Source organism: Sphingobacterium arenae (assembly GCF_014692505.1).
Taxonomy (GTDB): domain Bacteria; phylum Bacteroidota; class Bacteroidia; order Sphingobacteriales; family Sphingobacteriaceae; genus Sphingobacterium; species Sphingobacterium arenae.
In genome coordinates this window covers 57,672-115,342 of sequence record NZ_JACNYK010000006.1, presented here as the reverse complement: position 1 = coordinate 115,342, position 57,671 = coordinate 57,672, and the positions used below count along the sequence as shown (strand labels likewise).

Genomic DNA, 57,671 nt, shown 5'->3' with positions numbered 1-57,671 from the left:
CGGTGCTTCGTTGTCTCGTCCAGAATCCTACTGGCGTCATATGCAGCTTTAAAGTAATCCGTTGCCCTTTGAGACGGTATTCCGCAGATTCTGTTTCCTCTGTCAATTTCTTCAATTGTGTTATACTTGGCTATCGAACCGGCGTGTAGCATAACACGGGATTTGAATGCTGCTGCCGCATATTTTGTCGCCCTACCCTTTTGATTGTTTTCTGGAAGGTTGTTCATTGCAAAATCGAGATCTTCTCCTATAAAATCCCATATTTCTTCCTCAGCAGCACGGGGCAACAAGGTCTCTTCGAGACTTACCGAAGCCGGATAATCGATAACCATATCCACCTTAGGAACTCCCCCATAACGCTTTACCAGAGAATAATAAATAAAGCCTCGGATAAACCGGGCCTCCGCTAAATAAGTTTTAACCTCATCTTCCGAATGAAACTCCTGGTATTGCGGAAGAGTTTCCAAAAGCATATTTGCTGTCCGGATGGCTGCATACGCGGCGTCCCAATAACTTGCGTTTTCCGCATCGGCTCCCTGCGTGTCTCTTCCGAGCGCTTCGCCAGTCAATGCAGATTGTTGTTTGTATTTTGTTCCTCCATTATTAAATAGCCCGTTTGTTTCATAGTTATATCGGAAATCCTCCATAGGCAGTGTACTATACATTCTTGCCATATAACTTAAAACGCCTTCACTTGTCCCAAAAATCTCGGGATCACTGATGATATTCTTAGGTGGTATATCCAGTTTCGTACAACCGGCTACTATCAACAAGAAGAATGCATATATAAATTGATGTACTTTCATGGTAATTGAAGTTAAAAATTCACGTTTAAACCGACTGATATTGTTTTGTTTAACGGATAGCTATATCCATAATCGCCTAGGCCGCCTCTAGATACATCTGGATTAGAATAGAATTCCGGGTCCATATATCTTAGTTTAGTGAATGTTAACAGGTTATAAGCGTTCACATAGAGCCTCACCTTTTTAAGGTTGACTTTGGTCAGCCAGTCCGAAGGAAGGGAATATCCTAATTCTATCGATTTCAATCGGATATAAGCCGCATTTTGAATATTAAATTCAGAATTATAATTCGGATTCGTGCCCGTAAAAGCATAATCTCCCTCTATCCATTCTGTAGCCGGATCGTAAGGACTGGCCTCTGGGTTTGTGGGGCGCCACCGGTTTAGAAATTCGGTCAATGCATTGGTATCCGACCACAGGGGTTGGTATAAAAACTCCCGCGCAGCAAAATACCGCTTTCCCGCCCCTTGCCACAACATATTGAGGTCAATTCCTTTCCAGCTAGCAGATAAGGTAATACCATAGTTTATCAAAGGTACCATGCCGTTGACAGCTAGCGGATGTACGTCCAGGTCACTAATTTGTCCGTCACCATTCCAATCGAGATATTGATAGTCACCCAATGTCGAACCTCGACTGATATAGGTTGTATTGTAATAGAGGTCGTCCCAATCTGTAATAATACCATCGCCCGCATACCCCCACCAAATGTTATTGTAGCGTTGGTTATTATTCTGACGCCAGTTTAGGTAAGAGTTGCCCGCTCTAGCTCGTTCAAAATGCAGTGTTTTTACGCGTGTGTAAGAAATGTTTCCTGCAATCCTGTAAGAAAGGTCCTTCCATTTATCTGCATGATATAATTCAAGTTCGATACCTCTTGTCAAGTCGCTGTTGAGATTTTCCTGAGGTTGGGCGGCACCAACAATACCGGGAAGCGACTGGCTACGGGTAGCTAAGAGGCCGTGTCGTTTGCGTTGAAAAAGCTCTAATGTACCGCCGAATTTACCCGTCCAGGCATCAAAGTCAAGTCCCAAGTTGAACATATCTGATTTATACCAGGTGATCGCTCTGTTCGCAATACCCTTATCGCTGGAGCTGTTGATAAAATTTCCGTCGAATACATATCCGGAAGGTAAGCTGACACTGCTTCCCCCGGTAGCAGGATAGTAATATCCTGTTAAGAAGTTGTAATCATTTGTTGCGGCATCATCCAACATTCTCCCATAGGAAGCCCTTACCTTGAATAGGTTTATGAAATTTAAAGAAGAATTTTTCATAAAATCTTCTTCCGATATCACCCAGCCCGCCATGACAGCAGGCGTACCTGCCCAGCCCGACTGTCCCGAAAACCGTGAAGACGATTCATACCGATAAGTAAACTCCGAGAGATATTTGCTCTTATAGTTATAAGCTAAACGACCGACGTACGCATGATAAGCATAATCGTATAACGAACCGCTGCTTACACTTTGATTTATTTGCATTTTATCCGTTATTCCCGCAAATATCTGGTCCAGTGGTAACGCCAACTGCCTACTGCCGTAGAAGTTGTCGCCCTCACGATGGGTATTTTCAAAGAGCGCCATGGACGAAATGAAATGATCTTCAAATTGTTTTTCATAGCCTATTTGCACATTCCATAGGTTAGCATCTTTTCCATAAAAATACCTTGCCACCCGGTTAGGTGCATCACTTTGTGCGTTCCATGTCCTTGGGTTTCCTCCAGAGTCATACAGCTGGTAAGCTTTACTGAATTCCTTATTTTCATTTAAGGTATAATCGTAGCTATATAATCCCTTTACATACAGCCCATCTAGAAATGGAGCGTCGTATCGTAAAGAGAAATTGGATTGGAACCATTTGCTTCGGTATTCATTTTTACCGACCAGATCACTATCCATCATAGCCGCCGGATTTTGTAACCCCCCATTTGACGGTTGCCAATATTTTGTCTGTTCGTCATCATAGAATACCCGGTCCATAGGTTGCATGAGCCACATGCCGCGGATAATATCCGACGAACTATAAGGTGTTGATTGGCGATCATCCAACGTGCCGGCAAGATTCATGTCAAACACCAGATTGTCCGTTATTTTAGCCGAAATATTCGATCGCAAATTGAATATTTCGTAATTAATAGCGTTGGTGCGTAAAAAGCTTTCCTGTTTTTGCAGCCCTAAGCTGGAATAAAACGATATTCTATCGCTTCCCCCCGATGCATTAAGGGTATGCATCTGCTGTGGAGCACTATTTCTGAATATAGCGGACACCCAATCCGTACTCTTCAGTTCGCCACTTCTATATTGTTCTATTTGTTCATCCGTATACGGGCGGGTAGGGTTATCCACATTATGGGAGCTTCGTTCGTTATAGAGTGTCATCCAATCTACGGCATCTACCAGTTTTGGAAAATTTGACGGCCGTTGCCAGAGCATGCTGCCGGAATAACTAAGATCGATTTCCCCTTGCGCTCCTTTTTTGGTCGTAATGAGTATAACGCCATTTGCCGAGTTTACACCATATATCGCAGCTGAGGCGTCTTTCAATACCGAAATGCTCTCTATGTCTTCCGGATTGAGACGTGCCATGTTATTACGGGGTACACCGTCAATAATAATCAGTGGGGAGCCCAGCCCGCGTATGTCCATAGAATTATTGAACTGGCCCGGTTCAGCTGAATTCTGTACAACACGCAACCCAGGAATTTTACCTGTCAACATATTGGGAAGGCTCTCGTTTTTGGTCGTGACGATCTCTTCGCCTTTAATAGCAGATACCGCTCCTGTCATTGTTTTCTGGGCTTGCTGGCCATATCCCACCACCACAATCTCTTCGACCATCTGGTTATCATTCTCCATGCTAATCCGGATATCGTCCGTGGTCGTAACAACGTGTTCTACAGGTTTGTAACCTATATATTGAAAGGTAAGCGTGCTCCCCGGGGCAACGGTAATGGTGAACCTTCCCTTGTCATCACTCGTCGTCGTATTTTTAGCGTTCTTTTCACTAACGGTGACTCCTTTGAGCAGCCCGAGTTTGTCTTGTACTACACCGCTTATGACGACTGGATTTTGGCCCTGTCCAAATGATGCTGTAACTATCAGAAACAGCGCCCATGTTAAAACTGTTATTCTGTACATTTATCTATAGGTTTTATTGGAAATGAATAATAAAGATCCGTTAATGGGAGTATTCGTTTTGCTCATATCTTTTCATGGTTTATAGTATGGTATTTTTAAATTCTCTATCCGCCATCGCAAAATATGGGAATAAGATCACATATCGTTTTATTTATATGTTCATACAAATATAATTTGTGCATATTTAATATCAAAATAAAAAACTCGTTATTTTTTATTTTTTTGACAGTGGATGAACAACTTATTACAATATAAATAATTAATAATCAGCGTTTATATTCGTTTTCATACAAAAAATAGGTTAGTATGTAATATTTTCTCTTCATATAAAAACGAATCTCTAACCCATTATATCTTCCCTATGTACCAACAAATTAGTGATATGATTTATTGATCATGATCAAGTTGATGGAGAGCAAAATTATAGGCACCAATGGCAATGGCTCGATTCGTGCCGAGAGAAGAAACGGCTATGGCAGTCTGTTTTCTTTCGTTATATCTAATGTCCATTTTTACCGATTCGGCGTTCTTGAAAGAGATAAATCTATTTTCGGACGCGCTAGCGTAGAATTTCTGCTGGTCGTTGACATCTGTTAAATCAAAGACCTGCGTCTCCAGTCTATTGAAGGAGTCTCCGGAGAAGGTATGCAAGGATGTCCGCAGCTCCTCCATGAGCGCGGGCATAATGAATTTTTGAGCCCCCATCAGTCCACCTCCCAATACCACTAACCCATCCACAATGGCTATCATATGGGCTATACTGTCCGCAGCCACCTCACCGAGCAGTTCAAAGCTTCGGATAGCCGCTTGTTGATGCCCCTTCTTTTTGCCTTCTGCAATTTCAAAAATATCCTGAGGGGTAAGGTCAGCAGCATGTACACCAGCGAGGTTGCCATACTCCCGTATAATCCCTCTTATACTTACGTTTTCTTCGGCCAGCATTGTTGGATATCGCTTGTTTCGGAAAGTCCAGATATCACCACCACAGCCATTATCTCCGTCGAGTAAGATGTTGTTGATCACCACCCCCGACCCAAAGCCCGTTCCAAAGGTTAATCCAATTAAGTTTCGGTATTTCCGGCCACCATTTTTGTTTTCCAAAAGTTGATTGATCGCCGGCAGTGCACCAGCCAACGCTTCTCCATAGGCAAATAAATTGCCATCGTTATTTATAAATACCGGCAATTTAAAATATTGTTGTAAGTAAGGGCCCAATGGTACACCGCCACGGAAAGCAGGAAAATTGGGTAAATCACCTATAATTCCGTTTTTGTAGTCGGCAGGACCGGGAAAGGCGAAACTTATCGCCACGGGAGGTTGCGAGCCGCTCGTTTGGAGCAGTGCGACCGAACGGCTGAAACCTTCGATTAATATTTTTAGACATTTACCCAGATCATTTGGGGAAGCCGGTAGCGTAAATGAAGGGATAATTTCTTTATTACCTTGTATAGCCGAAAATGCAAAATTCGAACCTCCGGCATCTAGCGTGAGTACAGTTCTGTTGTCAAATTGGTACATTATTGGATGTTTTTAGGTGCAAACTTGAAGGAAATCGCCAGAAGATAAAGCACAAGTATCAATAATAAGCTGAAGCCGAATGTAATGTCCGTTTTTTGGGTAACAAAGCCTATGATAGGCGGAATGATAGCGCCGCCAGCAACACCCATGATCATTAAAGATGATATCTCATTTTGTTTATCTTGTTTCCGTTGTAAGGCAAAGGTAAATAGAATCGAAAAGACGTTTGCACAACAAAACCCCATTAGGATAATACCCAAATAAATTATCCAATTTGTTTGGTTGAGCAAGATCAATAGTACCCCTAGAACAGCCACCAACATATTTATTTTCAGAAATCTAGCCGGAGCAATGCGTAACAACAGAAAAGAGCCCAGAAAAGAGCCTGCAATGCGTGATCCGAAATACAGGCTGGAGCTTAACCCAGCTTTATCGGTTTCCATGCCCAATTTCTCGATAAGCAATTGGGGCGTAAATGTGTTCATGGATACATCGATGCCTACAACGACAAGGATGCCAAAAAAAAGTAGCAGGGTATTCCTGTCGTTCAACAGCCCGATGATGTCACCGAAACCTGATGTTTCCCGGTGACGTATTTTTTCTTCAACAGGTGTAAAATAGAGGTAGATTCCTGTGCCGGCTGATACGAAAGCATACATTAGCAGAGCTAGCTTCCAATCACCGTAATACGAAGCAGCAAAACTGGCGAGGATGGGGCCTAAAAAAGAAGCGATGGCTTTTGTGAATTGGCCGAAGGTCAACATGCCCGCCAGCTTGTCGTCACTTACGATATTGCTTGCCAGTGGATTGATAGCCACCTGCAAGATGGTATTGCCAATACCCAGTAAAACAAAAGCAAAGAGCATGCTGGGGAATGTATAATAAATCGTCGGTATGGTTAATGCGACGATACTTATACCGATGGAAAGGACCACCGTGTTTTTCTGTCCGTATCTATTCATCAACAGACCTGCCGGGATAGAAAATACGGCAAACCATAAAAAAACCATCATAGGTAGTGCTGATGCGGCAAATGTACCTAGGTTAAAATCGACCCGGACAAAATTCGTAGATACGCCTACGATATCGACCATGCCCATTACAAAAAAGCTGAGTAGAATAGGGATAAATACGTTGATGCGATTTGTTTTGGTGCTCATGTTATCCAGATTTTATGCTTTGAAACGGACGTACGCTTTTATGGTCATGCATTCCTTTCCTTCAGACGCGCCGTATGGCCGTATGCTATACTGCCCCAAATGAGCAGGAATAATAAAGGTTTCGGCGTAATGCACAATAAAAGGTTCGAAACTTGCGTCTATACTTTCTACAATAGCTTCTTCGCCTTCGACCAAATTGAGTACGTTCACGCTATCACCTGTATGATGCACAACCTTTTTGCTAAATCGGTGCCTTCTGGTTTCTATAAACTCATGATCATGTAGACCTGTCCGCTCTTCCGACCAGCCATCGCCACTGTTTACCGCTTCTATGGTGTTCACCAGATATTTCATGGTATAGTCGTAATCCCTTTCCCAGTCTATTACTTCCAGACCACGTTCCACATTGATGGGACGAGGTTTGCCATTGAGTCCTAATCTTCCCCAGTCCCACATTTTGAAAGTAAAGTGGTTGGGTGTAGAGCTTATTTCCAGTACTAAGGTCTCCGGTCCGGAGCAATGCACCGTTCCGGCAGGGATCAAAAAATGATCATGTTTTTTTACCGGTATTTTATTAGCATATTTCTCCGCGTCAAACGGCATGATGCTTTGCTGCGCATCGCGTAAGTCTTGTGTCATCTGTGTTTTATCCACTTCGTTCTTCAAGCCCAGATATACCATCGCGTCTTCTTTAGCATCCAGCACATAATAGCTTTCATCTTGTGTATATTTCATTCCAAAATGCTGGCGTATGTAGTGGGTAGTGGGGTGTACCTGAAAACTGAGATACCCGCCGCCTACCGTGTCTAAGAAATCGAACCGAATAGGAAAATCTTTTCCAAAGCGGGATTCTACAGGCCCTCCCAACAATGCCTTTGCACGGAGTAGCACTACATTTATCGATGGGAGTTCAAATGTGGTTCCTTCGATGGAAAACAAAAGGCTGTTTTCCTCTGGCACACAGTCAAAGCACCAGCCATAGTTAACGACTTCTTTGTCTAGATCGCAAACCTCTTTCATCCATTGTCCACCCCACGGTGCCGGAGCAAAAAACGGCACTACACGAAAAGGACGGTTTACCGTTTCATCGACCCCCCGCATAAATGTTGCCTTATCGATGAGTTTAGGTGTATCCTCTATATGGGTATCTATCCACAATGCGATACGATCAAATAGAGATTCTTTATGTGCATCACAGATCAACCAATCGTTGAAATAACATCTTTTGTGCTGGCTCTCAAAAGTATCCTTGCTATTATCTATACCAATACTATGTACGCTGCCTTTTCGCATACGGAGTTGATGTTCCCAACGTGCCAGATCAGCATAGACCAACGTCGCAGAATCAGGAGCCACCAGCGAGGCCCCTATACCTAACACGATAGCACTTCCGTTGTGCTGCTCCAGCTGTTCTTTAGCAGCAGTCAACGCTTCCGGATCAAAATAGTCAACAAGCTTAAGAGGCGTGACATAGCCAAACAAAATGTCTTCCGTAACGTACGGGGCTGTCATATTTCGGATTTCCTCTTCTGATTTTAATAAATCTCGGGTGAGGATAACTTTATCGGGATGAAGGACTTTTAAAGCTTCCGCTATTTCGGACTCGTATACGCCTACATACATATCAATTGCCAGTACACTATTGCTTTCCATAAGTGGACGGAAAATAGAGCGAATATTATCCCATCCAATGTGTATCTGACCGGATATAATGGTAGCGGGATACTTGTCATAATTTGAGCGTTTTTTTTGAGCAGTCATTTGTTTTATTTAATGTATGAACAAATTAAGTATGTGCAAATATATAATTTATTTCTATTTGTCAAACTGTTTTTGAATAAATATTGTTTTATTTCATATTTTTACCTAAAATTTGGCTATTTTGATATATTAGGTATACATGAAAAGCAACTCGTTAGAAAAAAAGGACATAGATCCACTTCATATTCAGGCAGAAACATATTTAAGACAATTGATCGAGAAGGAAGAGTACAAAGCAGGCAAACTACTTCCTACTGAAGTTGAGCTCGCTAAAATGTTGAACATTTCAAGAAATACATTGAGACAAGCTATCAATAAGTTGGTATATGAAGGATTACTGTTACGTAAAAGAGGACATGGAACACGAGTCGTACGGAAGGGGATTGTGGGTGGTGTTAAAAATTGGCTGAGCTTCTCTCAAGAAATGAAGATGCTGGGTATAGAGGTTAAAAATTTTGAATTGCATATTCGCTATACCGATGCTCCCACGGAAATTTCCAATTTTTTTATGCTGGAAGAAAAAGACAATAACAAATGCCTGTTGATGGAGCGCGTTCGTGGTAATACCAGTTATCCATTTGTTTACTTTATTTCTTATTTCAATCCAGATATACCCCTGTCGTCTGACGAAAACTTCCGACGTCCTTTGTATGAGATTCTCGAGAAAGATTTCGGCGTCACCGTAAAGACATCCAAAGAAGAAGTGTATGCGCGGCTAGCGGGAGACTTGGTTGCTCAAAAACTCGAAATCAAGGCTACCGATCCGATATTGGTCAGAAAGAGATTTGTTTATGACGATAAAGGTAGGCCTATTGAATACAATATAGGTTATTACCGTGCAGATAGTTTTACGTATACTATAGAAGCTGAAAGATAGCTTCTATAGTATACGTAGGCATTACTTATTCGTTGCAAAAGGTTCCAGTTTTTTCCTTAGCGTTTGCCGAATCTGGTGATAGGTGGTTTTATCATATACATTATTAACCTCCAAAGGATCTTTTTTAAGATCATATAATTCCCAGTGGTCAAATTCTGTTTGATTCGTCTTTGGGTCTACATTTTTCCAATGGATTAGTTTATAGCGATCGGTCCGTATGCCATAATGCGGCCGTACGCCGCCCACAGCTGGATAGTCATAGTATGCATAATATAACGCATCCCTCCATTTGAGGTTTCTATCTTTTCTGAGGATGGGCATCAGTGATCGGCCGTCCATGTCATCGGGGATTTTTATCCCGGCGGCATCCAATATAGTAGGGGCAAAATCGATATTTTGTACAAGTTTGTCCGTACGCTGTCCCCCTTCAATATGACCGGGATAAGCTATCATCAAGGGTGTTCTGAAGCTTTCTTCATACATGAATCTTTTATCGTAGAGGCCATGTTCTCCCATAAAAAACCCTTGATCCGATGTGTAAACAATAATCGTGTTGTCTTCGAGATCATTTTCTTTCAGATAATCCAGTACACGACCTACCTCTTCATCTACGGATTTGACCGTCTTGCAATAATCCCGGATATAGCGTTGGTACTTCCAACGGATTAGTTCCTTACCTTCCGGTCTGTTCTGTAGGAAATCGTGGTGGATGGAACGGTAGGCTTTGTCCCATACTCTACGTTGTTCGGGATCCAGTCTATCCATGGCAAGCGCCCAGCTATCTCTGATATAGTCTAGGGTAGGCTCATTTTTTAACGCTTCGACCTTTAGATCGAAAGCATACCCCAGGTGTTGTGCAATACTAAGTTCGTGTACTTCCATCTGCCCTCCGCGGGTCGCGTAATCATCAAATAGCGTTGGGGGCTCCGGGAAGGTCACATCCTCATAAGCATATAAATTTTTAAGATCAGGCATCCAGTTTCTATGTGGAGCCTTATGTAAAATGACCAAGCAAAACGGTTCTTCCTTGTCTTTTTCTTTTTCCAGCCAAGTAAGGGCATGGTCGGTAACCAGTGTTGTGGCATACCCTTTTTCCTGTATGTATTTTCCCTCAGTAGTCGGGTTCCGGAAGGCTGGGTTATAATAATCGCCCTGGTCATCAAAAAGATCATAATAAGTAAAACCTTTCGGTTCGGCCGCTAAGTGCCATTTTCCAAATACCGCTGTGGTATAGCCCGCTTTTTGCAAATATTCGGAATAGAACGTTTTGTCCGTATCCAGACCATATCCAAAAAGCATCTGACCATGATTTTTGCTATACATACCCGTCAGCAGGGTAGCCCTGCTGGGCGTACAAATTGAGTTCTCTACAAAAGCTTGGTCGAATACGACCCCGTTTTCCGCTATTCGGTCTATATTCGGTGTTGGCGCCAATTTAGAAATAGGGTGTCCATACGCACTGATCGTTTGAAAGGAATGATCATCAGACATGATCCAGACGATATTGGGCTTTTTATTCCCCTCTTTTTTTACCTGTGGGTTCAAACATGCCAGCATGGTGCATAGCATAAGAGGTAAGCTATATTTTCTCATGTTGTTTTACCGTTTAGGATTGTTTTTGGTATTAAATTTTAATTCACCGCCCTTAACGAGATCGTGGAATTTGATTTCGAATCCGCTGACTTTCTTCCCGTTAAAGTGTGTATCATGTATGTATCTTGCGTCCTCGCTTTCTTTTTTTGTGCGGATATACAATCTTTCACCAGGATAATATGCCGGATTTAGCTGTATGCGGATCTTCTCAAAAAGCGGCGTGCTGAATTGAAAAGTGGGTATTTCCGCCGTTAATCCTTTGACATCAAAGAGTCCCATAGCCGCCATCACATACCAAGCCCCTAATTGTCCCTGATCCTCATCCTGCCCAAAACCATAACCATGTATATCCGATACGCCATAGAATTTATCACATATGGCCCGCACCCATTTTTGGGTCAGATCAGGTCTTCCTGCAAAATTGAAAAGCCAGGAAACATGGAGGTTGGGTTGATTCCCATGGTTGTAAACGGCCTGCAAACCAGAAAAAGCATCAAGGGTTTTACCGCCACCGAAGTAATCGGCCTCCGATAAGAGCATAATACTGTCCAGCCGGTTAATAAAGTCTTTTCTACCCATTTTACGGACTAAATCTTCGATATGATGAGGTACATAGAACGTATATTGTATGGCATTTCCTTCCTGAAATCCGCACCAGGGCTCCTGTGGATTGAAATGCTCGATAAAATTACCCAGCGTGTCTTTCGGGCGGATCAAGTCTAACTTATCATCATACAGCAGACGCCAGCCATGCGACAGTTTTTGTAATTTTTTATAATCCTCCCGCTTTCCCAACGCCTTTGCAAAATTAGCTACCGCATAGGCGCTGAATGCATATTCCAAGGTATGCGAAGCGGCGAAACCTGAACCTGCCGCTGTGGTCTGCATGTGCAGTTCATCTACATAAGGTGCGTATCCTCTGTTCACAAATTGCGATACATCGAGCTTGCCCGCTCCGGCAATCCGGTTGTGACCGTCCAATTCATTTTTACGTGCGGCATCGTAAGCGAGTTGTACATCGAAATTTCGGATACCTACATTATAGGCTGCGGCGATTGCCAGACTGGTAAAATTCGTCCCTACACCGGAGACATACCGACTAGCCGCTATACCATCGCCTAGCCACCCAGCATCTTTATACACCAGGAGCTGGCTTTTTATCCAATCGTCGTAATATTCGGGATAGACTAAGGACCATAGCTGTGTGAGATTCCAGAATGCCCCCCAAATGGCATCGGTATTATAATGTTGATGGATAGGGACATTGTGAATATCGGTAGGTATATACCCTATACTGCCATCATTTTTAGGGTATGCGCCATTGCAATCACTAGCCAGACCCCGACCTAACAACGCATGGTACAAACCGGTGTAAAATTTTATTTTATCGTCCTGTTTGCCTCCTTCCACTTGTATTCTGCCCAGCATATTATTCCACTCCTGCGAAGCGCGTATTTTGGCTTGTTCGAAAGAGAGCTCGTCCGCTTCCTGCTTTAGATTTTGGCGTGCATTCTCTATCGATGTATAGGATAACCCCGCTTTTATGAGTATCTTTTCTTGATCTTCTGTATCAAAACTTAGGTAAATTCCGGCACCTACACCCTTTTCTTTTCGTTTACCTTCGATTTTTGTCTTTCCCTTAAACGTTCCCCACGACGTTGGTTTTTTGTCAACCACTGCCGAGAAATACATTTTGACATCCGCTCCCTTTTGATAAATATCCACATATACTGGATTCGTAATCACATAACCCTCGATGCGGTATCCGCCGTCATATTCGACGTAGGCATCCAATACGGGACCACTTTCTCCCTGTCTATTTCCGATATCAAAGAGCACATGCGATTGACTGGAGCGGGGGAAAGTATAACGATGGAAAGCCACCCGTTTCGTCGCCGTGAGTTCTGCGGTTACCTGATGCTTTTTTAGATAAACGGCGTAATAGCCCGGTGTAGAAAACTCATCCTTTTTATCAAAGGTAGAGCGATATCCGTCTTCCGGGGTCTCCAGTTTACCAGGGTAAGTCAGCAATCTGCCTGTTGCGGGTGCGAAAACAACCCCGCCGATTTGAAATTCATGGAAATTTGGAAAACCCTCGATGGATGTATGATGCGGATCATATCCCACCGCTTGCCAGCCACCGGTGTTTCCATAATGCCCGTTTGTCGAAGGGCCTGCTTTTGCCATACCAAAAGGTACCGAAGCGGGAGCATAATGAAACCATCTGGAATGCGCCGTTCCTATATCCGTTTTTACATAGGTGGTTAAGCTATCTGCAGTTTGATACTGGAAAGCTGCACTCGGTAAGCAAATCGATAAAAATAGTATGTAGAGTAATATCTTTTTCATTTCGTGACATTATTTAGGGTGACCAGTATATTCTGAACAGCATATGGTTTTAACCATAGATCTTCCTCATCGAGTTTGCTGATAATCTGTCCTTTGTTATCGCAATTATATTTATGGTAGTGTTTAAAGTTTTTCCAATCTATCTGGAAACGGGATGTCGCATCATCTTGGTTAAACAGCCGCAGGAAGAGATTTCCATCGATCATCTTCATGGTCGAAAGTGCCACTTGTTTTGTCCCTACAATTTCAAAAGGTGCAGCAATCGGCATTTTGTTGGATGTGCATATCGTCGTCAATTTTTGAACGACCTCTGTTCCTTTTCGCTTATGGGCAGCCAAGTTATCCGGGCTAGATGGAGAAATGCTGTAATGAAAGGAAGTTATGCCCGGCTGTGAGGCTTTATAGTTGGTTGTCCATGAATTATTCATTACCCAAGAATATATATGGCTGCTACCGAGTGAAGCGCTAAGCTGCCAATCGGTACGCGAACGGCTTTGCGTACGCCAACCCTCCGCACTCATGTTACCGAGCTCTATAAAAGGAGCTTCCGTCGTGGTCAGCACGATCGCTCTATCGCCATTCATTACCGAAAGTTGATTTTGTACAGCATAATAATTTTTGTTTACACCACGTAGCTGCTGCCGCTCAGGGAATACAGAACACCAGGCTTGATCCAGATTGATTTCGGGATTGGTCACATTAAAATCAAAATGGAACCGCAGGTTCTCAAAACCATCGGTCTCACTTTTATCGATGATATTCGCTATATCTAGTCGGTCTATACCCCGTATCAAGGTCAATTCCTTATATAATTTTTCGCATCCCGGCGCGTCCGATTCTATACGAATCACCGCGAATACAGGTCCATTTTCAATGATGCGGACCATGGTATTCGTAACCTCATCTGAAAGTTCCTCCAATCCTCTTTTGGAATGTATAAATCCATTTAAACCCTCCGCTCCGGCATAATTATGCGGATCCTTGTCAAATGTCAATAATGTAATCACACCTTGCCCGTCCAACCCAATCTTTACCCGGTCGCTTGCCATCTCATTATCCTGGGTCTGCAAGGTCAACGGGTAATTCCGTTTATGACTGACCAAACGGTATACCCGGGAAGCCAAAGGCGGGATATCTTTCGCGAGAAAGCACCAATTCCCGTTCTGCTGTTGCTGTAGTGGGAAGATATTGCCCTGTTCGTCCTGAACGGACAAGCTGTGCAGATCCCGATGGGAAACAAAAGATACCAAATCCGTTCGAACCCAGGAGTTGCTATTGAGTACTTGTATATAGTCGCCCTCTTCTTGGCGAATTTTGTCCATCAGTTCCGCTTCCAACGTTCGGGAGATGCTGTCTGCTGCCAGCGCATAACCTTTTTTCTCTTCCCATAAATCTTTGGTAAACGCGCTATTTTTATCATGGAAGCTGTTAGCCGCTCCCCACGTATGTTCCGAAAATAAGTTAACATATTTCCACCCTGCTTTAAATTGTTCCGTTGGAAAATCTGTTGGGGATAACATAGTCCACTGTACTTCAAGTTGGTTGAGTTTTTCAGCCGTTCTCCTATTGATACCCAGTTCCCGGGCACTTGAAGCCGCCCCATCTTCCCAAACCGGAGAGAGGTCGCCAGCATAGGAAGGCAGTACATTTCCATAGCGCTGTTCCAATGCTTCGAATGCTTCCTGGGTAGTAGAGATAGAAAATTTAGGGTAGGCGTAGGTCTCGTTCCATTTCTTGATCACGTCCGCCATTTCGCGATCCGGTGGCCCGTTATCACCGTGTATGGTATAACGCATATACGAAATAGAATAGGGATACGCATCATTTTCCATATTCTGGAGGATTTCCCATATCGGATCAAGACCACATACCGATAGCCGGTCGTATATCCAGCTGTGAAAGAGCGAATATCCGGTACCTGTCGCCCAATACAAGACCTTATCTTCTCCAGAGGCCGAAGTCCAATAAAACGGTTTATTTCCCCATATCCTATGGAAATGTGCCAGTCGACTGCCGCCTCCGGGATAACTTGGCGTATAGTTTGGTGCCGACGAAAAATATTTGATTTTATTCTGTGCCAACGCAGATGTCATACCCCATACAGCGCCAGGCACATCACTGAACAGCACACTTTGGAATTCCATGCCCAATTCTTTCTCCAACGCCTGGGCATCATCAAAATAATGCATAAGCTCCTCTTGCCGGCTTATTCCACTCAACATACTGCCCAAAGAAGCGTCCACACCAATACGGCCATTCCGAATAGCCTGTTTCAATTTGGCGGCTTTAGGCGTGTCTTTATACTGCTGCAAGTAAGCCTGTAGATACCAGGTTGCTTCCGTGTTCCACTTGAATTGGGCATGTGGCGGATAGTGTTCCGTCCGATCAATCAAATCAAGTGCCAACTCCAGATTGTCCCACTGGCGTTGTAAAACCTCGGCCTGCCGGTGCGTATAGCCGATGTCTTGGTGTGAATGCGCTAAGAAATGTATTTCCCATTTACGTGCCCCGGGTATATTCAATTGCTTTTCTATCTTTCCTTGGAGGCTTTCAAAGACCAACTGTAACTGCTCTTCATTTTCCATGAGCCCCGCTGTTAGCGTTCCACGGAATTCGTAAAGACCTCTTTCGCTCGTAGGAATGTGCAGGATCTTCTGTTGTCCTCTGCACTGAAGACGCAGTTTTCCACCTGTGTATAGCGGCTGGTCGAAGGTTAGACGAAATTCACGGGCGGGACCATCCTCTGTTTTTCGGTACCCCTGGGCAGCTATGAACTGCAGGCCGTCCAGTTTCGGCAGCTTGCCGATCGGTAGCTTTTTTCGTGTATAGAATCTGACTTTTCCTAACCCATAATAGTTGATGTTCTGTGCTCTTCGCTCGGCATCCTGTAGAATGCCTGCATTATGAGGAACGTGATAATGATTCCCCGAGTCGGCGTCGATTGTTATCCATAAACCTTTTATTTCCAATCCGCGTAAAGCAATGGAGAGATCCATGTCCTGTTCGAAAGAACCTCCCGATTCCGGAAAATAGAAATGGTCTTTCTCCCCATTACGGAGAGGCTTCCAGTGTTTGTCATCTTGCGTATAGTGAATATATACTTTATTCAGTCCTCTTTTGGTATGGTCATTTTGGTTATAGTTCCAGATCCCCATTTGCTCCAACCTATACGGTTTGTCAAATTCGAAGAGTATCCAGCCTTTGCCCTTCGGCACCTGTTGGTTGCCTTGTACATTGTGCTCCGCTACCTTAGAGAGCCACATGTCTCTGCCCTGCGCATTCTTGACCAGTCTTCCTTGTACAAAGCTTTTGTCTGTAAGTAGGTTCGCTGCGGCGAAATGTTCAAACGCACTGCTGACCGACACTTGTATATGCGACGCGGAAAGCTCTTGCCATATCGAGGTTTCCTGTGCAGACGACAAGGTCCATTGGAGACAGATCTGTAATATAATGAATAGGAGAAATCGCATCATACGGATTGCTTTACTGTTCTACTCCCCAGTTTTTATTGGGCGTCGGCCCCATTTCCAGCACTAGGTTGCCTCCGTTAAGCAATTCCTTCGCGGAGAACTTAAAGCTTTGAAGCGGTTTACCATTTAAGGTCGCCTGTTGTACATATACATTTTTGCGCGAAGCATTTTTTGCGCTGATGATGAATTTATCCCCGCGGCCATATCTGTTGCCTAAGTTGATTTCTATTTCTTCAAACATCGGGCTACCTATTTCATACACCGGCTCGACGCTACAGCCTCCATCCGTCTGGAACAGTCCTAAAGCAGCCATAATAAACCAGGCGCTCATCTGTCCTTGATCTTCATCACCAAGGTAGGCGTTGGCCTGGCCACTGCCGTAATAGCGGTCTATAATAGAACGGGACCATTTTTGGGTGAGCCACGGTTTGTCTACCCAGTTGAAGAGAAATGCAAAATGCATGGATTGTTGATTGCCCTGTACGACGGGAAAATCCCAGTACTGGTCGTTTGGTGCATTGTACCGCCAGGGCTCGCTTGCGCTAAAACCCCACTCCAAGCGCTCTAAAAATCGGTCTTTACCGATATAATCCGCTAGCCCATTTACATCCTGCGGAACAAAATACGTCAGCTGCCACGCGTTTCCTTCCACATAATGGTGGTTTTTACCGGAATGAAACGGGTCAAAAGGCGATTCAAACTTCCCTTCGCTATCTCTTAACCGGGCATAACCGGTTTCCTTGTCAATCGCATTTTTCCACCAGCTTCCCCGATTATTATAGATCTGATATTCCTTTTCCTTGCCAAGAGATTTTGCAAATTGGCCCACGGTCCAGTCATCATAAGCATATTCCAAGGTATTCGAAAACCGTCCTTTATCGGAAGGGACATACGAATATTGCAGATAAGGTAGCAAGTCCCTGTTTCCGGCAAATCCTCCAGCCACGGGCTGTGCGGGGGTCGTTTGCATTTTGTTGACCGCTTCGAAGGCCTTTTCGGTATCAAAATCGCGGATGCCCATCTGGTAAGCACCTACGATCAATGGTATTTCATGCTCGGCGACCATAACCGGTATGTATTTCATCCCTGCCGGACCTTTTGCCAGCCAACCATTGGCATCATACATCGCTAATTGTGAATTGACCCATCGAGAAGACCATTCGGGTACGACGAGGTTCCAGAACTGGTTTAGGTTCCAGAATGTATTCCAAAACGCGTCGCAACCCAAAACACGGTGTTCGGGATTTTTTAGCGTTTGTTTAACGCCGTCAGCGCTCATCCAGTCTCCATTGACATCGTTCCAGGTATTTCTACTACAGATAGACCGATACATATTGTTATAGAACCTTATTTTCTCGTTTCTATCGTTCGTCTGAATTTTTATACGATCGAAATAGCTATTCCATACGGCTATCTGGTTATTTTCTACCGCTTCGAAACTCCACCCAAAAGGATCGGTGATTTCTGTTTTTAAATTTTCTGACGCGTTGGCTATGCTCACCAAGGAAATACCCGTGCGTACTTGTACTACAGGTTGATCTGATGTCTCAAATTCCACGAACATACCGGCATCTTTTAGGTTTTTCCCCTTAATGTTAGCCGCTCTAAATTTTACTTCTTCATTGATCCATCCGCCTACATTTTTTATCGGGCGATCAAACTCGATGACGAAGTTAACAACATAATCCTGATCGGCATCGTTACTCCACACATGAGGACGGGGAGAGATCTGATGGCTTCGACCTTCAATGCGATAGTCGCTTACTTTGTTTATTTCTACATCTACTAACTGATAGTCGTATTCCGCATTGATATGCATGTCGATCATCACCCTACCATCTTTATCCTGCGGGAATGTATAACGAGAGAAACTTGCCCTGGTTGTCGCTGTCATCTCTGCCTTAATATCATAATCGGTCAATAATACCTCATATCGGCCTATCGGTGCGCGTTCGGTAGACTTATCCACCGCCGACCGATAGCCTGAATTATTATCTCTTTCATCGCCTATTTTTGTTTTTAGCGTTCCATTGACCGGCATAAGACCGAGACCTCCCATGGTCCATTCGTGGATATGGCTAAATGTTCCGACAGATTCAAAGGTGGGTTGGTAGCCTGCCTGCCAGCCCATGTTTTGGTTGTCCGGGCTTATTTTCACCATGCTGAAAGGCATCCATGGACCAGGAGCAATCATCCATCGCGAGTGGGCAGTGCCGATCTTTGTATCAACATATCCGGCTAACGTTTGCTGTTTTTGTTTATTCCGTAAAACGACACCTTCCTGTTCGACTTTACCATCGACTACTACCTTATATTTACTATTTTTACTTTTGGATACAGCCGGCATTAATGCTTCATAAATATAGCGTCCCGTGTCTAGCTGTGCGGCAAATATTTGCTTTCCATCCAATAGCACTTTTAGCTCAGGTCTTTGTTTTAAATGTTCAACATCTACTAATAACGGTTGATATTGCTGATCTTGATGCGTTGTTTGATAATCGGCGGCTGATACCTGCCGAATAAAAACTTTGTCGTGGCTGAGCAATTGTGTTCTTTGCGGACCTTCCAGTTTTATATGGTCGAATATAATCCATGAACCTTCCAGCACACTGACCGTTACCATATTGCCTCCTTCATTTAAATCTTCGCTCATTAACCCCAGTTCGAGAATAGATTCATTTGCTTGTGATGTATTCCCTAGTAGTGATTCTGCCGAGCCATTCTTACCTAATCTGAATGTCTTGCTTTTATGATTGACGGTTACTTTTACTAACGTTTGGGCTTGATGGTTATCAACAAGATCCAAAACCAGTGTCCATTTTTCGTTTTGTGGCACTTTTCCCAACCCAAAAAGAATATTGACATCATGTGTCCGCCAGCCAGATGTAGGTCCGGTGCCACCCCAGGAATCCGCAGGACCAGGCAAGATATAAGGGAAATCTTGGTTCAGTTGAGAACCTCCAATAAGAAAATAACGATCTTCATATCCAAAATCTTTTTCTAGAAAACGTTTATATTCTTTGGGTGCAAGCGCAAATTCTTTCGCATTATTGTTGTTTTCACCAAGTTGCCAAATAATGTGTTCCGCTCGACTGCCAAAAATAGATATCCAGTTAATTAAGAAAAAAAAGAAAAGGGGTTTATAATGCATAGCTTTACTTATTTTTAATGTATGAACATTTAAAGTATGTTCAAATGTATATGTAAAGTTTTAATAATGCAAATATTTTTTGGAGAAAAACGAAGAAAAAATGAGTCGTTTACCATAGAAAGTAAACGAAATATTTAACATTTCATAAAAATCGCCTTCTATGCGTATATTTAAATAAAGAATTGTACTTTTGTACACGAAAAATGTGGACTGATTTGCGTGCTGGTATATTGACTAGATATGTCAGGAGGAGATTGCAACCACAGTAAAAAAAAGTGCTAAAACCAGAATAACAGTCGTTTTTCCACTTCTACTTAGACAACTCCTTCCGTACGTTCAATCACAAAAGAAATATGTAGTAATGGCTTATTTATTTACATCCGAATCGGTGTCGGAGGGACACCCTGACAAAATAGCGGATCAGATTTCCGATGCGTTGATTGATAACTTTTTGGCCTGGGATGAAGACGCCCGCGTAGCTATCGAGACCTTGGTGACAACCGGACAGGTTGTTTTAGCCGGCGAAGTAAAATCCAACATCTATTTAGATGTGCAGAAAATTACCCGCTCGGTTATCCAGAAAATAGGGTACACCAAGTCCGAATATATGTTTGAGGCAAACTCTTGTGGTGTATTGTCGGCTATCCATGAACAATCTGCAGAGATTAATCAAGGCGTCGATCGCCAAACAAAACAGGAGCAAGGTGCCGGCGACCAAGGGATCATGTTTGGGTATGCCAGCAACGAAACCGAAAATTATATGCCTTTGGCTTTAGATCTAGCCCATCGGCTATTGTACGAACTTGCAGCATTACGCCGGGAAAACAAGGAAATTACCTACCTGCGCCCAGATGCAAAGTCACAGGTTACGCTAGAATATAGCGACGACCATAAACCACAACGCATCGACACGATCGTCATTTCGACACAGCATGATGAGTTCGCTAGCGAAGCAGCAATGCGGGAGAAAATTACCGACGATGTTAAAAACATTCTGATCCCCCGTGTAAAGGCACAACTGACACCAGCATTGCAAACACTATTTACCGACAACATCAAGTTTCACATTAATCCTACGGGAAAATTTGTGATCGGCGGGCCGCATGGCGATACCGGTTTAACCGGACGTAAGATTATTGTGGATACGTATGGTGGCAAAGGTGCACATGGAGGTGGCGCATTCTCTGGAAAAGACCCCTCTAAAGTAGACCGCTCTGCGGCATACGCTACCCGTCACATTGCTAAAAACCTCGTAGCAGCCGGCGTTGCCGACGAAATATTGGTACAGATATCCTACGCTATAGGTGTAAAAGATCCTATGGGCATTTATGTGAATACCTATGGCAAAAGCAATGTCGACTTCAACGATAGCAAGATTGCCCAAAAAATAGGTGAAATATTCGACATGACACCCTACGGCATCGAAACGCGTTTAAACCTACGTAAACCCATGTATTCAGAAACTGCCGCTTACGGTCACATGGGAAGAACTCCTCAGACGGTAACCAAAACATTCGAAAGCTCTAATGGCGAGAAGAAAACCGTGGAAGTAGAATTGTTCACCTGGGAGAAATTGGATTACGTGGATAAGATTAAGGAGGCGTTTGGACTATAAACCAAAACTTCATAAATAACAAAAACGCCGCCCTTTGAGGCGGCGTTCTTGTTATAGTACTTTCACACGTATCTTCCCACTTTTTATGCCTTTCGCCCTTGCTTCCAACACGACATCCCCCCGTTGTTCTCCCGCCTGCACAATTGCCGTCAGTTGCCCATTGAAAAGGTGCATTTTCGGTTCATGAAACATATCAAGACAAGTTGGATCACCGTTTGCAGCAGCCCGATAGTGGCCCGCACCCGTTACGGAGAAATGCACCAGCGCATCCTCGTTCGGGCACAAGTTACCTTCCTTGTCCAACACCATTACACGCACATAGGCCAATGATTTTCCATCCGCCGCAATGATCTTATGCGGTGTCTCCAACACAATTTGATGAGGCTTACCGGCCGTCCTAATGATCTTCTCCTCCGCAGGCTTCCCATCTTGATCATAAGCCACCACTTTCAGCTCGCCCGGTTCATACACCACATCCGACCACATCAAACGGTAGCGATGCTGCACGGTCTCCTCCGTTTTGCCACGCACACCTTGGCTCTTTCCGTTGATAAATAGCTCCGCACTGGGATAATTCGTATATACAAATACAGGCGTCACCTCTCCCACACGTTCCGGCCATGTCCAATGGGGCAGTACATGTAAAGTGTTCTCTCGTTTATTCCAAACACTCCTATAAAGATAATAGCGATCCTTCGGAATACTTGCCAAATCAATAATGCCAAACATCGAACTATGGTTCGGCCAAGCATCCGTATCATAAGGAGAGGGTTCCCCCAAATAGTCAAAACCAGTCCATACAAACTGCCCGAGAGACCAATCGTGATCTTCTGCCATCGCTAGATCCTCATCCAGCAAATTAGACCAAGAACAATGTTCCATATCATACGATGACGACTGATGGTCATCATACACCGCCTCCGCTCTTTTCTCCACCGGAAACTTATAGACCCCGCGTGAGCTTACCGTCGACGAGGTTTCCGCTCCCAGCAGCAGATTTTGAGGTAGTTTTTCATAGGCCTCCTGATAACGGTGTACCCTATAATTAAATCCGGGAATATCAAGCATACTCGCAAAACCATTTTCAAGCACACAGCTTACCTGATCCATCCCACATGTTACCGGGCGAGTCGGATCTTCCCGGTGGCAAATATCCTGCAAGAAACGCGCGACCTTGTATCCCTCCGGACTACATTGCGTAGGCACCTCATTGCCGATACTCCACATTACGACCGACGGATTATTACGGAAATGGCGAATCATATTCACCATATCCCGTTCGGCCCACTCCTCGAAGAACCGGTGATAGCCGTTCATACACTTCGCGATATCCCACTCGTCAAAAGGTTCGATCATCATCATAAAGCCCAATTCATCACACAATTCGACCAATTCAGGAGCGGGCATATTATGCGCTGTTCGAATCGCATCACAACCCATGTCCTTCAATAGCTCCAATTGATATCGGAGTGCAGACACGTTGATTGCCGCACCTAAAGGCCCTAAATCATGGTGATTACATACCCCCTGGAATTTACGATGTTGGCCATTCAGGAAAAAACCTCTTTCAGCAACAAACTGAATATCCCGGATACCAAATCGCGTCTCGTAGCTATCCAACAATTGGTCATCCACAAACACACGTGATATGGCCCTATACAACGCCGGATTCTCCGGACTCCACAGCGATGGGTTTAACACTTCCAAATGTTGTACAAAAGGTTGACCATAATTGATCTTCTGTTCATTATTTTTAGACGACAGCACCTTTCCCGATCCGTCGATAATATCCGTACTAATCCGAACCACCTTACCGTCGGCGTTCGCTATGTTCGTCGCCACGCGTACCGAAGCCAGTGTATCCGAAACAAAGGGAGTCGTTACAAAAGTTCCCCACACCGGCACATGCACCTTATCCGTTACGATAACATGCACATTCCGGTAAAGACCAGCTCCCGGATACCAGCGTGACGATTGCGGTCTGTTTTCCAACCGCACAGCCACGAGGTTATCCTTTCCCGACGGGTTTATAAAATCCGTCACATCACAATGAAACGCGTTATAGCCATAGGGCCAAAAACACACTTCGTGTCCATTCACATACACACGTGCTTCACTCATCGCGCCATCAAACTTCAGCACCACGCGCTTATTCGACCGCTCAAAAGATATCACATCAAACGTGTTTCTATACCAACCCACACCGACATAAGGCAATCCTCCCGTGCGCCCCGTTTTCACGGTAGCCACTTTTTCACCATTTTGCGTAACGGCCACCTCCTGCAAATCATGTGCCCTGTCAAACGGGCCGTAAATAGCCCAGTCGTGCGGTACCGTTACCTTATCCCATTCCCGATCATCGAAGGCGATTGACGCCGCTTGATCAACATCCCCCTGGTTAAACCGCCAATCTTTTTCCAACAAAAACGTCTGTCGCAACTCCTGCGCAGTTAGCAGAAAAGGACAAAAGAGTAAACAACATAAAAAAACACGTATCATCATAAAACCTATCATTACCAAATCATTATAAGTCACAAACGAATCTCTACAAGAAAACCGCTATCACTTAAACACTTCCAACGCTTTCGTCGGTCGACCACTATCATCCATTGCGCCCAATGTATAGCCATTCCAGCTACCATACGCCAAGGGTTCCCAATAGAAAACACCCAGCACCTGACCATCTGGAAATTGCCGGCTCCTATCGATCAGCTCGGTCAAAAATGCTGCCGCAGCCTCCTCTTCGTCCCAGCTCATCCCTACTTCACAAATCATGAGTTCCGTCTCATACAGCCCAATCATATCCTGCATATTCTCTACACACTGCTGCGTAAGCTCCTTCCAGTTATCCGCATTCGGGTAGAGTGACATGCCGATCACATCCCATCTACCACCGTTAGACTTCAAGCCATCGAACAACCAACGAAACAAGCCATTATCATAGCCGTTATGCACGTGCACAATGACTTTCGCTTCTGGAAAAACAGCCTTTACAGCATCATATCCAGCATTATTCAACGCCGCATAATTCGCCATATTTTCCGATGCTTTTCCATCCGCCCATAACATGCCGTTTCCGGTTTCGTTACCGACCTGTACCCACTCTGCTGTCATGCCATTATCCTTCAATAACTGCAAGACTTCCTTCGTATGTTCCGCCACGGCAGCCTTCAATTCATCCAAAGATAAAGATTCCCAGGCAGCTGGCTTATTTTGCTGTCCGGGATCTGCCCAATGATCACTATAATGGAAATCGACCATAATACGCATGCCCAGATGATGTGCCCGATACGCTTTAACCAATACATCCTCTTTATTACACCACCCGTTCGTTGGATCTACCCAGACCCGTAATCGAACGGCATTCATACCTAACGACCGCAGCAGTTTGAGACCATCTGTTGCCATACCAGCCTGGTTATAGAACGATAACCCGGCCGCCTCCATCTCGGTTATCCAACTGATGTCAGCACCTTTCGCAAAGCTATCTTGATCTGGTGTCGCTGGTGCCGCATGATCGTCCTTACAGCTCCCCAGTCCAAAAATACCTATACACATCCATAGCAAGGATAATCTTTTTATATATGCATTCATATTCCAATAGATTTATAAAGGTTCAACACGATAACGGAATGCCTTTGGATCGCGCAAATCGAGGATTAACCGATAGGTACCTACCTGTTCATAAGCAAACCCATCCGCGTCTGCCGCATAGAGGTTACATACGCCTTCTGTGTCCGATCCTCCAAAAAACCAACTCCAACTCTCGTTGATCAGTATTTTCATCCCCCATTGTTCCGGTGCAGTCGTCGTAATGGTTGCGGTCCAAACTTGTTGCTCCTGATCGTACACCATAGGGTTAGCAGACGCACTCCAGGCGTTGAAGTCGCCCGTAACCGATAGGCTTCGAACAATCGTTTCACTCCAAGCCATTTCATTGACATCTGCCTGGAGATAAAGATATCCACCGTTATTGGTCCAACAGGTCCAGCGATCGTCGCCGGCATACAATACATATTGATTTCCATCCACCGGATAAGATCCGTAAATCGTTTGCGCATCTGCACTTGCTTCGTTCGCTAAGTAAAAATTATACCATTGGTCTACCTGCACAAAACCATCATATATACCATCTTCCAACCTTGCACAAAGTTTCCACGGGAATGCAGAGAAATCGCTATTGGCCATAAAGAGGTAGTCGCCATCCTCCACCGGTTCAAACGCAGTCACCGCCAACTCCAGCACGTTACTATACAGCGGCTCCACATTTGGTGCTAAGCGAGACACCACCCTTGCATATATCGTCTGCTGTTCCAATGGCACAAACCCGAGGGCCAACACGATACTATTCAGTTGCTGATGGGTATAGCTCAGTGAAGCATTTACGACATCGACCGATCGGTCAACGGATGCAAACGATGCGCTGGTTGAAAATTGCACCGCTGTCTTCATTTGCGATAAAGCTATTTTTTCGGTACTTTGCGGTTCGTCTATATTCCACATCAGTTGTAACGCTACTGCTTTCGGCGTCGTCGCCTCCAACAGCACTTCCGTTTTGGAAGCTGTCAATGTCGCCGATTCCACACCGGTTATGGTAGATTTTCCTCCCTCTTTTTCACAGGCGGCCAGCAACAGCAGTACGAAGCCAACCACCACATAGTCATATAATTGTTTCATGGTTTTCTAATTGATCATTATGCTAATATCCCGTATTTTGAACCAAATTTGGGTTTGCGGCCATATCCGTAACCGGAATAGGATACAAGTTAAACTTGGCATCCGTTGCCCGGCCATCGATTACGCCCCCTTTCCACTGCCACAGGTAATTCCCTCCCGTAAATCGGCCAAAACGGATTAAATCTGTTCGGCGGGTTGCTTCCCAGAATAATTCCCTTCCTCTTTCCTCCAAAATAAAATCCAAGGTCAACTGCGCCGTGGAAATTTTACCCTCATCACTCCCATATGCCCGGTGTCGGATCTGATTCACCAAATCCAATGCCTGCTGCAGATTTCCACCACCACCGCGGACAACCGATTCGGCATACATTAAATACACATCCGCCAAACGGATCATTGGAAAATCCGTACTCACCATTCCTTCGTCTGTTACAAACGTCCCGTCGTCTTTCAGATTCGTAAATTTCACGATACTGTATCCTTGGCTAGACGATGAAGGGTCATCCACATCCAAGGTCTGTCCATCCGTCCAAAAGTCGCCACGCGTATCGGCTGCGTTAAAAATCCCGACAAACTCCCGTAATGTCCGAAAGCTGTTCCATCCTGACAGCACACCATAATCTTCCGCTTTCATGCTCCCTACAATAGGGCCGTTCACCAAATACGTCGTCGCTCCCCAAGTACTTGTGTGGGCAACATCGGCTTGGATAGCAAAGATAATCTCCTCTGTCCGCTGGTCATTATCGGCATTGAACAGCTTCTTATAATCTTCCTGCAGCGTATACCCTGCATCTATTATTTTTTGGCAATAGTCGATGCAATCGCTATAACGCGCTTCACCTGTATATACCTGCGCATTTAAATAGTTCTTTGCGAGCAATGCCCAAGCCGCCTCCCGGCCCACTCGTCCATACACGTGCGAAGACCCTTCCGGCAAGAGTTCCGCTATCTCACGTAGTTCACCTTCGAGGTAGCTGAATAATTCTGCACGTGTTATACGTGGCGGGAAAAAGGCGCCGACCACATCCTGCTCCGTTACAAAAGGCACATTCCCATATAAATCCATCGCGTGGCTATAAGCCAACGCACGTAAAAAACGTGCCTCTGCAGCAAACTCCCGAATAGCCACTTGGTCCGCCTCTGCAAAAGCAGCCAACTTTTCGTCCGTCACATTACGCAAGAACTCATTACATATCGCAATCGTATAGTAAATACGGTAATACATGGCATTCACCCACGTATCCGAAGCCCCCCAGTTCATAAACTGTATATCCACGAGGTTATCGCCTCCCGTCCAGGTATATATCATTTCGTCTGTGGGGATTTCCTGTAGGTTAAAGTATACCCGCAAATACCCCCAGGAAGCCGTCGTACCCGCCATATCCGGGTCATCATCACCACGACCGTTTCCCGCCACAGCGAAAGAAGCATACAATTTTGCCAAAACCGATTGGTAACCTTCTACCGACGTATACACCTGTTCTGATGTCGTCTCCACGGAAGGAAACTGATCCAGATCTTTCGTACAGGATGTGTGCAGAACGATGAAACACATCATTCCGGTCAATAATAATATGAGTTTTGTTTTCATCATTAAAAATCTAAGTTTATACTTAAAGAATACGTCCTGGAACGCGGATAGAACGAGCTATCAAAACCGTTGGGCACCTCCGGATCTATCCCGGTGTAATTACTGATCACAAACACATTTTGTACGATCGCACCGAGCCGTAGATTCGAAATACGACCTACACGCCCCACATGATAACCCAACGATATATTTTCCATACGCAGAAACGAACCATTCTCTACGTAGTAATCCGAAAAATACTGTCTGGCCTGAAAACCAGTCTGGAGATAGTCCCGATGTAAGTTGTTGAGTGCCGGATCCACATATTGTAGCGTTTCCCATGCACTTAAATTCATTTTGGTATTGTTGTACACATAATTGCCTACGTGTGCCCTTAAAGTCGTAGCCACCGTCCATTTTTTGTAGGACACCTGCGTATTGAACCCAAACATCCAATCCGCTGCTGGAGACTGATAGCGATAAAGATCACTCTCGTTTATGCCGCCATCGCCGTTCAGATCTGCATATACCCCTTCCAGCGGCTTTCCCGCCCCATCATACATCTGTTTGTAGACATAGAACATATACGGCTCATATCCGGGTGTCAAGATTTGGATACCGCGTTCATTCACTTCGGGTCCGGCAAACGTCCCCACCGATGAAGCATCGGGCACCATCGTGATATTCGTCACCTCTATGTGTTGACTCGTGGCATTCAAGTTTACCTCCCATCGCAGATCTTCCCGATCGACGGGCACGGTATTCAATTGAAATTCAAACCCACGACTTTCAATATTACCCACATTTGTTGTCGCCATCTGATCGAAATTGGTTCCAGCCGGCACCGCCACATTGGCCAATAAATCGTGCGTTTTTCGCGTGTAATAATCGACAGCTCCCGATATACGGTTCTGGAACAGCGCAAAATCCAACCCATAATTAAATGCCTTTGTCGTTTCCCAGCGTAAATCCCGTACATATACCGAAGGCCGATAGACCAAGTGGTATTGGTTTCCAAAACGATATTGGGCGTACGGCGTTCCTTGATTATAAATCGGCAGATAGCCGTAATTTCCGATACCTTCCTGTTGGCCCGTCACGCCGTAGCTCGCCCGCAGTTTTAAATCGTCCAGAAATGAGGCTTCCTTTAGGAATTGTTCTTCCGAAAGCCGCCAAGCCAGTGCCAACGAAGGAAATGTTCCCCATCGGTTTTCTGGACTAAAGCGAGACGTTCCGTCACGCCTTACCGTCGCTGTCAATAGATAACGACTATCGTAGTTGTAGTTCAGCCTTCCATAAATCGACATCAACGTATGCCGTTGATCCCTTGCTATAGCCGTTGAACGAACCTCCTCCCGATCATTGTAATACGTAATCGGCGGACGGGTAGCGCTCCAATATTGGTAGTCATGTCCTACCGTTACTTCCAGATTACTTTTTAAATCCGGCAACTCCTTATTATAATTAAGGTAACCTGTAAACAGCCGGTTTTTTAAGGTTTCTTCGTAGGTATCGTAGGCTCCGCCAATTAAAAAACTATTCGCTGCGGTTCCCGGTATATGATTATATCCCTCCCCTTTCGCATAGTCGTAGCCGAGGGTCACATGCGCTTTCAATTCCGGTAAAAAATGAAACTTATAGTCCATGTCCAAGTTTCCGATTAAACGGTTCACATGGCTCCGATGTTTCTCTTGGTGCAACAAGCCAAGTGGATTGAGGTTTGCTCCGGTTGCTGGAAGACCCGCATTGTCCAGACTTTCATAATAACCTCCATAGGCATCGTCTCCCGAATAAATAGGCTGTGTGGGATTAAAAGCCACCGCCGTCCAGATTGCATCCGTATTCGCAAATTGATTATTATTGCGGGATCCTTTCAGATTCGCTGTTACCTTGAGGTGATCGTCCCAAAACGAAGGATTCAATACAAGTGATCCGGTTATCCGTTCCGCTCTATCCGTCAGTAAAGTTCCCTGCTGGTTATAGTAACCTGCCGATGCCCTAAAGGGTATACGTTCGGCAATTTTACCCGTTGCGCTCAGGTTATCATCTGTTCCCCAAGCCGTCTGGAAGACTTCCTGGAGCCAATCCGTATCCGCTTCACCAACAAGCGCTTTTTGATTATCGTTACCTTTCGAATCGATCAATGACCGAAATTCGTCTGTACCGAGCATATCCGCTACTCCCCAAGGCTGTTGCGCAGACAAAACAGAGGATACCGAAAAACGTAGCTGATCGCCTTGCCCTTTTTTTGTCGTAATCAATAACACCCCATTGGATGCCCGCGATCCATAGATAGCCGTCGCTGAAGCATCTTTCAAAATCGTCATGCTCTCGATATCGTTGGGATTAATGAGGCTTAGAAAGTTCCCGCTGTTGCCGCTAATACCTCCGGCCTCTAAGGGTACACCGTCCAGTACAATAAGCGGATCATTACTTGCACTCAAAGAAGCCCCACCACGAATACGGATCGTACTACCGGCACTCGGCGAACCGCTGTTCGACATCACCTGCACCCCGGCCGATTTCCCATTGATCAGCTGTTCGGGCGATCCCACCAGTCCTGTATTAAAATCTTTGCTATTCACGGTATTCACCGCGCCCGTCAAATCTTTCTTGGTCATACTACCATACCCAACCACCACAAGTTCTTCAAGTACATTTCCCGCTTCCGTCAGGAAAACGTCTAGCACATTTCCCGTCACGGTCAGCGTCTGCTCCTCATGTCCAAGGAAAGTAAACGCAAGTTCTTTGGCTCCCTCCGGCAACGCTATACGGTACGTTCCATCTGCGGCCGTGGATGTACCCACATTTGTACCGACCACCCGCACGGAGACACCCTGTAAAGGCAACCCATTCTGATTACGGACGACCCCGTGTACCAGCTGCTGGAAACGAGATACGGTCTTCTCCTGTGTACTGGCATATACCGATCCAGACAGCATCCCACCTCCCGTACCCCAGATCAAGGAAAGATAGGCAACACCAATTTTTATAGTAAAAGGCTTCATGTTAGTGTGTATTTTTATATTTAGATTTATACTATTCCATCCAGATTGCCCCGATCGTGATGGTAGCATCTCGGTCTATGGCACCTTCCGTCGAAATGATCAATTTTTCACAATCCCGAACACCAAACGGTATCGGTGTCACCGGCACGAAATAACGTTCTAAAAACGTCGGATAAGGCGCCGGTAACAAAGCTGTCGGCACCAGCGACAATGCCTCCAGCGGAATACGAAGCACTTGCTGTGGACTATCCTTCTCCAGCTCTACCGTTGCCGCATAGGTATACCCCATGTTGGATACGAATCCTATTTGTATCTCCCCGCCAAACGATTGATTCCCTACCGATACGATCAGGCTTTTCACCTCATCGATTTTATATTTCCGTTCAGCAATCACTTGTTTGATATCTCTCAACCAGAAGAATTTCGTGTCGCTATCCTGCCCTGTAAACGTGTATGACCACATCGGTGCCGTCATCGGATCTCTTTGTATTTTCCGCACACGGCTATGGGCCGTTTCCGGAATAGCATACGTTTCCCACTCCGGCTGTGCCGTCAACGATTGGACAAGTACGATAGGTTCGGTTCGGTCAACGATCTCCGTTGTCCAATAGGTGTCTATTGCAGCATCCCAATCCAACGGCGCCCCCGATATCCCCTGTGGAAAAGTATATTTCTCACCCCCCACATAGACCGTCGCCGTATAGCGAACTCTATCCCCTTGGAGCATAGATTCAGGAATGCGGCCAACATACCGATATCCTTCTTTATTGTCCAGTTTTATATAGGTATTGTCATCACGCCAGAATGATACTTTATCCGTCTGGACAATCACCGAGTCCGGCGTTACGACCGACACGACATGGAGTGAAATCGCGAGATCACTATCCTTTTCCTGATAGCGGGCAGGTTCATGCACGACAGTGGGTGCCCGTTTTTCGGACGCCGCCGGTGCTATAAAATGCCCCAATGAATAATGGTTCCATATCCTCGAATTGTTCCACTCGCTGAGCGTCGATTGATCTTTCCGACCGAGTATATAAACACCCGGCGTAACGGTTATTGCGGTTCCGTCTGCCTGCCCACGTGACAAGCTTTCGGGCGCTAATTGCTTCCAAACGAAATTCTCGCCCAAATCAGGCAATCCAATCTCCATCTTGTTTTCCGACCAGAGAATCTGTACTACCTCGCGGGATAAGGACGGCTTCGCGAAAGGGTCGCTCACTGTTTCTGCGTCGGGCATAACCTCTAAGCGCCACACCCCCTCGGTCAATTTATCTAAAAAATAAGCCCCCGAACCAGCGTAGGTCACTACCGGCGAACTCCCGTGTCCCGCAATTTTCTTCAACGTTTGCACACTTTTCGGATGCAGACGCGTATTATTGGTATAATAAAAGGCGGTATCCACATTCATTACGGCAAGATCCTGTTCATAGCTTAGCATAAAATCCCCATATAGGGTGTCCTTTGGATACATCGGGAAAGACGCATTTCGCGGGATTCTATAGGCCGTTTCGGCAGCAATCATCATGCTGATGGCTTTCGCCGGCGTATACGCCAAATTCAGATAATGAGTTTGGTATTCGGTATTATAAGCGGCTATATCCAGTGGATCATAAGCAAACTGCGTTATCCACTGAAAACCATTGGAGCGGAACGTCCGGCTCATGGCAGGATGAATATAACTATATAATATATCCGCGGGATCATACTCATATACCGCCTTGGCCTTATTGGCAAAGCCCTTTTCATTTGCAAACGGAATAACATAACGATCTACATAAGGAAGAAAGTTACCTTTTCTTTCCTTCCCCGCGACCAATCCGATAGGATACCATTGGTATGTCGTACCCTGTACATCCGCTTTAAAATACGCCGGTACATGTTCCATGTTATGACTCACATTGTAAAATACAGGTTTTTTATTCCCCGCTTTTTTCATCGCAGCCAACATTTCTCGGATGTAATGTTCGGTGGTACTTACCGCTCCCGTATGGCAAGGTTCATTATTAATTTCAAACCCCACAACATAAGGATCATCCTGATAGGCCAGACCAGTATGGGGGTTTACATGACGAAGGAGGTCTGTTATATATCGCTTCTGCGCTGCTATAGCTTGCGGGTTGGCATGTACCTGACACTTGTCGTATAAATACGAAAACCCACCCGTCTGTATATTGCGTTCAGGATAGCCATTTCCGAAGTTCGTCATCGCTGTTATCAGAATCCGGATACCTTTTTCCCGTAACCTGAACAAGAGATAATCCAGTAACTCCAAGTGTTCGTTTTCCAGTAAATTACCTTCTCCATCCGAAATTTCCACATCCCAGATGTGGATACGATAAGCATTAAAGCCCAACCGTACGAGGTGATACACATCACGGTCGATCGCTTCCTTGTGATCTATCCCCTTATATTGTAAAGCCCGGTAAGCATGTGCAAAAGGCGTCGTGTAATTTACGCCAAAAAAAGATGCTTCCTGCTTCGTGTCCGACCACCGCATCACTCCCTGTTTATCCACATAGATAGTCGGTACATTTTTGTCCGCTTGTGCGAAAACAGACCAGAAGAAAAAACAGGCAAAGCAACTTAGAATACATTTACGCATGATCATACTTGTTTTATAATTTTTTTTGTTAGCGAAATATTAACACAAACCTAACAAGCATGAACAATTAAAGCGACCACGTTTCGGACAAAGCCTAACACAAATAAGACATGCCGTTTGTCCGAAACGACAAACAAATAAATAACAAGCTGTAAATAAGAAGATTAATAAGACTTTCCGTTTAGCTGGTCCATATAATTTTTAGGCGTTGACCCAAATTCTTCCTGAAAGCATTTCGAAAAATACGAAGCATTTGCATACCCTACCATATACATCACTTCGGCTACCGTGAACTTCTGTTGGCGTAATAGGAGCGCTGCTTTTTTCATCCGTATCGTCCGGATATAAGTTACCGGCGTGTGTCCAGTCAATTGTTTTATTTTTCGATACAGTTGTTTCGTACTCACACCTGCCTCGTCAGCTAGTCGCTGCACAGAAAAATCAGCGTCGTCCACCGCATCTTCGATCGCCTGCGTTACTTTATTCAGCAATTGCTCATCGGGGGATACCACCACCTCTTGCTTGCGCGGTTCGCTCAACTCATCTATACGCAACTTCGTTTGAATTTTCGTCTTTTTTAACAACAGTTGTTCCATTTGCAACTTCAACAACTCCAAATCAAATGGCTTTTGTATAAAGGCATCTACGCCCGCAGCAATCCCAGCCCGTTGGAGCTGTTCATCAGGGACAGCCGTCAATAAGACAACAGGGATAATAGCCGTATCGGTACGTTTACGCAACTGCCGTACCATTTGCAGTCCATCCATTCTAGGCATAACAGCATCGGAGACAATCATATCCGGTTTAAAAGAACGATCTATTAAATCGATTGCTGCCCGCCCATCCGCTGCAGTACGGCAATCATATACATTTTCGAATGCCGATAATAAAAAAGTAGATAACTCCGCATTATCCTCCACAATCAGCAGCCTCTTTTTGTCCGTTTCCACCGACTCGTTACGCCGTTCAACGTATACGCCGCTCATCGGTATGTTGATGGTCACGGTGGTTCCTTCCATCCACTGCGAATCGAGTTCCACCGTCCATCCCAACTGTTCGGCATAATTACGAACCAGATAAAGTCCAATCCCTGTTCCATCGATGGCTTGCACCTCTATGGTTGTCGCACGATAGAATTTGCTATACACAAAAGGCAAATCCTTTTTCTTTATACCTATTCCATTGTCTCGGATCATGATCACGATTCCTTTTTCACCATGTTTCAGATACAGTTCTATCACCGCCCCTTCCGGCTTACTATACTTACAAGCGTTATCGAGCAGATTGTTCAGCATCGATTCCAACTTGGCCGCATCCGTTTGGATAAGAAAATCTTCCCTAGCCGACAGCAACCTCCATTCGATGTGCTTATAGGTATCTATCCGCTTCCATTCGTTAAAACAGCGTCCAACAAAAGCCGTCAGATCCAGCTGCGAGGTAATCAATTCACCGACCTCCGAACGATCATCTGTCTTTTCAAAGGTCATCACCTCCTGAATCAGGTTATTGATCTTCATAGCATTCCGGTGCACCCCATCCAACAGCTTTTTGTTATCTGGATTTTTAGTTTTCAGCATCAGCTGGCTTACAGGTGCCAAGATCAAACTCAATGGATTTTTCAGATCGTGCGATACCGCCGTTAAGAAATCCATTTTCATCTGGGAAAGCTCCATCACTTTTTTCCGCTCCCTCCGCTCCCATTTCAGCTTGTTCCGCACCCGAAAAAAGTTTAATATCCATAGGAGCAACCCGAGCACCGCCATGGCATAAATTATCTTCGCCCATATCGTCGCATACCAAGGATAATTGATCTGGATTTCGTAAAGCGATATTTCTGAAACGACCTGTCCAAGCATGTCTACCTTCGCCACCTGCAGGGTATAGTTTCCCGATTGCAGATTACTAAGTTGTATTCTGTTGTCGTGTTGTTCCAACGGTATCCATGTTTCATTAGGCGCTTTAAATGCATAGGCCAAGCGGTATCCTAGCTGATTTCCGTAGTCTAGGTCAGAAAACTCCAGTCGCAGATTATTTTGCTGGTGTTCTAACGCAATCTCGTGGCGGTATCGTAAGCCATATCCACTTGCACCAAAACGTTTATTATTCACATACATCGCTGTCAGCACGACGGTCGATGCCGCCTTCGGCTCTTCCCGCTCTTCTATAGCCGGCAGTATCAGCACCTCATTTATTCCCCCAAGCAAAACCTCTTTCGTCTCCGCTCGGTAAAACATGGCCGTCATGTCGCCCCTGTAACGCACCAATGTGCTATGAAGCGTCTGTTTATGGATCTTCCACACCCCGATGTTATTCGCCACCCACAGATAGTCTCCGACATCTTCCATCACCGTCACTTCTCCTTTACCCTGCGGATCAAAAACGACCGACTTCTTTTTCCCGTCTTTGGAAATACGCATCAACGCCCCATGCGTTCCTATCCAAGCCGTACCTTCCCCATCGAACAGCATAAACACCGCATCGGATATTGTCCTTCCTTCCGCGTCCTTTATCTCCAAAATTTCTCCGGTGTGCGTATTTATGGTATTGATACCCCTGTTGTAAAAAAGCACCCAGATTTTATCCTGATGATCCAGCAAAACTTGATTCGAAAAATTAGCCAATAGTCCATGCGATTGATCATAACTTTTGCCAACAACATATCCATTGGCTGCATTTTTCAACTGGCTCTTCGGAACAACAAAAACACCTCCCATATACGTTGCCACCCACAAATTTCCATTCCGATCCTCCTCGAGATCATAAGCCCATTTGGCATTCTTCCGCCCACTACTATCGACAATCATAAAGTTTCTAAATGATTCTGTCTGCCGATGAAATAGGCTCACCCCCCCATCCGATGCCACCCATAATAGGCCCTCTCTATCCTCGTAAATATCCCGTACCCGATTGTGAGGCAACGCATGTTTGGTCGCATCCATGCGGTACCAATAAGCCATCGATGTATTTTCCTCAAACGTCGATGTCCGAATTAAACCGTTATCACCGCCAAGCCAGTACCAACCCGATTGGTCTTGCCAAATCTGATAAAATTTGTTACCGTTACTACTATGCGTAAATTGGTAGATTGGAAATTTCTTTTCCCGAAATCTCTCCGTCCATCCCGAGAAACCTAAATCCGTGCCCACCCATACATCACCTGTACGACTGGTAAAAACACTCCATATGATATTGTTTGCCAACGACGATGCATTTCGCGCGTCATGTTTTATCCGTTGCAATTTTTGTTGTTGCGGATCATACACGAAGAGACCGTCGTCGGTGCCAATCAGCAGGGTTTGTGCGTCACGCTTTGCCATCGACTTCACAGGAAGCTTTTGCAAAAGAGGTGCTTCGATCAACCGCACTTTACCATCCGCATACAGGTACAACCCGTATTCTGTGCCGATATAAGTATGTTCGTGATCGAAAACTAGAATAGAATTAATAAATTGATTCGCGCCCTCCCGGTATTCAGGAAGGACGAGTTGCCGTATCGAAGTCGTCTCCGGCGTTAGTTCAAAAAGCCCATTATACGTTCCGACAAGAATTTTGTTCCCCTGTCTCGCCAACGTATAAACCTGTGTCGTCAATCCCGATCCCAGCTTTTCATTAAAGCTGGCAAAGACTTTTCGTTTGATATCGTAGGTATACAAACCCTTTAAGGATCCTATCCATAATGTATCGCCTACCAACAATAAAGACCTGACATCCGAAACCTCGACCATCGGCAAGTCCTCATAGCAGTCTTTCCTATAATTGTACAAGCCCACGCCCCGTTCGGTCCCCAGTGCCAGCCGGCTGCTATCCAATACCACGATACTATAGATATACGTCTGATAGGCAGATTTCCCACCGGGTGCCGCATGTAACGAATAACCATCATAATGATACAACCCGTTGTTACTGCCCAGCCATAGTAATCCTAAACTATCTTGCGCAAACGTATGTACCGTGCTGGCTTTTGCATCGAGCGAGATATTTCGGAAATAGTGAAAATTATCTGACTGCGCAACTGCTTTCGCATACATCAGCAGCAGAAATGCAGCTAAAAATATATATCTTTTCATCACACTTTACCATTCCTTAGCCAATATACACCACCTGACTACACCGTTCCGTTAGCATCAGGTCGTGGGTCACGAAAACCAATACCTTATCTTTTCCCGCATCCAATAAACGGTTGGTTAATTCGATACTTGTCGACGGATCCAAAGCCGATGTCACCTCATCAAATAGCCACACCGCGCAATCCTGCAAGAGCGCTCTCGCCACCGCGACCCGCTGCGCCTGGCCTTCCGAAAGCCCATAACCCGACTCGCCCACCAATGTATCTAAACCCATTGGCAAGTCATACACAAACGTAGCACAGGCCGTCGTTAATACTTCCCTGATGCGTTCGTCCGAAACCGCCTCCTTGTTTACCTGTAGATTTTCACGAATCGTACCACTAAAAAGCTTGTCACCTTGCGGCACATAAGCAAAATTCGTGCGGTGTGCACTGCTCAACGGTATTTCACGCCCATCTGTACGAAGTTGTAAATCGCCATTATTGGGCTGCAACAGCCCAAGCAATAAGCGAATGAGCGTCGTTTTGCCTTTTCCACTGGCACCTACAACTGCTGTAGGTGCTCCACGCGTAAAATCGGCGTCAAAGCGATGGAAGACTTCCTTATCCTCGTATCGGAAATCAACAGCCCGTAAACTTACTTGCTGAATGTTTGGCAGATGCTCCGCTTTTACTTCCTCTTCTCTTTCAGATTGCAGCATTTCATCTACCCGCTCCAATGCCGTGCGGAAACGGATAAACGTCGGAACAAAGCCCATTAAAGTCAATACAGGCCCCTGGATACGGCCTACCAGTTGTAAAAAGGCCGACATCGTACCAAAAGTAATCTCTGCTGCGTGTAAGCGCAGGATACCCCAGATAAAGGTGAGTAAAAAACCGGCATTCACCGTAAAGCGCAAAATACCTTTTGAAACCGTGGAGAAATTCAAGACCCGCATTTTCATCGCATAAATCGCCTCCTGGCTCCCCGTTACCTTCTCCCAGCGGATGCGCTGTAAGCCTAAAGCGCGGATCACCAACCGAAACCGCATGTTTTCCTGCACCACATTTCCTAAACTACTTTCCGCCCGTTTCAGTTCCTGATTCATCTTTTTCAGGCGTCGAAAATACAATTTAGAAAATACGATCACGGGCGAAATACACAATATCAGCACGGCCAACATCGGATCCATAATCCACAAGAAACCAAAGGCCGAAAGCAATCGCAAAACGGTAATTACGGCGTCCACGGCCGTTGTACCGATCATCTGCACCACTTCCTGACAATCCGTATTGACCCGTATCATGATATCGCCCGTATGCCAGTTTTTCACCAACACCCATGTAGCCCGCATCTGCGCGTCGACCACGTCCTGCTGCAACCGGACTAACATCCGGGAACGCATGCGCTCGTTTATCCAAGAACCATATAAACTAGCTCCCTGCCCAGCCAGCACACTCCATACTGCCAGCCACAACGATCGTTTCATAAGCGCAGTATCGCCAGCAATAGCGTAATCGATCGTATATTTCGAATAATAGATAAATAGCAAGGATAGCCCTAAAGCCAGCAATTCGGCCAAAAAATAAAGTAACAGCGGCCCCCGATAGGGTTTCGAGAAAGCCCATGCCCATTTAAGTTGATACGTTAGTTTATGTTCCAATTTACATTACCATCTACGTTTTATGGCTACGACAACCCGTCTCGGCAGGCGCAGGTAATACCATAATAGACCTAAGTTTTTATTAAATGGACGAGAAACAGGCAAGATCTTTCCTACGCGCCGTGCTTCCAATAGCACCGCTAATATATCGGCCACACCAACCTTTTCTATCTGCGCCAAGTTATTATCGCCCGCTAGCCAAAGCTCGTCCGCTTTTTTTCGCACAACACGGTGCAAAACGTAGCGCTGACCCCATTTTGCCAACACAATATCGCCAATAGCGATCTCCGCATCCCTTGCCGTTTGCAAAAGCACCTCGTCTTTCTCCCGCAAAAAAGGCTCCATGCTCTTACCCACCACAGGTATACACACCCGGTCACCTAGATCGAGTCGATCCTTTACCACGGAAAAGAAACTTTCATTTTCGATCCTGACAACCTGTTGGTGTTTCGTATCCATTTGTTCGTTGTTAACGAGAAACTAAACGCACCAAATAGCGCAAAGTGACATCGAGCGGTGCATCTTTTAGTAAAACTGTATTTTCCCCATCCAATAGAAAGATGGTCGGGTAAGCCCGTATATTATATAAGCCTTCATTGATAACGTCACCTTTTTCATCCCAGCCGTTGATCCAGTTATCCGGTATCCGTTTTTGATATGCAACCCAACTGTCCTTATCCGGATACAAACTTACCGATACAATATCTAAAAAACCATTCTCAATACAATTATTGACAGCGGGTGTTTGTGCTAAATCTTGCATTATAGCCGCGCAATGGGTGCACGTCGGATCGTAAAACACGAGCATTTTATACGGCTTTTCACCCTCGCGCATGGTGCGGTATTTCCCATCTTTGCCCAGATACTGAAAATCTGTTGCCACGGTTCCGACCTGGTTCTTACGAACAAGTTCCAACAACAAGGCATACTTTTCCCTTTCCTCGTCCCGTAAGGTTTCATCTGCCGCGAGATAAGTCAATACTTGCTCATAATACCCTTCGTTTCGCATGGGCGAGTTGGGGTCGTACAGGTAGTGGTTATATTTATCCAAAAAATAGTTGAAAGTCCTAGGCGCCACAGATGCTTTTTTTAGCATGCTATGCACTGCAATTTGCACAACCGTATCGGGTACGGTCGGAAACAACGCGATAAAATCTACCAACTTCTGTTCCGGATCATCCAGATTCGTCGTCTCTGTCCTAGCCTTAAAATTAAAACCATCCCAATAGTTAAGCAGTCGTTTTGCAGGAATGGAAGCCGTTATTTCTATATCCGAATTTACGTTATCCTTCTGCACAGATTGCCCCTCCTTGGGATTCCCGCAGGAAATTCCCATCAATAGAATCGCTAATGCCCAGTATAGCCGCCCTCTTTGTAGAAATACTAAATTCATAACTTGGTGAATTTTTGGTTAAGTTAGCTCTTTATGCGTAATTACGCAAACAAAAAAGGCCATCCGATATTTTGGATGGCCCTTCCTTCATAAAACTATTTTATGGCTATTGATAAATTTGTTTTTTACCAATTAGTTCGCACGTACACAACGAACGTTCTTAAGCGTTGTGCTCAATAAGTCCACGCCTAATGCGGAAACTCCATTCAACAATTCTGCAGTCTTTCTTGCAGGAACGTAATTTGATCCAATTAATGGATCGACCGGTATTGCGATATAGCCCCAAGTTCCAGCACCGACAAGACCTAAAAGATCCAATGCTTGATCATGCGTCCATAGTGCTGTTAAATCGCCGTAGCTATCCAACACATTTATCCCTAGGTCAAGTACACTCTGGTCTAGTAAACTAACAGAAAGATCGTTCAAACCTAAACCAAGCAATCCGCCTCCATTGCCAAGTTGCGTAAGTGCCGCTACGTTGTTAATGTGCCCATTGAAGTAGAAACGTAAATTGTTACCTTCATCGCCAAACACATCAGCTCCTCCTGGAGATGTAGAAGTATACTGTATGTAATTACTTCCAAGGGTAGCATTCGGAGCACCTGGCAATTGAATTACAGCTCCAAGCAAGCTACCTAATACATTTGTTAGCGTACCTGAGCTATTAATCATGTTGTTGAAGTCTTCGTTAGCCGGTTGCTTCCAAAGGCCTGCTGGATAAACAAGTGCACAAGGGTCACCTTCGGTTGCTGATGTCGCAAAGGTACCCGGAACAGTCCCTCCAAATCCGAAATAGCCATCTGCGCGAGCCGATTGTCCATTAGTAGCATAAAAAGCATAGTTACGAAGCGCATCACCTGTATTTCTGTAATACAAGTTTGAACGTCCCCATCTCACCGTTCTTCCACCGTAAGTAGTTGTTAACGGAGACTCCACCACATTCAACAATATATGGTGACTCTTGCCCATTTCAGGAGTTACATTTGTTTGCATAGTGGCTCCGTTAGCGAAATACGTTCGCGCCAAATTACCATCTGCGTGGCTGATATCCAACCCCTGTACACTCACGTCAATGGTCTGCTGCGCTGTGCCAGCTGTATATACATAAGCGATTTTTGCATCATCATAAGCCGGATCTACGTTCTCAAAATCAGCATAAGTCAGGGTCAGTGGCGAACCTGAACCCGCAGTCACTTCACCGGTTAATAAGTCAATATCCCCAGTTGTTAGCTCTATACCTGTCACCTCTACAGCAGGTGTTCCTGTTATCTCACCAAAAACACCAATCGTATTTAGCTCAACACCAATACGGGAGAACACATGATCGAACATAATACCGATTGTTGGATCTGTCGCTAAATCAACCGTACCTGATGCGTACAGAACGTCCGTATTCTCTGGCAAAGCAATCTCTGAGCTAGTCGGAGTTGTTTCCGGTACCTCAACGTCACTGCTATACGAAAGTGCTACCCACGTATAGCTTTTTGTAAGATCCAATCCTTCAATTGTGCCCTCTGTACCTGACTCAAGTTCGGCAGAAGTAACAAACGTATTGCCGTCATATATATACACGACATATTTTACTCCAGCTGCCACTTCTTCTGCCATTTTCAATCCAGCATTGGCTGCAAGACCATTTTTCATTCTTCTGACAGCAACATTCGTTTCTTTAACAGGCAGCTTATTGCCTACAGAAACAGCCATATCCACATCGTCAAATTCGTATACAGTCGGTGCTTCAACCGAAGCAGCACTAGCTTTCGCCACATTCGAAGATCCTGCTTTAGATTTTAAAGAAGCGTCTGTATCACCATTATTGATTCCCAAAACCGAGATCGTCAACTTATCCCCTTTAGGTGCCACCTCCTCCGTCGGAGTTGTTTCTTTTGAGCAGCTTGTCATAAGTGCCCCTGGAAGTGCAAGCATAGCCATTACGACCACCCAATTTGCACGTTTAAATCGTATAAAGTTCATTTTTTCGTTATTTCGTATTAATAATTATGTTACTATTCGGTATTATTGGGCTAGTTTCCGTCCCAGTTACCTCCACCTGGAGTACCTTCTCCCCAATCATTCGATCCCGGTGTAGTACCCGGCGCCACAGCTCCAGGAGAACCACCAGCGATACCTTCTTCCATTTCAATTTGCACCACCTCTAAGGCGGGCGATACATACTTCATTTTTTTAATTGTTTTCATTGTTATATTATTTTAATTGTGATTGTTGGTTATTGATTACCGTTTTTCTCCATGATTAATCGACTAGAAATACTACGTGAAAATTAAAGAAAGAATGATCCCATCGTTTTGACGGAACACACAGGCGTTACCATGAAAAGAGCTCCTTTTTAAGGGCCAGATAGTATAATTTTTCATAAACTCGGCAGTTAATTAACAACAAATTTGTAACAGAAATACTACAAAATCATCATATAAACTTCATAAATCTACATAATAGCAATAAAACAAACAAAGAAATAACGTGATTTTTGTTTTGTCAAATTGCAAACATTTGTTCAAAATCCTATATAATAAGCCTTCAAACAATAAAAACACAACAAACAGAAGGTTTATTTTGTTTGCAAATTTTTCACATTTTTGTAGCTGACATGCTACAATCAAGAAGTAATTACAAAAAACAAGACTGTGGAAAGACCTTTTGGAGGCATCAAAAAACGTAAGTAAAACGTAAAATCAGGATATTAAATCCGAGATCTTCGGGAAGAAAGAAAAGCGTCCAGCCGTGCGGTAATGCGTCGGATCGGGAAAAAGACCGCTTCTTGGGGAGCGTAAGGTAAATAGCGCCACATATTTTGCCACATACGACGCGCACCATCTGGGTGGATAGAAACAAAAGATGCTTTTCCATCCGCATACCGTTCGTCATGAACGCCAAAATTTCCGGAGAGCCATATCTCACCCATCATCCAGTCCGCCCGAAGCTTATCCGGGTAAGGAAACGGCAGATCTTCTTTTGACAAACCTAGGTAGTTGACCAATATATAGTGCAAGAGATGCATCCATTTCAACACACCTATCTTCTTATACATCCGGCGCAATTTCTCTGGATCAATCTGATCTCGATAAGCGTGATATAAGATAGCCGCGTCACAGATTTGCCGAAGCCCGATCCCCACGCCTAATAGGTGTTTTAGGATATGTACATTAACCTGCAATACCTGTAATTCAGGTGCGAGCAGGCTGACGGACTGTCCTTCGATCAGTAGGGATTGCTGTTTCGCCTTATATTTGTTTTCCAGCTTTTTCAAATAAGCTATCTTAAAAGGGCTGCGGACATCAAATATTTTTCGTTGGTGCTCAATCGGGATGCCCTTCCAACCATAGTCGCAGCAAAAGGTCATAACGGCATTTACCTTTACGCCCTTCTCTCGCACCAGCTGTAACGCCCGGTTGTATCCATTCTCTTCAAAATGCCAATCGATATCCCCAGACACGCGGTGCGCAGGATGGCGATAACAGGTCGCTACACCTTGTCCCTTGAGTAAAATGGGCTTTATACCCTGCTGGACGAAATACGTATATTGGTCGGCTATTACCTCATTCATCTGTTTATTCATCCGCTCTATCTGGTCCACCCGTACCGTCCATTTCATACGCAACGCCCGATGCGGCAACTGTTCTTCTGGCATCAGCAAGAACGCATCAAACAAGATCCCTTCCACCGTATGGTTTTTCGCATAGCGATACAGCACAGACCAATCTTCGTCAGACAAAGGTCTTTCCAATGCAAGCTCGCCCTTCCCCCACAAACCCATGCGCAACAACTGAAAAAATACGTCTTTTAGGTGATCCTTCATGCTATTTATCTGGTACAAAGTCGGTACAATAACGACGAGCTAATATAGAAATTTTTATCCTAAATCTATTATAAACACATCTTCACACAAACTTAACATTAAGGATAAGCGAATACCTTAGATTTGTCGGCACATCAATCGTTGCTGCTGTGAAATCGCATTCAGATCGAGAACTTTGGAATCTACTGCAAGGGGGAGACCGAAAAGCTTTCGAAGCTTTATACCACCGGTATGCCCGATTATTGTACCACGAAGTCAGTAAGCGAATCGATTCATTAGCGAAAGTAGACGATCTCATCCAGGATATTTTTCTATCCCTTTGGGAAAAACGAGAAGTTTATCAGCCTCAAGGCGATATTTATCCCTATTTATATGGCATGACCGTCAACCGAGTGCTCCATTACTACCGTAGCAACCGTGTGCAGCCGAAGTTTGTCGCGTTATGGGAGAATCTTCCACAGGATCTCGATGCCCTCGAAGAATTACCCAGCGCCTTTAAACAAGCCCATCGTGAAGAACTCGAAACCCTTGTCGATCAAACGATTGGTTCCCTCCCTCCCCGTATGCATCAAGTATACCAACTTCGGTACGAGGAAAACAAAACAATAGCTGAAATTGCCTCCCTGCTATCGATTTCACCCCACACCGTCCACAACCAACTCAAGACCATCCGCAAGCGTTTTGCCGATTCTATACGAAACAGCAGCTTCCTCCTCTCTATTAACACAATATTAAGTATATTATTAAATCATTAAACCGTAAAACGCCCATAGCCGAAAAGCACATTTCTGTTCCTATATATATAGCAGCCTCGCAAACGTGGCTGCGGTAAAAAAACAGAAAAGTGAAAGAAGATATTCAACAGATTCTTGAAAAATACAGCCAGAACGCCTGTACCGAAGAAGAATTACAGCGTCTGGAAGCCTGGTTTCTCGAAACGGGTCGCGGCAAACCCGGCGTCCTGGCAAACGACGCGCGGTTAGAGCGTATCCTGAATCGTGTGCGATCCTCGCCACGTTTTGATACCATGGCCAGCCCATCAAGCACGAAGCCTTCCCGTTTGAGGCGGCTTTGGGCAAGCACATCGATCGCGGCAGCGCTCTTGCTTCTCGGTATAGGGCTCGCCTTGTATTGGCCATCATCCCTCATGCCAGCAGACGAACACATCGTGGCCGATATTGCCGCCGGCGAAGAGAAAGCCATCCTGACCCTGGCCAACGGGAGAAAGATTACCCTCGACGGCCGCGCACAAGGCACCCTCGTACAAGAAAACGGGATCACCATCCACAAAAACGCCGATAATATCCTGACATACACCCTGCAAGAAGCGGATGACCAAGAGATAGGTACACTTACCTATAATACGATCGAGACCCCACGCGGTGGAGAATATCAGGTGGTGTTATCCGACGGAACCACCGTCTGGCTCAATGCCGAGTCGTCCCTAATGTTTCCTTCCCGTTTTTCCACCAGCAGCCGCGAGGTCAGCATACGTGGAGAAGCCTATTTCTCCGTTGTTCGTCAAGAGCAAATAACTGGCAGACACATCCCTTTCATTGTCGATACCGATCAGCAACGCATCGAGGTACTGGGCACCGAATTTAATGTAAATAGCTACCCCGATCGGTCTCGGCAACAGACAACACTCGTAGAAGGATCCGTCCGGGTCATCTCGCGCACCAGCAACCAGCAAATGGTTCTTAAACCGGGTCAGCAAGCTCGAATCGGTTCAACCATGGAAATTATCCAAGCCGATCTAGAAAAAGAAATCGCTTGGAAACACGGCGACTTTATCTTCAAAAACGATCGGTTGCCCGATATCCTCCATCAAGTAGCGCGCTGGTACAATATTTCAGTAAGCTATCCCGAACACCTCGCCGAACTTCGGTATAGCGGCATGGTATCTCGGCAACGGCCATTATCTGCTATCGTTGCGATGCTGGAATCAACAGGCGAAATCAAAGTAAACATCAAAGAAAGGAGGGTCATGATCGAATAAGACGATGCGTATAGAATCCTAAATACGATATATAAAAAAGCGGGAAATGCCGTCACATCCCCCGCAATAAAGTACGTTATTTCAAACTAAAACAAAAAAATAGCATAAAACAACTCTTCAAAGTTATGAAATTTAAACAATTCGTACGTGCAGCAACCGCGATCATATGCAGCAGTTGCTTCACGTTTCAAGTCTATGCCGCAGACATCGATCGTACGTTGACCATCCACGCGACTAACCGTTCGATTACCGATGTTCTTCGGGAAGTTCGCAAGCAGTCCGGATACGACTTCTTCTACGACGCGGACCTATTCAAAGGCGTAGCCCCGATCAGCTTGATCTTACAGAACGCAGATATCCGGGAAGCCTTGGATCGTTGTCTCTTGAACACCGGTTTGGTCTACACCATCAACAATAAAATCATCACCATCAGCAAGGACACCTCAAAAAGTACAAGTATATCGGCAAGCCGCCGTTCCAGTGTCCAACAATCCGGTACCATCAGCGGAACGGTCAGCAGCAGCAACACCCCCCTATCCGGCGCCACCGTCCGGATCGTCGAATTAAACCGCAGCACCATGACCAATGCAGACGGCCGATTTACGCTGGAGGTCCCCACAGGTCGATATACCGTTGAAGTAAGTTATGTCGCCCACGACCGTTATCAGCAAAGCGGCGTACAAGTCCAACCCGAGGCAACAAGCGCCCTTCATATTAACCTCGTAGAAACCATTGGTGCGATGGAAGAAGTCGTCGTTACGGCTCTAGGTATCAAACGAGAAGAAAAAGAAATTGGTTATGCCCAGCAAACCATCCATGCCGAAGAACTCTCTACCGCCGTTGCAAACACGTGGTCTGACGGATTAAAAGGCAAAGTAGCCGGTTTGAACATGACCTCCGGAAGCACCGGCCCAATCAACTCACAGAGCATACAGCTACGCGGAAATACATCGCTCGACCCAGGAGGAAACTACGCCCTTATCGTCGTGGATGGCGTACCGATGAATCAAGAAACGACGGCATATGGTAATAATGTAGGTGCCGCATACGGCACGGAAGCACCCGTAGATTACGGAAACTCCATTTCCGAACTCAAGCAAGAAGATATCGAGAGCGTCAGTGTACTAAAAGGCCCCTCGGCCGCGGCTCTTTACGGCTCCCGTGCAGCCAATGGCGCGTTGATCATCACGACCAAATCCGGCGCCAAAAACCAAAAACTAGGTATTGGGTTTAATTCTACCGCCCTCTTCGATCAGATCACCAACTGGCCGAACTACCAGTACGAATACGGATCAGGCAATATGTTGGCACGTGATCCCAACGGCAATCACTATTATTCCTGGGGTGATTCCGAAGACGGCCCCAGCACCAATACGCCGGCAGCTTTCGGCCCTAAATTCGACGGTCAATATTTCTACCAGTACGACCCCGTAACCCAACAACAAGGCACCGAGCGTACCCTTTGGCGACCTTACAAAAATAATATGAAAGATTTTTACCGGTTAGGACAGACGTACGAAAACGCGTTAACCCTGCAAGGCGGCGACTCCAAAGGCTCGATGCGGCTCAGCTTGTCGCGTACGGATAACGCCTATATTGCCCCGAATACCGGTTTTGCCCGCAACACGGTGTCCTTCAACGGAAATTATCAGATCAGCGAACGGATCAAGCTATCTTCCGTACTCAATTACAACAACCGTAACAGCGACAACCTACCCGGTTTCGGGATGAGCAATGGATCGCTCGGTTACTTCATGATGTTCCTGCTGCCGAGTGTCGATACCGAATGGTATAAACCCATCTGGGAAAATGGAAAAGAAAACTTACAACAACTCAATCCGTTTTCGGCCTGGTCTACAAACCCCTACTTCCTGATGCATGTCGACACCAATCCCCTTAAAAGCAACCAGCTAATCGGCAACGTACGCGCCGACGTGAAGATTACAGACAACCTGGAATTTATGGGACGCCTCTCGCTAAACTCCCTTACTCAACTACGGGAAACACAACGCGGTTACTCTACGCCGAAGCACCTTCGCGGCTATTACGGACGCCAAGACGTATCAAGCCAGGAGATCAATGCCGACTTCTTAATGACGTATAAAAATAGCTTTTCGGACGACTTTAACTACTCGATCATGGGTGGAGCCAGTAAGATGGCCTACGACCATAACAACGTGATGTCGTCTATCGATGCCCTGATCGTACCGGGCGTTTATACCTTGGCCAACGGCGTAAATAACCCATTAGTCAAAACTGGCGATTTGCGGAAACAGATCAACAGCACCTACGGGATGTTCTCCCTCTCCTGGCAAGACAAAGTATTTTTGGATATAACCGGGCGTAACGACTGGTCCAGCACGCTACCCAAGAACAACAACTCCTACTTTTATCCGTCGGTCAGCACCAGCGTTATCGTATCCGATTTAGTACAATTACCAAAAACAATCGACTTCCTGAAATACCGCCTATCCTACGCCAAAGTAGGTAATGATGCCAAGGCGTACCAGATATCGAAATACTACAGCCAAAGTAGTTTCGCCAGTTCGGCCATCGTCCCCACGGTGATGTTCAATAGTGACCTCAAGCCAGAAATCACTTCCAGCTGGGAAACCGGATTTGATCTCCGCCTCTTTAAAAACCGGTTCAGCATCGACGCTACATATTACATGTCGACAACCGCAAACCAGATTTTATCCCTGCCGAGCGATATTGTATCGGGGTACAGCAGCCGTGTTATCAATGCCGGAGAAGTACGTAACCGTGGCGTCGAGTTGGTTTTAAACGGAACCCCAATCAAACAGGCAGACTTCGACTGGAATGTCACCGCCAATTGGGCATTGAACCGCAACGAAATATTGACGCTCAACGATAATTTAGAAAGACAAACGCTAGCACAAGTATGGCAAGGCCACCTGATCGCCACCAAAGGCGGCCGTACCAGTGATTTATACGGAACCAAGTTTGTCCGTGATGAGGCTGGCAATCAGGTTTTCGAAAACGGCATCCCTGTACGGACAACCACACAGGAATATCTGGGCAACACCGCACCCGACTGGCGTGCGGGCCTGACCAATACATTCCGGTACAAAGATTTCCGGTTTAGCTTCACATTCGATGGTCAACTAGGGGGCGTTATCTACTCCGGAACGTACAACCGTGCATCCTGGGATGGCTTCACCACCAACACGATCCCGGGTCGGGATGAAGGGTTTATTATCGGCGAAGGCGTCATGAAAAATGCCGACGGCACCTATTCGCCAAATACCGTAGAAGCCAACCCGCAATCCTACTACAACCAATATCACCAAACAACGGAGGCCGGTGTCTTTGATGCCAGCTTTATCAAGTTACGCGAAATGTCATTGACCTATACGTTTCCGAAACATATCACCAAGTCGTTGCGCATGAACAACCTGTCCATGACGGTATTTGGTCGAAACCTAGCTGTCTTTGACCGCTTCCCATTTTGGGACCCAGAAGGAGGCACGATGAATGGAACCGTATTTGTACCCGGGTTGGAAATGGCACCGATGCCGTATACGTCCACCTATGGCGCCACGCTTAAATTTGACTTTTAACGAAAAAAGAATATGCACATGAAAACAAAAATAAAAACACTCGTATTCGGCGCGCTCTGCTTCGGAGCGTCCGGCTGTACGCATAATTTCGAGGAGATTAATAAGAACCCGAATCTCATTGACCAAATTAGTCCCGGCACCTTGGTCAACGAAATTATCTATAACATGGCCGCGAACAACGTGACCAACCACTACAACGTCAACTGCCAGCTGATGCAGGTACAGTTGCCTTATCCCGCCTATTATGGAGGTGTCCAACGCTACCAGATCTTAGAGACCACCGGCGATTCCCAGTGGAACGCGGCCTACCGTTGGGCTAAGAACGTCGACGAGATGCGCCAGTCGGCCGAAGCTGAAGGTGCCAACAATTACTTGGCGATAGCCCTTACCCTAAATGCTTGGATCTATTCCAACCTCACAGATACCTTTGGTCATGTGCCGTTTACGGAGGCCTCCCGGGCAGAAGAAGGCATTATCCAAGCCAAATACGACGATCAAGAAGCTATTTACACCCAGTTGCTGGCCGATCTGGAAACGGCTAACAGTCTGTACGATCACGACGTAAAAATGGTCTTCGGAACCGACATCCTGTTTGCTAACAGCAGCGAGCTTTGGCAGAAATTTACGAATTCTCTTCGTTTACGCCTGCTGTTACGGGTGTCCGATGTTCGTCCAACCGCTTACGAAGAACTCAAAGCCATTCTCAACGATCCGGCAAGCAATCCTATCATTGCACAAGCCTCTGAATCGGCTATCTTGCAGGTTACCGGGATTACCCCCAACCTTTCGCCGTGGTCACGTCCGTTGGATTTCAGTAACCAGCACGCCGTAGGCGAATTCTTTATCGAAACATTGAATGCACTAGAAGATCCACGACGTCCCTTTTACGTCGGTAAAGCCCGGCGGGAAACCACCGATATCGGCTACAAAGGGATTCCGAGTGGCTATGACAATGAGAATTTCAACTATTCACCCTCCTATATGAACAACCAGCAGGTTGTACCGCCGATGATCATTCCTATCCTAACCTATGCTGAAGTCGAGTTTATTCAGGCCGAACTTGCACAGAAAAAACACGGGAACGATGCGGAGAAACATTTCCAACAAGGAATACGGGCCGCTATCGAGTTGTGGACCGAAGCACCACTTCCGGAGCGTTATTTCGATCAAGAACTTGCGCAATACGATGGCACATTGGAGCGGATTATGCTGCATAAATACTTAGCTTTGTACTTTACGGACAACCAGCAATGGGCAGAACAACGCCGTACCGGTTATCCCGTACTGCCCACAACAAATGCAATGCTGAACGACGGCAAGCTGCCATCTCGACTATTGTATCCGAGCTTGCAGCCCGTTTATAATCCGGTAAATTACGAGGCAGCAGCAGCCAGTATGGGCGGTGATGACATCAATTCAAAAGTATGGTGGGACATTCATTAAATGTAATAAAAGATGAAAAAAATCAGTTTCTTTTTGGTGCTGGCCACGATCGGCCTCACCTTAAGTGCTTGCTTGATCAAGCCATTCGACGAAGCCCAATTCCGCGTAGCCGCTTACAATATTCGTTATGCGGCCGAAATGGATGAAGAAAGTGGTAATGGCTGGGATATACGCAAAGGCCCCTTAACCTCCTTGATCCAACACCATCAGTTTGATATTGTAGGCACACAAGAAGGCAGAGGGCACCAAATGGACGACATTAAAAAGATGCTCCCCACTTTCGGACAGATCCTGCATCCATACGGTGGTAACGACCACCATAACTTGGGCATCTTATACAAAGAAGATTTGTTTGAACCCTTGAATACCGGTGTATTCTGGCTGAGCGAAACACCCGATACAGCCAGTATAGGCTGGGATGCGACAGATCGTCGCATCTGCCAGTGGGCGAAATTCCGGCACAAAACTTCCGGTAAAGAATTCTTCTTCTTTAACACCCACTTTTACTGGCGTAAAGAAATTGCTCGCCGCCAATCCGGCCCCTTGATCGCTGCGAAAATCAAAGAGATTGCCGGAGGTACTCCGGCGATGATTACCGGCGATTTTAACTCCCGTCCGGAAACAGCACAGATTAAGGATATCTTGGCAAACCTTAAAGACGCCCATGATGCGACCGAATCGCCCCGTAAAGGCGTTGAAGGAACAGGTTTCAAAGGCGGGGTTTTCCAAGGTGCGCCAGGCGGCCGCATCGACTATATCTTCGTGAGCCCGCAAGTACGTGTCTTAGACTATGAAGTGCTCTCTGATGTATATAACGGCAACCGTTACCCTTCAGATCACCTTCCCGTTACCAGCACTGTCGTGTTGTAACGAAACAAATCGGGGACGCTCTATCTTTGCGTCCCCGATTTTTATTCCATCTCGATCCGCAACGCATAGTCGCCCGTATACGGATTTTCAGCCATCATACTTTCGGCAATGATTATTTGGTAGGTTCCTAATTGATCGAAATACGCTTCGTACGTTTTGCCGAACGGCCCATCCATTTCCCCATCAGGCATCACCAGCTGATTGATCCGGATGTTCCCCGAATCGCTGGGCAGCAAAAGCTTCATCCTCACGAAAGACGGCTTCTGGATTTCGAAAGAAATCGTATCCTTTTGCCCGAGTTCCTTCTTCCGCTGGAATTCTAACGGCTTGTTATCCGCTGGAACCTCATATTCCATGAGATCCTCTACGGTCTCTTCCACCTTCCTTTCCTCCTTAGGTGATTGACAACCCACCACTAAACAGAACATAAAAAGCAAGAGTAGCGTGCTATATGTTATTAACATCTTCATAAAAATAGAACCCGCGATGTTTTAATTTGTTTGTAAAAACTATTGTTGAGCACAACGAATGATCTCATCTTAAGTAATCAGACCATGCCCATACTCGTGATTAAAAAAAGGTGAGGTGGATTTCGTGAATATAGGTCATTTTACGTAAGTTTGCTACTCAAATTCACATAAAAAGCGTACATGGAGCCAGAGAAGGAAGAGCTGTCGGTATTTATAGCAAGGTTTAATCAAGCACTCAAGCGGGTGTTTCATGAACAACAAGACATCAATGAGCTAAGCCACGACCGAGGACTGCCGCCACATATATGGCGTGACATCATGGATACTCATCCGCTTGCTGTAGCGATTCCAACCGAGTATGGTGGCCGTGGCAGCATGGTTAAAGAGTGTCTGAGCATACTTTCCGCAGCGTCGTACGAATCACTTCCTTTGTCGCTGACATTTGGTATCAATATCGCGCTGTTTCTGGAGCCTTTAGCCAAATATGGCGACAACAAAATAAAAGAAAAAATATTTCCCGAATTCTTATCAGGACATCGAATGGGTGGGCTCATGATTACCGAGCCGGCATACGGAAGCGACGCATTGAACATGCGGACTTCCTACAGCAGCATAGACGAAGGTTATGCGATTCGCGGACGGAAACACTGGCAAGGGCTAACGGGCCAGGCCGATTATTGGCTAGTGGCCGCCAGAAAAGAGTTGGGAGACGGTGAACTCGCACGAGACGTCGACTTTTTCGTCACAAACAATGCCGATGCGAAACAACGTATTACCGTAGAAAAGCTATACAGCAACCTCGGATTATACATGATTCCTTACGGAATGAACGTGATCGACGTGGAGGTTCCGGGCTATCAGCGTCTACAACCGGAAAGTACCGGCATTAAGATGATGCTGGATATCCTTCACCGCAGCCGACTACAATTCCCAGGCATGGGTATGGGCTTTATCAAGCGTATGCTGGACGAAGCGCTCCAACATTGTACAACACGTATGGTGGGTACAGGGAACCTTTTGGCCTTAGATTCCGTACAATTTCAACTTTCGAGAATACAGACCGCTTTCACGATCTGTTCGGGTATGTGCGCCCGAAGCAGTGCAATCAGTAGTATCGAACAGAACTTAGCCACCGAAGGCCTTGAAGCCAACAGTATGAAAGCGCTCGTGACCGATTTGATGCAGGAATCCGCACAACTCTGCCTACAAGTTTCTGGTGCCAACGGTTACAAAATCAGCCATATTGCCGGTAGAGGTATTGTGGATAGCAGACCGTTCCAGATCTTCGAGGGATCAAACGAAATGCTGTATACACAAATAGCGGAAATCGTTTTAAAACGGATGAAGCGACAAAAAGAAAACTCACTCTATCAATCGCTGGTTACCCTCCCTCAAACGGAAAGGGCAGCCCCTTATTTCCGCGAGCATCTGCAATTTACCGTGAGCGATAACTTGGTACAGCGAAAGCTAGTCGACCTCGGAAAAATAGTGGCCCGCATAGTCAATACACAATATGTAGTCGATATGCAAGAGAAAGGCTTTCGCAACGATTTAGTCGAAAACTGCCTATATAATATGCAACTCGACGTCGCACAGTTAGCGTCCAATTTAACGCTCGGTCATCATGCCGAACTCGTCGTCGCTTACGAAGGCGAAAGCAATTGGTTGGATTTTAGTCTGTAGCCCACGCCAGCACGACCCGCCCTAATCCAAAGAACACACGCCCCTCTTTATCATAACGTGCGGTATAGACGACCGTGAAGGTTCCGTCTTTTTCTTCTATGGCACCAAGTGGCGTACGCGTAGCATGATCACCCGCATCCGCCCATAGATTATCATCGGATTGCACCTTTAATCGTGTCTCTTTATCCCACTGAACACCATCTGTCGATTGGCTATAAGCGATCTCGTAATCCCCAAAGGAATCAAAAATGGCAAGATAGCCTCCCGATTGGAGCTCGGTAACCTGTACATTTTCGTTAAACTCCGGTGATATGGGAACAGGGTTATGCCCTTCGGGCATGCGTGTCCACGGACCATTCAGGGTAGATGCCGTGGCCATCCCTAAAGGCCAATCTCCTCTCGGGACGTGATTGTGTCCGTCGTAAAACGCATACCATTTATCACCTACACGATAAGGATTGAATGCCGCAACAGCCTGCTGCCCTTCCCAAGCCTGGCTATTTTCATCTGGCTGCAACACGATGGCCATATCAGCATAAGGGCCTGCTATACCATCCATACCCGGAACGACGGATTTTGCCCGCCAAATACGCCCTTCGTAGTCGTTGGCTTCTATTTCCCCTTTCTCTTTATCGCCCGCTCGGTAAGCCACATAAAAGATATTCCAGGCATTTTCTTCCTCGTTGAACTCCACGCCTGTTACCCACACCTCCGAGCGTGGATTGAAAGGCGTTCGGCCAGGAATACTCTCCACAATGGTCGATTTCCTTTTCCAGTTTATTGCGTCCGCACTGGTCCAATAGGAGATGCGCATGTCCCGATGTGGTCGGTCAAACATTTCGTTGATGAACATATGGTAGGTGTCTGCCACTTTCACGACCTGTCCTGTTTCAAATCCAGATTTATTTCCGCTAGCAATAACGTCCGGATGCTGGTGGTCAATGACGGGGCCTTCGTGTATCTCCCGTACCACGAGCTGCTTCTTGCTTTGCGCAAAAGTCATTAAACAAAGTGCATTTAGGATGAAGCAACCTACAGCGATTCGTTTGCAAAGTGTGTTCATAGGGTATATAATGTTGTTATATAGCGAATATACAGTATACGCAACACACCACTGTACTGTAGCGTCCTGATTAGCAATTCCACCGGTTATTGTCGTTTTTCGTGAATTTGGTATTTTATTATTCAACGATCAAGAAAAGATGATAATCAATAATATACTGCTTATCAGCGGACCTAGTCCATTTCTAAGGTGCCGAAGCGCTACTGTAATTTGATTTTCGACGGTTCTTTTCGATATATCAAGTTTTTCTGCAATTTCCGAGTTCGATAAGTTATCTATCCGACTGAGTATGAAAATTTCCTGACATCGCAGCGGCAGATCTTGGATAAGCCGATTGATGTACGTTTTTATATCCTCTAAATCGACCTTGGATTCGCCCTCATTATATTCTGATCTGTGTCCATGAAGCTCCCAGTCAGCGGAATAGATGAGTTTAGATCGTTTCTTGGACTTTAAGAATTCAACAACTTGGTAGCGTGTGGCAGCTTTAACATAATGTTGAAAATGGCGTATTTGTGCTTTTTTACGATTTTGCCATACAGAAATAAAAATGTCATGTATAATCTCTTCACATTTTTCTTTATCGCTCGTGTATGAAATCATCGTGGTGAACATCGTCTTCCAATACCGGTAAAACAACTGAGCAAACGAAGCACGGCAATCCGTCTGCTGGACAGCAAGCCATAATTCTTCATCAGTCATGTCGGAAAGACACCCGTCTTTGTTTTGCGGTAAATACATTGAACACTTGTAGATTTATATTACGTATACCAAAATTAAAAATTTTGTAACACTAATTGCACACATAAAAAAATATTTTTTTTATGTGTGTGCTTAAGCCTATTGCATACTGTATATATAGAAGCAACATAAAAACTACATGTTAAACCACGAAAATTATAAGCAACTATTCGAAAAACGTTTAAAAGGACAATGCTCTTTACAAGAACTTGACGAGCTTGAGAAGTATGAGGAGAGTTTTAAAATGATAGACACAAAATGGGACGAGCAACAATGGGGAAGTCAGGACGTTGTCCAACACACGATCCATGAAAAATTGGAAAAGGATATAGACCATCTCCAGTCCAAAAACAAGAAATGGTATCTTCGACCCGTGTACGCCATTGCTGCCGCTGCTGCTATAATTTTAGTCTGTATGATCCCGTTTTGGAAGCACAACGGCTCATCTCCTTCCCAACTAGACATCGCACACCAGACCCAAACAGCCTCTATTGTGCCCGGTGGAAACAACGCCACGCTAACATTAGATGACGGCTCGATCCTTGATTTGAAAAGCTTCGGCGTAAAAGAGGTATCTAAAAACGGGAATATCCTTGCAAAGAATAAGAAAGAAGGTGAGCTTGAGTATCTATCCGGTCATCTCGATGCGGCACCCGTTTATCACACACTGCGGACACCGCGAGGAGGGCAGTATCAACTTACCCTAGCCGATGGCACACAAGTTTGGTTAAATTCGGAATCTTCCATACGTTTTCCTACGCATTTCGCTGCCGCAGAACGAACCGTAGAAATAACGGGAGAAGCCTATTTCGATGTTCGGAAACAAGCGGGTAAGCGATTCGTCGTTAAAACGAGCAATAATCAGAAGATCACGGTATTAGGAACTCGCTTTAATGTAACAGCATATCCCGACGAAAACACCATCAGCACATCATTAATAGAAGGTCGCGTAGTATTAGAAGGAGCTGGCGGTCAACACAATATGAAGCCGGGTCAAAAAATGGTGTATAATTCGGAGAATAGTTCCATAACCTCCACGACATTTGACGAATACGAGGTACTCGCATGGCAAAAAGGATATTTTGTCTTTAACGTAGAGCCTATTGAAAGTATAATGCGGAAAATAGCACGTTGGTACGATGTCGAAGTAGTATATCAAGGTGATATGACCCATCAGGCATTTTCAGGAAAAATTTCCCGGTCTAAAAACGTCGAAGATGTCTTAAAAAAATTGTCCTTGACGGGAACAATCAACTTTAGAATTGAAGGAAGGAGGATCTATGTTATGACGTAAGAAATTAATACATAGAAAACCGAGAGTGGTACCAACACTCCCGGTAAATAAGAAATGTAATTTTTAAATCCTTATCACATTAAATCTTAATACACCAAATGTACAAAAATTATGATGTGCTACAAACCTTTTGGATTTTCGGAAGGTGCACGATAACCATTAAGATCATGAAGCTGACAGTCATTTTGATTTTTTTAGGAACGATGTTCGTGAATGCTTCAACTTTTGCCCAACGGGTTACACTTTATAGTGAGAATTCCAGCTTGGAGATAGCATTAAAGAGCATAAGTCGGCAGACAGGATATGAC

The 57,671-nt window shown here is 45.3% G+C and carries 35 protein-coding genes (2 of these 35 cut by a window edge); 10 read left to right on the top strand and 25 right to left on the bottom strand.

Annotated features, from left to right (window positions below; translation table 11 throughout):
• From H8B17_RS17385 to H8B17_RS17365, 5 genes are all read right to left on the bottom strand, one after another.
• Window positions 1–806, bottom strand: the beginning of a protein-coding gene (locus H8B17_RS17385) for a RagB/SusD family nutrient uptake outer membrane protein (protein WP_190310508.1). It extends 1,159 nt beyond the left edge of the window; only the first 806 of its 1,965 coding nucleotides appear in the window; its start codon is at window positions 804–806; its stop codon lies off the left edge, out of view.
• An 11-nt stretch (window positions 807–817) separates the two neighbouring features.
• Window positions 818–3,946: a SusC/RagA family TonB-linked outer membrane protein gene (locus H8B17_RS17380; protein WP_190310507.1), complete on the bottom strand. Its 3,129-nt coding sequence runs from the start codon at window positions 3,944–3,946 to the stop codon at window positions 818–820.
• Window positions 3,947–4,333: 387 nt separating this feature from the next.
• Window positions 4,334–5,464, bottom strand: a complete 1,131-nt coding sequence (locus H8B17_RS17375) for an ROK family protein (protein ID WP_190310506.1) — start codon at window positions 5,462–5,464, stop codon at window positions 4,334–4,336.
• The gene (locus H8B17_RS17370) at window positions 5,464–6,624 is read right to left on the bottom strand and encodes an MFS transporter (protein ID WP_190310505.1); all 1,161 of its coding nucleotides are present in this window, start codon (window positions 6,622–6,624) and stop codon (window positions 5,464–5,466) included. The genes H8B17_RS17375 and H8B17_RS17370 overlap by 1 nt, the downstream gene beginning before the upstream one ends.
• A gap of 12 nt (window positions 6,625–6,636) precedes the next feature.
• On the bottom strand, window positions 6,637–8,385 hold the full coding sequence (locus H8B17_RS17365; RefSeq protein WP_190310504.1) for a class I mannose-6-phosphate isomerase: 1,749 nt from the start codon (window positions 8,383–8,385) through the stop codon (window positions 6,637–6,639).
• A gap of 139 nt (window positions 8,386–8,524) precedes the next feature.
• On the opposite strand from H8B17_RS17365, the gene H8B17_RS17360 reads away from it, so the two are divergent.
• Window positions 8,525–9,262, top strand: coding sequence for a GntR family transcriptional regulator (locus tag H8B17_RS17360; RefSeq protein WP_190310503.1), 738 nt, complete (start codon window positions 8,525–8,527; stop codon window positions 9,260–9,262).
• A 21-nt stretch (window positions 9,263–9,283) separates the two neighbouring features.
• Here the strand turns inward: H8B17_RS17360 and H8B17_RS17355 are convergent, their stop codons facing one another.
• From H8B17_RS17355 to H8B17_RS17340, 4 genes are read right to left on the bottom strand one after another with little or no spacing between them, the layout of a single operon-like run.
• Window positions 9,284–10,855 carry a sulfatase family protein gene (locus H8B17_RS17355; RefSeq protein WP_190310502.1) on the bottom strand — a complete coding sequence of 524 codons (1,572 nt, stop codon included), beginning with the start codon at window positions 10,853–10,855 and terminating at the stop codon, window positions 9,284–9,286.
• A 6-nt stretch (window positions 10,856–10,861) separates the two neighbouring features.
• A complete protein-coding gene (locus H8B17_RS17350) occupies window positions 10,862–13,204 on the bottom strand; it encodes a GH92 family glycosyl hydrolase (protein WP_190310501.1) in 2,343 nt (780 codons plus the stop codon).
• Window positions 13,201–16,677 carry a glycoside hydrolase family 38 N-terminal domain-containing protein gene (locus H8B17_RS17345; protein WP_190310500.1) on the bottom strand — a complete coding sequence of 1,159 codons (3,477 nt, stop codon included), beginning with the start codon at window positions 16,675–16,677 and terminating at the stop codon, window positions 13,201–13,203. Before H8B17_RS17345 ends, H8B17_RS17350 begins: the two co-directional genes overlap by 4 nt.
• Window positions 16,678–16,687: 10 nt before the next feature.
• A complete protein-coding gene (locus tag H8B17_RS17340) occupies window positions 16,688–19,825 on the bottom strand; it encodes a GH92 family glycosyl hydrolase (RefSeq protein WP_190310499.1) in 3,138 nt (1,045 codons plus the stop codon).
• A 361-nt stretch (window positions 19,826–20,186) separates the two neighbouring features.
• On the opposite strand from H8B17_RS17340, the gene metK reads away from it, so the two are divergent.
• Window positions 20,187–21,440 (top strand): methionine adenosyltransferase, encoded by a 1,254-nt coding sequence (gene metK / locus H8B17_RS17335; RefSeq protein ID WP_190310498.1) that lies wholly within the window; start codon window positions 20,187–20,189, stop codon window positions 21,438–21,440.
• Window positions 21,441–21,491: 51 nt separating this feature from the next.
• Here metK and H8B17_RS17330 read toward each other — a convergent pair whose 3' ends face one another.
• The 13 genes from H8B17_RS17330 to H8B17_RS17270 all read right to left on the bottom strand — a co-directional run bounded on the left by H8B17_RS17330 (window position 21,492) and on the right by H8B17_RS17270 (window position 44,219).
• Window positions 21,492–23,942 (bottom strand): DUF4982 domain-containing protein, encoded by a 2,451-nt coding sequence (locus tag H8B17_RS17330; protein ID WP_190310497.1) that lies wholly within the window; start codon window positions 23,940–23,942, stop codon window positions 21,492–21,494.
• A gap of 60 nt (window positions 23,943–24,002) precedes the next feature.
• Complete coding sequence (locus tag H8B17_RS17325) at window positions 24,003–25,034, bottom strand: glycoside hydrolase family 53 protein (RefSeq protein ID WP_190310496.1); 1,032 nt, start codon at window positions 25,032–25,034, stop codon at window positions 24,003–24,005.
• Between the two features lie 12 nt (window positions 25,035–25,046).
• Complete coding sequence (locus H8B17_RS17320) at window positions 25,047–26,117, bottom strand: DUF5111 domain-containing protein (RefSeq protein WP_190310495.1); 1,071 nt, start codon at window positions 26,115–26,117, stop codon at window positions 25,047–25,049.
• 22 nt (window positions 26,118–26,139) lie between these two features.
• Window positions 26,140–27,711, bottom strand: a complete 1,572-nt coding sequence (locus H8B17_RS17315) for a RagB/SusD family nutrient uptake outer membrane protein (RefSeq protein WP_190310494.1) — start codon at window positions 27,709–27,711, stop codon at window positions 26,140–26,142.
• Window positions 27,711–30,695: a SusC/RagA family TonB-linked outer membrane protein gene (locus tag H8B17_RS17310; protein WP_223816652.1), complete on the bottom strand. Its 2,985-nt coding sequence runs from the start codon at window positions 30,693–30,695 to the stop codon at window positions 27,711–27,713. The genes H8B17_RS17315 and H8B17_RS17310 overlap by 1 nt, the downstream gene beginning before the upstream one ends.
• A 31-nt stretch (window positions 30,696–30,726) precedes the next feature.
• Window positions 30,727–33,300, bottom strand: coding sequence for a glycoside hydrolase 5 family protein (locus H8B17_RS17305; RefSeq protein WP_190310493.1), 2,574 nt, complete (start codon window positions 33,298–33,300; stop codon window positions 30,727–30,729).
• A 164-nt stretch (window positions 33,301–33,464) separates the two neighbouring features.
• Window positions 33,465–37,367 carry a helix-turn-helix domain-containing protein gene (locus tag H8B17_RS17300; RefSeq protein WP_190310492.1) on the bottom strand — a complete coding sequence of 1,301 codons (3,903 nt, stop codon included), beginning with the start codon at window positions 37,365–37,367 and terminating at the stop codon, window positions 33,465–33,467.
• Window positions 37,368–37,383: 16 nt separating this feature from the next.
• On the bottom strand, window positions 37,384–39,009 hold the full coding sequence (locus H8B17_RS17295) for an ABC transporter ATP-binding protein (protein WP_190310491.1): 1,626 nt from the start codon (window positions 39,007–39,009) through the stop codon (window positions 37,384–37,386).
• A 6-nt stretch (window positions 39,010–39,015) separates the two neighbouring features.
• On the bottom strand, window positions 39,016–39,468 hold the full coding sequence (locus H8B17_RS17290; RefSeq protein ID WP_190310490.1) for a S24 family peptidase: 453 nt from the start codon (window positions 39,466–39,468) through the stop codon (window positions 39,016–39,018).
• A gap of 10 nt (window positions 39,469–39,478) precedes the next feature.
• Entirely contained in the window at window positions 39,479–40,402 is a 924-nt protein-coding gene (locus tag H8B17_RS17285) for a DUF5106 domain-containing protein (RefSeq protein ID WP_190310489.1), read from the bottom strand.
• Between the two features lie 132 nt (window positions 40,403–40,534).
• The gene (locus tag H8B17_RS17280) at window positions 40,535–42,376 is read right to left on the bottom strand and encodes a fimbrillin family protein (RefSeq protein ID WP_190310488.1); all 1,842 of its coding nucleotides are present in this window, start codon (window positions 42,374–42,376) and stop codon (window positions 40,535–40,537) included.
• A 50-nt stretch (window positions 42,377–42,426) separates the two neighbouring features.
• Window positions 42,427–42,600 carry a hypothetical protein gene (locus H8B17_RS17275; protein WP_190310487.1) on the bottom strand — a complete coding sequence of 58 codons (174 nt, stop codon included), beginning with the start codon at window positions 42,598–42,600 and terminating at the stop codon, window positions 42,427–42,429.
• A 503-nt stretch (window positions 42,601–43,103) separates the two neighbouring features.
• Entirely contained in the window at window positions 43,104–44,219 is a 1,116-nt protein-coding gene (locus tag H8B17_RS17270; protein WP_190310486.1) for a nucleotidyltransferase family protein, read from the bottom strand.
• 149 nt (window positions 44,220–44,368) lie between these two features.
• On the opposite strand from H8B17_RS17270, the gene H8B17_RS17265 reads away from it, so the two are divergent.
• The 5 genes from H8B17_RS17265 to H8B17_RS17245 all read left to right on the top strand — a co-directional run bounded on the left by H8B17_RS17265 (window position 44,369) and on the right by H8B17_RS17245 (window position 52,112).
• On the top strand, window positions 44,369–44,974 hold the full coding sequence (locus H8B17_RS17265; RefSeq protein ID WP_190310485.1) for an RNA polymerase sigma factor: 606 nt from the start codon (window positions 44,369–44,371) through the stop codon (window positions 44,972–44,974).
• Between the two features lie 272 nt (window positions 44,975–45,246).
• Window positions 45,247–46,218, top strand: coding sequence for a FecR family protein (locus H8B17_RS17260; RefSeq protein ID WP_190310484.1), 972 nt, complete (start codon window positions 45,247–45,249; stop codon window positions 46,216–46,218).
• 125 nt (window positions 46,219–46,343) lie between these two features.
• Entirely contained in the window at window positions 46,344–49,799 is a 3,456-nt protein-coding gene (locus tag H8B17_RS17255) for a SusC/RagA family TonB-linked outer membrane protein (RefSeq protein WP_223816651.1), read from the top strand.
• A gap of 18 nt (window positions 49,800–49,817) precedes the next feature.
• On the top strand, window positions 49,818–51,242 hold the full coding sequence (locus H8B17_RS17250) for a SusD/RagB family nutrient-binding outer membrane lipoprotein (protein WP_190310483.1): 1,425 nt from the start codon (window positions 49,818–49,820) through the stop codon (window positions 51,240–51,242).
• 12 nt (window positions 51,243–51,254) lie between these two features.
• A complete protein-coding gene (locus H8B17_RS17245; protein ID WP_190310482.1) occupies window positions 51,255–52,112 on the top strand; it encodes an endonuclease/exonuclease/phosphatase family protein in 858 nt (285 codons plus the stop codon).
• Window positions 52,113–52,153: 41 nt separating this feature from the next.
• Here the strand turns inward: H8B17_RS17245 and H8B17_RS17240 are convergent, their stop codons facing one another.
• A complete protein-coding gene (locus tag H8B17_RS17240) occupies window positions 52,154–52,582 on the bottom strand; it encodes a hypothetical protein (RefSeq protein WP_190310481.1) in 429 nt (142 codons plus the stop codon).
• 180 nt (window positions 52,583–52,762) lie between these two features.
• Here H8B17_RS17240 and H8B17_RS17235 point away from each other — a divergent pair, with 180 nt between their 5' ends.
• Window positions 52,763–54,265, top strand: coding sequence for an acyl-CoA dehydrogenase family protein (locus H8B17_RS17235; RefSeq protein ID WP_190310480.1), 1,503 nt, complete (start codon window positions 52,763–52,765; stop codon window positions 54,263–54,265).
• Here the strand turns inward: H8B17_RS17235 and H8B17_RS17230 are convergent.
• Both H8B17_RS17230 and H8B17_RS17225 read right to left on the bottom strand, forming a co-directional pair.
• Window positions 54,255–55,268, bottom strand: a complete 1,014-nt coding sequence (locus tag H8B17_RS17230) for a glycoside hydrolase family protein (protein WP_223816650.1) — start codon at window positions 55,266–55,268, stop codon at window positions 54,255–54,257. The two genes, H8B17_RS17235 and H8B17_RS17230, sit on opposite strands and share 11 nt — an antisense overlap.
• Before the next feature lie 189 nt (window positions 55,269–55,457).
• On the bottom strand, window positions 55,458–56,069 hold the full coding sequence (locus tag H8B17_RS17225; protein WP_190310478.1) for a sigma-70 family RNA polymerase sigma factor: 612 nt from the start codon (window positions 56,067–56,069) through the stop codon (window positions 55,458–55,460).
• A gap of 139 nt (window positions 56,070–56,208) precedes the next feature.
• On the opposite strand from H8B17_RS17225, the gene H8B17_RS17220 reads away from it, so the two are divergent.
• Window positions 56,209–57,363 (top strand): FecR family protein, encoded by a 1,155-nt coding sequence (locus tag H8B17_RS17220; protein WP_190310477.1) that lies wholly within the window; start codon window positions 56,209–56,211, stop codon window positions 57,361–57,363.
• A gap of 167 nt (window positions 57,364–57,530) precedes the next feature.
• Window positions 57,531–57,671: the 5' portion of a TonB-dependent receptor gene (locus H8B17_RS17215; protein WP_190310476.1), read on the top strand. Its footprint extends 3,246 nt past the window's final position; only the first 141 of its 3,387 coding nucleotides appear in the window; its start codon is at window positions 57,531–57,533; the stop codon falls past the right edge of the window.

Coding starts and splice junctions, on each gene's coding strand:
- H8B17_RS17330 (WP_190310497.1), bottom strand. CDS start 23,942: ATGATGATACGTGTTTTTTTATGTTGTTTACTCTTTTGTCCTTTTCTG.
- H8B17_RS17305 (WP_190310493.1), bottom strand. CDS start 33,300: ATGCGTAAATGTATTCTAAGTTGCTTTGCCTGTTTTTTCTTCTGGTCT.
- H8B17_RS17350 (WP_190310501.1), bottom strand. CDS start 13,204: ATGAAAAAGATATTACTCTACATACTATTTTTATCGATTTGCTTACCG.
- H8B17_RS17250 (WP_190310483.1), top strand. CDS start 49,818: ATGAAAACAAAAATAAAAACACTCGTATTCGGCGCGCTCTGCTTCGGA.
- H8B17_RS17320 (WP_190310495.1), bottom strand. CDS start 26,117: ATGAAACAATTATATGACTATGTGGTGGTTGGCTTCGTACTGCTGTTG.
- H8B17_RS17280 (WP_190310488.1), bottom strand. CDS start 42,376: ATGAACTTTATACGATTTAAACGTGCAAATTGGGTGGTCGTAATGGCT.
- H8B17_RS17355 (WP_190310502.1), bottom strand. CDS start 10,855: ATGAGAAAATATAGCTTACCTCTTATGCTATGCACCATGCTGGCATGT.
- H8B17_RS17340 (WP_190310499.1), bottom strand. CDS start 19,825: ATGCATTATAAACCCCTTTTCTTTTTTTTCTTAATTAACTGGATATCT.
- H8B17_RS17375 (WP_190310506.1), bottom strand. CDS start 5,464: ATGTACCAATTTGACAACAGAACTGTACTCACGCTAGATGCCGGAGGT.
- H8B17_RS17285 (WP_190310489.1), bottom strand. CDS start 40,402: ATGAATTTAGTATTTCTACAAAGAGGGCGGCTATACTGGGCATTAGCG.
- H8B17_RS17325 (WP_190310496.1), bottom strand. CDS start 25,034: ATGAATGCATATATAAAAAGATTATCCTTGCTATGGATGTGTATAGGT.
- H8B17_RS17245 (WP_190310482.1), top strand. CDS start 51,255: ATGAAAAAAATCAGTTTCTTTTTGGTGCTGGCCACGATCGGCCTCACC.
- H8B17_RS17240 (WP_190310481.1), bottom strand. CDS start 52,582: ATGAAGATGTTAATAACATATAGCACGCTACTCTTGCTTTTTATGTTC.
- H8B17_RS17220 (WP_190310477.1), top strand. CDS start 56,209: ATGTTAAACCACGAAAATTATAAGCAACTATTCGAAAAACGTTTAAAA.
- H8B17_RS17360 (WP_190310503.1), top strand. CDS start 8,525: ATGAAAAGCAACTCGTTAGAAAAAAAGGACATAGATCCACTTCATATT.
- H8B17_RS17315 (WP_190310494.1), bottom strand. CDS start 27,711: ATGATGAAAACAAAACTCATATTATTATTGACCGGAATGATGTGTTTC.
- H8B17_RS17255 (WP_223816651.1), top strand. CDS start 46,344: ATGAAATTTAAACAATTCGTACGTGCAGCAACCGCGATCATATGCAGC.
- metK (WP_190310498.1), top strand. CDS start 20,187: ATGGCTTATTTATTTACATCCGAATCGGTGTCGGAGGGACACCCTGAC.
- H8B17_RS17345 (WP_190310500.1), bottom strand. CDS start 16,677: ATGATGCGATTTCTCCTATTCATTATATTACAGATCTGTCTCCAATGG.
- H8B17_RS17300 (WP_190310492.1), bottom strand. CDS start 37,367: ATGAAAAGATATATATTTTTAGCTGCATTTCTGCTGCTGATGTATGCG.
- H8B17_RS17225 (WP_190310478.1), bottom strand. CDS start 56,069: ATGTATTTACCGCAAAACAAAGACGGGTGTCTTTCCGACATGACTGAT.
- H8B17_RS17310 (WP_223816652.1), bottom strand. CDS start 30,695: ATGAAGCCTTTTACTATAAAAATTGGTGTTGCCTATCTTTCCTTGATC.
- H8B17_RS17230 (WP_223816650.1), bottom strand. CDS start 55,268: ATGACTTTTGCGCAAAGCAAGAAGCAGCTCGTGGTACGGGAGATACAC.
- H8B17_RS17270 (WP_190310486.1), bottom strand. CDS start 44,219: ATGAAGGATCACCTAAAAGACGTATTTTTTCAGTTGTTGCGCATGGGT.
- H8B17_RS17290 (WP_190310490.1), bottom strand. CDS start 39,468: ATGGATACGAAACACCAACAGGTTGTCAGGATCGAAAATGAAAGTTTC.
- H8B17_RS17365 (WP_190310504.1), bottom strand. CDS start 8,385: ATGACTGCTCAAAAAAAACGCTCAAATTATGACAAGTATCCCGCTACC.
- H8B17_RS17260 (WP_190310484.1), top strand. CDS start 45,247: ATGGCCAGCCCATCAAGCACGAAGCCTTCCCGTTTGAGGCGGCTTTGG.
- H8B17_RS17275 (WP_190310487.1), bottom strand. CDS start 42,600: ATGAAAACAATTAAAAAAATGAAGTATGTATCGCCCGCCTTAGAGGTG.
- H8B17_RS17380 (WP_190310507.1), bottom strand. CDS start 3,946: ATGTACAGAATAACAGTTTTAACATGGGCGCTGTTTCTGATAGTTACA.
- H8B17_RS17370 (WP_190310505.1), bottom strand. CDS start 6,624: ATGAGCACCAAAACAAATCGCATCAACGTATTTATCCCTATTCTACTC.
- H8B17_RS17235 (WP_190310480.1), top strand. CDS start 52,763: ATGGAGCCAGAGAAGGAAGAGCTGTCGGTATTTATAGCAAGGTTTAAT.